Source organism: Nostoc sp. JL33 (genome assembly GCF_017114985.1).
In the GTDB taxonomy this organism is placed as follows: Bacteria; Cyanobacteriota; Cyanobacteriia; order Cyanobacteriales; family Nostocaceae; genus Nostoc.
This window is the reverse complement of sequence record NZ_JABXKP010000024.1, coordinates 1-56,100: the sequence shown is the minus strand read 5'-3', so window position 1 is coordinate 56,100 and position 56,100 is coordinate 1. Positions and strand designations below refer to the sequence as shown.

65 protein-coding genes and 5 pseudogenes (1 of these 70 only partly in view) are annotated in these 56,100 nt (G+C 41.8%); 38 read left to right on the top strand and 32 right to left on the bottom strand.

The features are described from left to right. Together HWQ23_RS05905 and HWQ23_RS05900 are read left to right on the top strand one after the other, a co-directional pair. Positions 1–520: the 3' portion of an ROK family protein gene (locus HWQ23_RS05905; protein ID WP_292824897.1), read on the top strand. It extends 383 nt beyond the left edge of the window; the window shows 520 of its 903 coding nt (coding positions 384–903); its start codon lies beyond the left edge, outside the window; it ends in the stop codon at positions 518–520. Positions 521–523: 3 nt separating this feature from the next. Next, on the top strand, positions 524–1,159 hold the full coding sequence (locus HWQ23_RS05900) for a type I restriction endonuclease subunit R (RefSeq protein WP_292824894.1): 636 nt from the start codon (positions 524–526) through the stop codon (positions 1,157–1,159). A gap of 62 nt (positions 1,160–1,221) precedes the next feature. Here HWQ23_RS05900 and HWQ23_RS05895 read toward each other — a convergent pair whose 3' ends face one another. From HWQ23_RS05895 to HWQ23_RS05885, 3 genes are all read right to left on the bottom strand, one after another. Then, a complete protein-coding gene (locus tag HWQ23_RS05895) occupies positions 1,222–1,785 on the bottom strand; it encodes a Uma2 family endonuclease (protein WP_292824891.1) in 564 nt (187 codons plus the stop codon). Between the two features lie 79 nt (positions 1,786–1,864). Then, a complete protein-coding gene (locus HWQ23_RS05890) occupies positions 1,865–2,287 on the bottom strand; it encodes a hypothetical protein (RefSeq protein ID WP_292824888.1) in 423 nt (140 codons plus the stop codon). Positions 2,288–2,426: 139 nt separating this feature from the next. Further along, a complete protein-coding gene (locus tag HWQ23_RS05885) occupies positions 2,427–4,064 on the bottom strand; it encodes a CTP synthase (RefSeq protein ID WP_292824885.1) in 1,638 nt (545 codons plus the stop codon). Positions 4,065–4,148: 84 nt separating this feature from the next. Between HWQ23_RS05885 and HWQ23_RS05880 the strand changes: the two genes are divergently transcribed. From HWQ23_RS05880 to HWQ23_RS05850, 8 genes are all read left to right on the top strand, one after another. Next, complete coding sequence (locus HWQ23_RS05880) at positions 4,149–5,924, top strand: N-acetylmuramoyl-L-alanine amidase (RefSeq protein WP_292824882.1); 1,776 nt, start codon at positions 4,149–4,151, stop codon at positions 5,922–5,924. Positions 5,925–6,033: 109 nt separating this feature from the next. Continuing rightward, positions 6,034–6,225, top strand: coding sequence for a hypothetical protein (locus HWQ23_RS05875; RefSeq protein ID WP_292824879.1), 192 nt, complete (start codon positions 6,034–6,036; stop codon positions 6,223–6,225). 42 nt (positions 6,226–6,267) lie between these two features. Beyond that, the gene (locus tag HWQ23_RS33385; protein ID WP_365740624.1) at positions 6,268–6,345 is read left to right on the top strand and encodes a DUF2283 domain-containing protein; all 78 of its coding nucleotides are present in this window, start codon (positions 6,268–6,270) and stop codon (positions 6,343–6,345) included. A 136-nt stretch (positions 6,346–6,481) separates the two neighbouring features. After that, positions 6,482–6,637, top strand: a complete 156-nt coding sequence (locus tag HWQ23_RS05870) for a hypothetical protein (RefSeq protein ID WP_292824876.1) — start codon at positions 6,482–6,484, stop codon at positions 6,635–6,637. 128 nt (positions 6,638–6,765) lie between these two features. Then, positions 6,766–7,164 carry a type II toxin-antitoxin system RelE/ParE family toxin gene (locus HWQ23_RS05865; RefSeq protein WP_292824873.1) on the top strand — a complete coding sequence of 133 codons (399 nt, stop codon included), beginning with the start codon at positions 6,766–6,768 and terminating at the stop codon, positions 7,162–7,164. Continuing rightward, a complete protein-coding gene (locus tag HWQ23_RS05860) occupies positions 7,148–7,474 on the top strand; it encodes a helix-turn-helix domain-containing protein (protein WP_292824871.1) in 327 nt (108 codons plus the stop codon). The genes HWQ23_RS05865 and HWQ23_RS05860 overlap by 17 nt, the downstream gene beginning before the upstream one ends. Before the next feature lie 203 nt (positions 7,475–7,677). Continuing rightward, positions 7,678–8,088, top strand: a complete 411-nt coding sequence (locus HWQ23_RS05855) for a hypothetical protein (RefSeq protein WP_292824868.1) — start codon at positions 7,678–7,680, stop codon at positions 8,086–8,088. An 11-nt stretch (positions 8,089–8,099) separates the two neighbouring features. Next, the gene (locus HWQ23_RS05850) at positions 8,100–8,543 is read left to right on the top strand and encodes a type II toxin-antitoxin system VapC family toxin (RefSeq protein WP_292824865.1); all 444 of its coding nucleotides are present in this window, start codon (positions 8,100–8,102) and stop codon (positions 8,541–8,543) included. Positions 8,544–8,592: 49 nt separating this feature from the next. On the opposite strand, the gene HWQ23_RS05845 is transcribed toward HWQ23_RS05850, so the two are convergent. Both HWQ23_RS05845 and HWQ23_RS05840 read right to left on the bottom strand, forming a co-directional pair. Continuing rightward, on the bottom strand, positions 8,593–9,888 hold the full coding sequence (locus HWQ23_RS05845; protein WP_292824863.1) for a hypothetical protein: 1,296 nt from the start codon (positions 9,886–9,888) through the stop codon (positions 8,593–8,595). A 73-nt stretch (positions 9,889–9,961) separates the two neighbouring features. Next, positions 9,962–11,137, bottom strand: coding sequence for a hypothetical protein (locus HWQ23_RS05840; protein ID WP_292824860.1), 1,176 nt, complete (start codon positions 11,135–11,137; stop codon positions 9,962–9,964). Positions 11,138–11,169: 32 nt separating this feature from the next. Between HWQ23_RS05840 and HWQ23_RS05835 the strand changes: the two genes are divergently transcribed. Then, on the top strand, positions 11,170–11,313 hold the full coding sequence (locus HWQ23_RS05835) for a hypothetical protein (protein ID WP_292824858.1): 144 nt from the start codon (positions 11,170–11,172) through the stop codon (positions 11,311–11,313). Positions 11,314–11,350: 37 nt separating this feature from the next. Next, positions 11,351–11,623 carry a hypothetical protein gene (locus HWQ23_RS05830; protein WP_292824856.1) on the top strand — a complete coding sequence of 91 codons (273 nt, stop codon included), beginning with the start codon at positions 11,351–11,353 and terminating at the stop codon, positions 11,621–11,623. A gap of 193 nt (positions 11,624–11,816) precedes the next feature. Here HWQ23_RS05830 and HWQ23_RS05825 read toward each other — a convergent pair whose 3' ends face one another. The 5 genes from HWQ23_RS05825 to HWQ23_RS05805 all read right to left on the bottom strand — a co-directional run bounded on the left by HWQ23_RS05825 (position 11,817) and on the right by HWQ23_RS05805 (position 14,289). Further along, positions 11,817–12,014 (bottom strand): type II toxin-antitoxin system HicA family toxin, encoded by a 198-nt coding sequence (locus tag HWQ23_RS05825; protein ID WP_292824853.1) that lies wholly within the window; start codon positions 12,012–12,014, stop codon positions 11,817–11,819. Then, positions 12,014–12,256, bottom strand: coding sequence for a DUF1902 domain-containing protein (locus HWQ23_RS05820; RefSeq protein WP_292824850.1), 243 nt, complete (start codon positions 12,254–12,256; stop codon positions 12,014–12,016). The genes HWQ23_RS05825 and HWQ23_RS05820 overlap by 1 nt, the downstream gene beginning before the upstream one ends. Before the next feature lie 71 nt (positions 12,257–12,327). Then, positions 12,328–12,549 (bottom strand): hypothetical protein, encoded by a 222-nt coding sequence (locus HWQ23_RS05815; protein ID WP_292824848.1) that lies wholly within the window; start codon positions 12,547–12,549, stop codon positions 12,328–12,330. A 36-nt stretch (positions 12,550–12,585) separates the two neighbouring features. Further along, positions 12,586–13,386: a Uma2 family endonuclease gene (locus HWQ23_RS05810; protein WP_292824845.1), complete on the bottom strand. Its 801-nt coding sequence runs from the start codon at positions 13,384–13,386 to the stop codon at positions 12,586–12,588. 393 nt (positions 13,387–13,779) lie between these two features. Further along, positions 13,780–14,289: a pentapeptide repeat-containing protein gene (locus HWQ23_RS05805; protein WP_292824842.1), complete on the bottom strand. Its 510-nt coding sequence runs from the start codon at positions 14,287–14,289 to the stop codon at positions 13,780–13,782. Positions 14,290–14,441: 152 nt separating this feature from the next. Here HWQ23_RS05805 and HWQ23_RS05800 point away from each other — a divergent pair, with 152 nt between their 5' ends. Continuing rightward, positions 14,442–14,609, top strand: a complete 168-nt coding sequence (locus HWQ23_RS05800; RefSeq protein WP_292824839.1) for a hypothetical protein — start codon at positions 14,442–14,444, stop codon at positions 14,607–14,609. Positions 14,610–14,695: 86 nt separating this feature from the next. Beyond that, complete coding sequence (locus HWQ23_RS05795; RefSeq protein ID WP_292824836.1) at positions 14,696–15,223, top strand: YraN family protein; 528 nt, start codon at positions 14,696–14,698, stop codon at positions 15,221–15,223. A 379-nt stretch (positions 15,224–15,602) separates the two neighbouring features. Here the strand turns inward: HWQ23_RS05795 and HWQ23_RS05790 are convergent, their stop codons facing one another. Continuing rightward, complete coding sequence (locus HWQ23_RS05790; RefSeq protein ID WP_194042057.1) at positions 15,603–15,992, bottom strand: hypothetical protein; 390 nt, start codon at positions 15,990–15,992, stop codon at positions 15,603–15,605. A 245-nt stretch (positions 15,993–16,237) separates the two neighbouring features. Between HWQ23_RS05790 and queA the strand changes: the two genes are divergently transcribed. Both queA and HWQ23_RS05780 read left to right on the top strand, forming a co-directional pair. Continuing rightward, positions 16,238–17,428, top strand: coding sequence for a tRNA preQ1(34) S-adenosylmethionine ribosyltransferase-isomerase QueA (queA, locus tag HWQ23_RS05785; protein ID WP_292824903.1), 1,191 nt, complete (start codon positions 16,238–16,240; stop codon positions 17,426–17,428). Between the two features lie 226 nt (positions 17,429–17,654). Beyond that, the gene (locus tag HWQ23_RS05780; RefSeq protein ID WP_292824833.1) at positions 17,655–18,275 is read left to right on the top strand and encodes a serine O-acetyltransferase; all 621 of its coding nucleotides are present in this window, start codon (positions 17,655–17,657) and stop codon (positions 18,273–18,275) included. 20 nt (positions 18,276–18,295) lie between these two features. On the opposite strand, the pseudogene HWQ23_RS05775 reads toward HWQ23_RS05780, so the two are convergent. Beyond that, a pseudogene (locus tag HWQ23_RS05775) lies at positions 18,296–18,460 on the bottom strand (TrkH family potassium uptake protein); the annotation flags it as partial. 237 nt (positions 18,461–18,697) lie between these two features. Between HWQ23_RS05775 and HWQ23_RS05770 the strand changes: the two are divergent. Together HWQ23_RS05770 and HWQ23_RS05765 are read left to right on the top strand one after the other, a co-directional pair. Further along, entirely contained in the window at positions 18,698–19,537 is an 840-nt protein-coding gene (locus HWQ23_RS05770) for a methyltransferase domain-containing protein (RefSeq protein WP_292824830.1), read from the top strand. A gap of 568 nt (positions 19,538–20,105) precedes the next feature. Continuing rightward, positions 20,106–20,885: an ABC transporter ATP-binding protein gene (locus tag HWQ23_RS05765; RefSeq protein ID WP_292824827.1), complete on the top strand. Its 780-nt coding sequence runs from the start codon at positions 20,106–20,108 to the stop codon at positions 20,883–20,885. Between the two features lie 489 nt (positions 20,886–21,374). Here HWQ23_RS05765 and HWQ23_RS05760 read toward each other — a convergent pair whose 3' ends face one another. Next, positions 21,375–22,037 carry a GIY-YIG nuclease family protein gene (locus HWQ23_RS05760; RefSeq protein WP_292824824.1) on the bottom strand — a complete coding sequence of 221 codons (663 nt, stop codon included), beginning with the start codon at positions 22,035–22,037 and terminating at the stop codon, positions 21,375–21,377. A 251-nt stretch (positions 22,038–22,288) separates the two neighbouring features. Between HWQ23_RS05760 and HWQ23_RS05755 the strand changes: the two genes are divergently transcribed. Then, entirely contained in the window at positions 22,289–23,218 is a 930-nt protein-coding gene (locus HWQ23_RS05755) for a carbohydrate ABC transporter permease (protein ID WP_292824821.1), read from the top strand. A gap of 33 nt (positions 23,219–23,251) precedes the next feature. Here the strand turns inward: HWQ23_RS05755 and HWQ23_RS05750 are convergent. From HWQ23_RS05750 to HWQ23_RS05720, 9 genes and pseudogenes are all read right to left on the bottom strand, one after another. Next, a pseudogene (locus tag HWQ23_RS05750) lies at positions 23,252–23,383 on the bottom strand (type II toxin-antitoxin system HicB family antitoxin); the annotation flags it as partial. A gap of 150 nt (positions 23,384–23,533) precedes the next feature. Continuing rightward, a complete protein-coding gene (locus tag HWQ23_RS05745) occupies positions 23,534–23,764 on the bottom strand; it encodes a hypothetical protein (RefSeq protein ID WP_292824818.1) in 231 nt (76 codons plus the stop codon). Positions 23,765–23,785: 21 nt separating this feature from the next. After that, the gene (locus HWQ23_RS05740) at positions 23,786–24,031 is read right to left on the bottom strand and encodes a DUF6887 family protein (protein ID WP_292824815.1); all 246 of its coding nucleotides are present in this window, start codon (positions 24,029–24,031) and stop codon (positions 23,786–23,788) included. Beyond that, positions 24,003–24,158, bottom strand: a complete 156-nt coding sequence (locus HWQ23_RS33595; RefSeq protein WP_375466639.1) for a DUF6888 family protein — start codon at positions 24,156–24,158, stop codon at positions 24,003–24,005. The genes HWQ23_RS05740 and HWQ23_RS33595 overlap by 29 nt, the downstream gene beginning before the upstream one ends. Positions 24,159–24,288: 130 nt before the next feature. Then, positions 24,289–27,693, bottom strand: coding sequence for a HEAT repeat domain-containing protein (locus HWQ23_RS05735; RefSeq protein WP_292824812.1), 3,405 nt, complete (start codon positions 27,691–27,693; stop codon positions 24,289–24,291). Positions 27,694–27,927: 234 nt separating this feature from the next. Continuing rightward, positions 27,928–28,164: pseudogene (locus tag HWQ23_RS05730) on the bottom strand (hypothetical protein); the annotation flags it as partial. Continuing rightward, entirely contained in the window at positions 28,142–28,375 is a 234-nt protein-coding gene (locus HWQ23_RS05725; RefSeq protein WP_292824809.1) for a DUF6887 family protein, read from the bottom strand. The pseudogene HWQ23_RS05730 and the gene HWQ23_RS05725, both read right to left, overlap by 23 nt. Before the next feature lie 44 nt (positions 28,376–28,419). Next, positions 28,420–28,524: a DUF6888 family protein gene (locus tag HWQ23_RS33590; RefSeq protein ID WP_375466638.1), complete on the bottom strand. Its 105-nt coding sequence runs from the start codon at positions 28,522–28,524 to the stop codon at positions 28,420–28,422. A 91-nt stretch (positions 28,525–28,615) separates the two neighbouring features. Further along, positions 28,616–29,575, bottom strand: a complete 960-nt coding sequence (locus tag HWQ23_RS05720) for an NAD(P)-dependent alcohol dehydrogenase (RefSeq protein ID WP_292824806.1) — start codon at positions 29,573–29,575, stop codon at positions 28,616–28,618. 165 nt (positions 29,576–29,740) lie between these two features. Here HWQ23_RS05720 and HWQ23_RS05715 point away from each other — a divergent pair, with 165 nt between their 5' ends. Together HWQ23_RS05715 and HWQ23_RS05710 are read left to right on the top strand one after the other, a co-directional pair. Further along, positions 29,741–30,163, top strand: a complete 423-nt coding sequence (locus HWQ23_RS05715; RefSeq protein WP_292824803.1) for a XisH family protein — start codon at positions 29,741–29,743, stop codon at positions 30,161–30,163. Further along, on the top strand, positions 30,145–30,486 hold the full coding sequence (locus tag HWQ23_RS05710) for a XisI protein (RefSeq protein ID WP_292824800.1): 342 nt from the start codon (positions 30,145–30,147) through the stop codon (positions 30,484–30,486). Before HWQ23_RS05715 ends, HWQ23_RS05710 begins: the two co-directional genes overlap by 19 nt. Positions 30,487–30,550: 64 nt before the next feature. Here HWQ23_RS05710 and HWQ23_RS05705 read toward each other — a convergent pair whose 3' ends face one another. Next, entirely contained in the window at positions 30,551–31,126 is a 576-nt protein-coding gene (locus HWQ23_RS05705) for a Uma2 family endonuclease (RefSeq protein WP_292824798.1), read from the bottom strand. A gap of 1,259 nt (positions 31,127–32,385) precedes the next feature. On the opposite strand from HWQ23_RS05705, the gene nifB reads away from it, so the two are divergent. From nifB to HWQ23_RS05665, 8 genes and pseudogenes are all read left to right on the top strand, one after another. Continuing rightward, positions 32,386–33,837, top strand: a complete 1,452-nt coding sequence (gene nifB / locus HWQ23_RS05700; protein WP_292824795.1) for a nitrogenase cofactor biosynthesis protein NifB — start codon at positions 32,386–32,388, stop codon at positions 33,835–33,837. 133 nt (positions 33,838–33,970) lie between these two features. Then, a complete protein-coding gene (locus tag HWQ23_RS05695; protein ID WP_292824793.1) occupies positions 33,971–34,324 on the top strand; it encodes a 4Fe-4S binding protein in 354 nt (117 codons plus the stop codon). Positions 34,325–34,386: 62 nt separating this feature from the next. Then, the gene (nifS, locus tag HWQ23_RS05690) at positions 34,387–35,595 is read left to right on the top strand and encodes a cysteine desulfurase NifS (protein ID WP_292824790.1); all 1,209 of its coding nucleotides are present in this window, start codon (positions 34,387–34,389) and stop codon (positions 35,593–35,595) included. A 128-nt stretch (positions 35,596–35,723) separates the two neighbouring features. Then, a complete protein-coding gene (nifU, locus tag HWQ23_RS05685; RefSeq protein WP_292824787.1) occupies positions 35,724–36,623 on the top strand; it encodes a Fe-S cluster assembly protein NifU in 900 nt (299 codons plus the stop codon). Between the two features lie 224 nt (positions 36,624–36,847). Continuing rightward, on the top strand, positions 36,848–37,204 hold the full coding sequence (locus tag HWQ23_RS05680) for a globin domain-containing protein (protein WP_292824785.1): 357 nt from the start codon (positions 36,848–36,850) through the stop codon (positions 37,202–37,204). Positions 37,205–37,553: 349 nt separating this feature from the next. Continuing rightward, on the top strand, positions 37,554–38,447 hold the full coding sequence (gene nifH, locus HWQ23_RS05675) for a nitrogenase iron protein (RefSeq protein ID WP_292824782.1): 894 nt from the start codon (positions 37,554–37,556) through the stop codon (positions 38,445–38,447). A gap of 149 nt (positions 38,448–38,596) precedes the next feature. Beyond that, positions 38,597–39,511, top strand: a pseudogene (locus HWQ23_RS05670) (nitrogenase component 1); the annotation flags it as partial. Between the two features lie 98 nt (positions 39,512–39,609). Beyond that, positions 39,610–41,019 carry a site-specific integrase gene (locus HWQ23_RS05665; protein WP_292824779.1) on the top strand — a complete coding sequence of 470 codons (1,410 nt, stop codon included), beginning with the start codon at positions 39,610–39,612 and terminating at the stop codon, positions 41,017–41,019. 237 nt (positions 41,020–41,256) lie between these two features. Here HWQ23_RS05665 and HWQ23_RS05660 read toward each other — a convergent pair whose 3' ends face one another. From HWQ23_RS05660 to HWQ23_RS05650, 3 genes are read right to left on the bottom strand one after another with little or no spacing between them, the layout of a single operon-like run. After that, entirely contained in the window at positions 41,257–41,433 is a 177-nt protein-coding gene (locus HWQ23_RS05660; protein ID WP_292824776.1) for a hypothetical protein, read from the bottom strand. Continuing rightward, the gene (locus HWQ23_RS05655) at positions 41,426–41,776 is read right to left on the bottom strand and encodes a hypothetical protein (RefSeq protein WP_292824773.1); all 351 of its coding nucleotides are present in this window, start codon (positions 41,774–41,776) and stop codon (positions 41,426–41,428) included. The genes HWQ23_RS05660 and HWQ23_RS05655 overlap by 8 nt, the downstream gene beginning before the upstream one ends. Positions 41,777–41,826: 50 nt before the next feature. Beyond that, positions 41,827–42,084 (bottom strand): hypothetical protein, encoded by a 258-nt coding sequence (locus tag HWQ23_RS05650; protein WP_292824770.1) that lies wholly within the window; start codon positions 42,082–42,084, stop codon positions 41,827–41,829. A gap of 195 nt (positions 42,085–42,279) precedes the next feature. Between HWQ23_RS05650 and HWQ23_RS05645 the strand changes: the two genes are divergently transcribed. From HWQ23_RS05645 to HWQ23_RS05630, 4 genes are all read left to right on the top strand, one after another. Then, entirely contained in the window at positions 42,280–42,483 is a 204-nt protein-coding gene (locus HWQ23_RS05645) for a hypothetical protein (protein ID WP_292824767.1), read from the top strand. Between the two features lies 1 nt (position 42,484). Beyond that, a complete protein-coding gene (locus tag HWQ23_RS05640; protein ID WP_292824764.1) occupies positions 42,485–42,775 on the top strand; it encodes a hypothetical protein in 291 nt (96 codons plus the stop codon). Between the two features lie 1,288 nt (positions 42,776–44,063). Next, the gene (locus HWQ23_RS05635) at positions 44,064–44,819 is read left to right on the top strand and encodes a KilA-N domain-containing protein (protein ID WP_292824762.1); all 756 of its coding nucleotides are present in this window, start codon (positions 44,064–44,066) and stop codon (positions 44,817–44,819) included. A 256-nt stretch (positions 44,820–45,075) separates the two neighbouring features. Further along, the gene (locus HWQ23_RS05630; protein ID WP_292824760.1) at positions 45,076–45,327 is read left to right on the top strand and encodes a hypothetical protein; all 252 of its coding nucleotides are present in this window, start codon (positions 45,076–45,078) and stop codon (positions 45,325–45,327) included. Between the two features lie 124 nt (positions 45,328–45,451). Here the strand turns inward: HWQ23_RS05630 and HWQ23_RS05625 are convergent, their stop codons facing one another. Both HWQ23_RS05625 and HWQ23_RS05620 read right to left on the bottom strand, forming a co-directional pair. Then, complete coding sequence (locus HWQ23_RS05625; RefSeq protein ID WP_292824757.1) at positions 45,452–45,673, bottom strand: hypothetical protein; 222 nt, start codon at positions 45,671–45,673, stop codon at positions 45,452–45,454. Positions 45,674–46,161: 488 nt separating this feature from the next. Continuing rightward, on the bottom strand, positions 46,162–46,383 hold the full coding sequence (locus tag HWQ23_RS05620) for a hypothetical protein (protein ID WP_292824754.1): 222 nt from the start codon (positions 46,381–46,383) through the stop codon (positions 46,162–46,164). A 372-nt stretch (positions 46,384–46,755) separates the two neighbouring features. Between HWQ23_RS05620 and HWQ23_RS05615 the strand changes: the two are divergent. The 5 genes and pseudogenes from HWQ23_RS05615 to HWQ23_RS05590 form a co-directional block, all read left to right on the top strand. Continuing rightward, a pseudogene (locus tag HWQ23_RS05615) lies at positions 46,756–47,331 on the top strand (nitrogenase component 1); the annotation flags it as partial. A 1,630-nt stretch (positions 47,332–48,961) separates the two neighbouring features. Beyond that, positions 48,962–49,180: a DUF433 domain-containing protein gene (locus HWQ23_RS05605; RefSeq protein WP_094349939.1), complete on the top strand. Its 219-nt coding sequence runs from the start codon at positions 48,962–48,964 to the stop codon at positions 49,178–49,180. 1 nt (position 49,181) lies between these two features. After that, positions 49,182–49,502: a DUF5615 family PIN-like protein gene (locus HWQ23_RS05600; RefSeq protein WP_292824750.1), complete on the top strand. Its 321-nt coding sequence runs from the start codon at positions 49,182–49,184 to the stop codon at positions 49,500–49,502. A gap of 510 nt (positions 49,503–50,012) precedes the next feature. Beyond that, complete coding sequence (locus HWQ23_RS05595; protein ID WP_292824747.1) at positions 50,013–50,396, top strand: hypothetical protein; 384 nt, start codon at positions 50,013–50,015, stop codon at positions 50,394–50,396. Positions 50,397–50,637: 241 nt separating this feature from the next. Then, the gene (locus HWQ23_RS05590; RefSeq protein WP_292824744.1) at positions 50,638–51,411 is read left to right on the top strand and encodes a hypothetical protein; all 774 of its coding nucleotides are present in this window, start codon (positions 50,638–50,640) and stop codon (positions 51,409–51,411) included. Between the two features lie 152 nt (positions 51,412–51,563). Here HWQ23_RS05590 and HWQ23_RS05585 read toward each other — a convergent pair whose 3' ends face one another. From HWQ23_RS05585 to ppk2, 4 genes are all read right to left on the bottom strand, one after another. After that, positions 51,564–52,532 carry a type II restriction endonuclease gene (locus HWQ23_RS05585; protein WP_292824741.1) on the bottom strand — a complete coding sequence of 323 codons (969 nt, stop codon included), beginning with the start codon at positions 52,530–52,532 and terminating at the stop codon, positions 51,564–51,566. Positions 52,533–52,543: 11 nt separating this feature from the next. Next, entirely contained in the window at positions 52,544–53,977 is a 1,434-nt protein-coding gene (locus HWQ23_RS05580; protein ID WP_292824739.1) for a DNA methyltransferase, read from the bottom strand. 338 nt (positions 53,978–54,315) lie between these two features. Further along, entirely contained in the window at positions 54,316–54,915 is a 600-nt protein-coding gene (locus HWQ23_RS05575) for a hypothetical protein (protein ID WP_292824738.1), read from the bottom strand. Positions 54,916–54,940: 25 nt separating this feature from the next. After that, the gene (ppk2, locus tag HWQ23_RS05570) at positions 54,941–55,897 is read right to left on the bottom strand and encodes a polyphosphate kinase 2 (protein ID WP_292824736.1); all 957 of its coding nucleotides are present in this window, start codon (positions 55,895–55,897) and stop codon (positions 54,941–54,943) included. Between the last annotated feature and the right edge of the window lie 203 nt (positions 55,898–56,100).

Here is a 56,100-nt window from a genome sequence, read left to right as displayed (position 1 = left end):
CTTTCAAAATCTGATTCTGCTAACTTTGGGAACTGGGGTTGGTGGCGCAATTATCCTCGATGGCAAACTATTTGTTGGACATCAAGGAGCCGCAGGCGAATTGGGTTTAATTTCATTAAATCCTGATGGCCCAATTTGTAATAGTGGCAATCAAGGCTCTTTAGAACAATATGCCTGTGCTACTGCAATTCGCCGCCGCACTCTCAAGGAACCCGCCAAATTGGGTGTTCTTGCCCAACAAGGAGATGCCGCAGCATTGACTTTTTGGCAAGAATATGGTAAAAATTTGGGAATTGGTTTGACGAGTTTGATTTATGTACTCACACCGCAAGCGATCGTCATTGGTGGCGGCATCAGTGGCAGCTTTGAGTTTTTCTTCCCAGCAGTGAAGGCAGAAATTGAGAAGCGAGTGCAGCCTTTATCACGAGGGGGTTTACAAATTTTGCCAGCAGAGTTAGGCAATTTGGCTGGGATAGTGGGTGCAGCAAAGTTAGCATTGCAACACTATTCCGGATTTTAGATTATGGTTCAAACAATCCCAGCCAGAGACATTAGTCTTTACGAATTAGAAGAAAAATTTGGTTTGCAACTTGCCACAGACAGCAACTTTTTTACAGAGTGGACAGAAATACCAACTCTGACTGATGGTGAAAAGCAAGCGATCGCACGAGTCAAAAGCAACTATTTAAACTTGAATAAGCACCGTCTGATGTCAGAAGAGGCGGTAAAGATGGTAGTGCTGTCTCCTTTACTCGATTTAGCTGGCTTTTACCAACCTCCTTTTGAGATTGAAACCGAGACTTCTGTTGAGATTTCTGCTGAAGACGAGAGCTTTATCGTTAAAGGAAACATTGATGTTCTTGTCATTCAAAAACGTTTTTGGGTACTTGTCATTGAATCTAAAAGCAGTAAATTTGATGTGATGATAGCCCTACCTCAAGCACTAGCTTATATGCTTGCTCGTCCAAATCCTGCACAACCTACTTTTGCTTTACTAATCAACGGTAGAGAATTTGTTTTTGTGAAATTGATTCAACAAGAACATCCTTGGTATGCACGATCTGATGCGCTATCAATTGAACGTGATTCCGAACTACACCAAGTACTCAGTATATTGAAACGCCTGGGAGAATTAATTGTGCTTTTACCCCCTGAATGACCAAATTGTTTTTTTTGGGACAATGCGGTAAGCAAAGTCATGCCATCAGGCTTATGGCCTACCTATACTTGCAACTCAAATCCAGGTAATATATCTTCTCCAGAAAGAATCGCTGGCATTTGAATAACTTCTACAGCTTTCAAAAGTCGGTAAATTTCCACTTGGTTATCTTGAGGATTAATTAGCCAACCTAAACGCAAACCATTTTCTATGTATTCCTGCATTTTCCCTTGGATAGGTGCAAGACGATCTGTCTCCGAACGCAGTTCAATGGCAAAATCGGGTACAAGTGGCGGAAATTTTTTTCGCTGTTCTAGTGTTAAAGCTTCCCACCGTTCCAACTTTACCCAAGCCGCATCAGGGGAACGTTTTGCACCATTTGGAAGTATAAAGATAGTTGAAGAACTAAAAACTTTGCCTAATTTAGCTTGACGATTCCAGATTTCTAAATCGGTGATTAGTCCAGCTTCTTGATTTCCGCTTTCTCCTCCTACTGGTGGCATAATTATTAATTCTCCGGCTGCATTCATTTCCAGGCTTAAATCGCTATTGGCAACACATAATTGATAAAATTGCTCATCGGTTAAATGAGCAATCGGTTCTAGATTAAGCACAACAGTATTCATTGAATCTTTCCTCGTGCCTTTATTGCTAACATCGTTACCTTTAGTTAAAAGTTTAGCAGGGGTAAGTTTCTCGTTCACACTAAGACAAAGAATATCCTGTTGCTTTCTTAACGTATTGCACCACTTTTTGATAGGATTCAGGATTACTCACAGGGTTGATGATGATGGGGATAGTGCCATCTGGCAACCAAAAAGTTATCCTACCGTTCGGTTCATGACAAAAGGAACTGATGCAGTTGAGATTAATTACATATTCGTTTTTTTCGTAAATTATTTTCACCCAGTGGGCATGATCTAATTTCAACCCCGTCACACATTCTAAATAATCGAGAATCTTTTGATAGTCTTCCAAGTTAGTTTGCGGGTTAATCACTATCGGAATCGCACTATCGGGTAACCAAAAAGTAACCCTGCCATTTACTTCATAACAAAAAGCATGGACACGCTCAAAATTCACTACATATTCTCTCCTCTCGTAAAGGATTCTCACCCAGTACGTCACAACATCTCCTCAAGTCTGAAATTTACGAATGATGCACCCTGTATGTCCAAATCTGCTGAAGCCTTAAGTTAATGTTGCTATGCACGAATTCAAAATCTAAAAAATTAATTTTGAATTATGAATTATGAATTATGAATTGTTATGACACCTCCAATGGTGTTGGTTTACCAGATGTCGAGAGAGAAAGAGCGATCGCTGCTTGAATGAACCCTTTAAATAAGGGATGAGGGGTACTGGGGCGCGATTGAAATTCTGGATGGAATTGGCAAGCAAGAAAGAATGGGTGCTTGGGTAATTCCACAATTTCAACTAAGCGTCCATCCGGAGAAGTACCACTGATCATATAGCCAGACTTTAATAACAGATCGCGGTAATCATTGTTGAACTCATATCGATGCCGATGTCGTTCATAAATCACATCTTCTTGATAAAGCTTGAAAGCCAGAGTATCAGGTATAACACGACAAGGATATAGTCCCAAGCGCATTGTACCCCCTAAATCAACGACTTCCTGCTGTCCTGGCAATAAATTAATCACCGGAGCAGTTGTATAGGGGTCAAATTCAGCACTATTAGCATCTGTTAATCCCCCTACGTGCCTAGCCCATTCAATCACAGAACATTGCATTCCCAGGCATAAACCCAAAAAGGGAATTTGGCGATCGCGGGCGTATTTAATCGCGGCAATTTTCCCATCCACCCCCCGAACACCAAAACCTCCTGGTACAACTATGCCATCGACACCCTGAAGATAAGTTTCGGCTGGTTCAATTTCCAAATCTTCTGAGTTCACCCAACGCAGACGCAGTTTGCCATAGGTGGAGATTGCAGCATGGTTGAGTGCTTCCACTACAGATAGGTAAGCATCACTTAACTGCACATATTTACCAACAATGGCAATTTCTACCTCGTGCTTGGGACTATGTAACCGTTTTACCAGGGTTTGCCACTGCGTCAAATCTGGTTTGCGTTGCTCCATTTGCAGCAAGTTCAGCACTTGTTCTGCCATTCCTTCCCGTTCCAGATTTAGCGGTACTTCATAGATACTTTTGGCATCTTGGGAAGTGATGACGCATTCTTCGGGCACATCGCAAGATCCAGACAATTTCTGCTTTAATCCCTTGGGTAAGGGGCGATCGCTCCGACAAACTAAAATATCTGGTTGAATGCCAATGGATCTCAGTTCCTTAACTGAATGCTGGGTTGGCTTAGTTTTCATCTCACCCGCAGAGGCAATCCACGGTACTAGCGTTACGTGCATATACAGCACATTCTGCCGTCCCACCTCTTTGCGGAACTGGCGAATTGCTTCCAAAAACGGCAGTGATTCAATATCTCCCACCGTACCGCCGATTTCTGTAATCACTACAGAGGGGTTTGTACTTTTGGCAACTCGTAGAATCCGCTCTTTTATTTCATTGGTAATATGAGGAATTACCTGCACAGTCCCGCCATTGTAGTCTCCGCGCCGCTCTTTATTGATGACTGCCTGGTAAATCGAGCCAGTAGTAACGCAGTTCAATCGCGACATCGAAGTATCGGTAAAGCGTTCGTAATGCCCCAAGTCCAAATCTGTCTCCGCACCATCCTGGGTAACGAATACTTCCCCATGCTGAAAGGGACTCATTGTGCCAGGATCGATATTGATATAAGGGTCGAGTTTGAGAATCGACACGGAATATTCGCGCGACTTGAGCAAACGCCCTAGACTTGCTGCTACAATGCCCTTACCAATACTGGAAACTACGCCTCCAGTTACAAAGATAAACTTAGTCATAGTAGTTTGAATTTCTAACAACTTCTAAAAATACATCCCGTCATTGTGCCACAGTTGTTGTGGTTTAATTTTCTGTGATTTGCTGTGAAAAACCTTTTAGGATTAGTAATAATAGGCTGTATTCTCACCTCCTCGGTAACATTGGCAGAGCCATCTCTTATAGTCGTTTTTCCCAAAACAAACTACCAGACGAGTGCCCAAAAAATCTTTTTTCTGGGCACTGCACCACCAGATGGTCAGGTTTTGATCAATAGTAAGCCAATTAACCGCAGCAAAGCTGGTCATTTTTCCCCTAGTTTCCCCTTGCGGTTGGGGGAGAATCTTTTTACTGTGCGTCACGACAATCAAGAACTCCAGATTAAAGTGACAAGGCTTAACACTGCTCCTGAGTTACCAGAAGGTTTAGGCTTTGTTAAAGATTCACTGACTCCCGCAGCTGACATTGCCAGACTACCAGGAGAACTAATTTGTTTTAGCGCGTTAGCGAAACTTCCTCAAGGGGTCACACCCCCTAACGCCAATGTTTCTGTTAAGTTGGCTAATCAAACTATTGCCCTTTCAGCTCAACCTCAACAGGCACAACTACCAAGTAATTTGGCAGTTTTGACAGGGCAAAATCAGCCTTATGCCCAGTCTAGCTTAGGCAATTATCAAGGTTGTACCACAGTGGCAACAGCTGCCGATTTGGGACAACCTCAGTTTCAACTGACGCTCAATGGGAAGACGATAACTCAGCCAGGATCTGGTAAAATTCAAATCCTTTCAAGAGGAGAGTTGCCAGTTGCTGAGATAACGGCAGACGCAGGCGTTACTCGCACTGGCCCGAACACCGATTTTTCTCGACTCACACCACTGCCCAAAGGCACACGCGCAACAGTAACAGGTACCGAAGGTGAATGGTTGCGCCTAGACTATGGCGCTTGGATTAATAGTAAAGAAACGCGCATTTTACCTGGTGCAATTGAGCCACAGACAATAATTCGCAGTGTCGGATACCGTCAACTCCCTGGTGCGACAGAGATAGTTTTCCCCTTACAAGTTCCTGTACCTGTGAGTGTGCAACAAAGTGAGCAAGCGATCGCTCTCACTCTCTACAATACCACTGCCCAAACCGACATTATTCGCCTGGATGATGACCCCCTAATTTATCGCCTAGATTGGCAACAGGAAGCTCCAGGACAAGTAAAATACACCTTTAACCTCAAAAAAGCTCAACAGTGGGGATATAAGCTAAGATACGACGGTACAACCCTGGTTTTGGCTTTGCGTCATCCGCCTAAAATCGGGAACACAAGACGCAAGCTTTTAGCTAATTTCAAGATTGTACTAGATCCAGGGCATGGTGGTAAAGAAACTGGTGCCAGTGGCCCAACTGGATATTTAGAAAAAGATGTGAATTTGGTGGTATCGAAGTTGCTGCGCGACGATTTGGTGAAGCGAGGAGCAACTGTGGTGATGACGCGGGAGGACGATCGCGAACTTTCCCTAGTAGAACGTCAGGCAATTATTAGTAAAGAAGAACCATGCATCGCTATTTCCATCCATCATAATTCTCTACCCGATGATGGCGATGCCGAGAAAATCAAGGGATTCGCCGCCTTTTGGTATCAACCCCAAGCCCACAACCTGGCAATATTTTTACAGAAATATGTAGTTAAAAAACTCGGCAGACCTTCTTATGGTGTGTTTTGGGATAATTTAGCGCTGACACGTCCGACTGCTGCACCATCGGTATTGCTGGAATTGGGTTTTATGAGTAATCCCGATGAATTTGAGCAGGTGGTGAACCCAGAAGAACAGAAGAAAATGGCAAATGCGATCGCTCAAGGAATTACTGAGTGGTTTAGGAGTGTGCAGTAAATTTGGAGGTACAACACTAGTTGTACCCTCATTGTATTTGGTGGAGTGCGATCGCTAGAGGATCTCGAAAAGGCCAAGCTGGAAGATGAATTGATGGAGGTAATTTGCAATGGCGAAGAATAAATCAGCGATTCTTGAAGCCGTTCACGAAACGGCTACGGGGCTGCACAAGGCTGGACTGATGGATCAAACTACATTGCGGGAATTCGACAGTCTGTGTTTGTCTGAGATTGAACCGCTAGAACCTAAGCAAATTAAGGAAATACGCGAATCATTGCCGAAAGCGAGACAGAGATTGTAGTGATTACTGTGTATACATTTTATTTTTAAGGAAAGTGACGCGATGAAAATTAGTTATGACCAAGAAACTGACTCTCTTTATATTCGCCTAGTCGATGGATATCATGAATGTCGTAAGTAGAGCGGCGTGAATAATTCAAGGTTTGTAGTAAGGACTTTAGTCCTAATTTGAGGGCTGAAGTCCTCACTACGAACTCATCTCAATATTTTTTACATTACTTAATCTACTTTGATTTATTCTCACCTACTTACTTACTTTGCGATTAAATGATGAAATAGCACTAAATATTGGTGCGGGTGAAGTTTTAGTTGGTGTAGAAATTCTTGATGCAAAAGAGGTTATTGGATCGGGTCAGTTGCCACAAGTTGTTCTAGAGAATATCCCATTTCAGATTGTATCAACGGCAGCTTGAAGCCATAGAAAGTCTAGTTCTGAAGTCACTTGCAAGATTTAAACAGTATTTGATGGTGATAGATTAATTTTGATCCAACCAAATTACTTATTGACATAATATGCCAGTTTTAGCATAATTGAGATTGCATGAGTGAACAACAAGAAAAACCCCTTAAATGGATTGCAAGCGCTCTTGATGATTTAAAGGAGTTTCCTGAAGATGTACAAGATGTAATGGGTTATGCTCTGGATTTGGCACAACATGGTGAAAAGCATCCTGATGCAAAACCTTTACATGGATTTTCAGGGGCTGGCGTTTTAGAAATTGTAGATGATTTTGATGGGGATACATACAGAGCAATTTACACTGTTAAATTTGCAGGAGTTGTTTACTTATTGCATTCATTTCAAAAGAAATCAAAACATGGTATTGCTACACCGCAACAAGACATAGATTTGGTTAAAAAGAGATTAAAAGACGCTCAGGAAGATTATTCAACGGAAACAGCTAAAAAGAACGGGGTAAAAAATGAGCAACGAAAATAATGTTTACGTTAGTAGTGGGAATGTGTTTGCTGATTTAGGATTACCCAATCCCGAAGAAAGACTAGTCAAAGCCGAACTTGCCCGTAAAATTAGTGAGATAATTGCTGCTCGTAAATTAACACAAGTGCAAGCTGGTGAAATTTTAGGAATTGATCAGCCTAAAGTTTCTTCATTAATTAGAGGACGATTAAGCGGGTTTTCAATTGATAGATTGATTAGCTATTTGAATAGTTTTGGTAATGATGTAGAAATCACGATTAAACCCAAACCTGAAAATTGCCCAATCGGACGCACAACAGTAGTCTGTTAATAAAATTATTCCAGAAATGCGTGTGCTTTTTCATAAGTCTACTTTTGAATATTCTTCGGCAGCGTCAATATTCAGCGATCGCTATTTTTTAGCTAGTCCCTGCTCAATGTTGCGATCGGTCTTTGTTCAGCAATCGATGAGAAACCATTCCTACTGTACCAATTGAGTAAAATGAAAGTTCAGTTGTTCCTGCGAGGTGTCCGATGACTATCCTTGACCGCCGCCGTCAACTTCAACAACAGATTGCTCAACTTCCAGATGACCAACTGACTCAGGTTGAGCAATATCTAGCATTTCTTGGTTTTCAGAAAACAGTTCTATCTCAATCAGAAGTGACCAAATCACCTTCCACTGGAGCTTCGATTCTGGCATCTTTAGAGCAAGCACAGACTCCGCCCAATTCTCCTCTGGAGGATGAGATCCTAGCACAACCACCTGAAGATTTTGCTGCTAAGATCGCTGAAATCAAACAACGTGGCGATCGTTCTCAATCTGTGATCCGACGAGGTTCTACAGGTCAAAACTTGCTCAAATTTGCTGGTACTTGGCATGGAGACGACTTAGAGGAGTGCCTAGCATTTCTTGATGCAACTCGCTCAAAGGCGAAGTTTTAAGCCAATAATTTATGTATTTGCTGGATACCAATCACTGTAGTTATCTCATTAACAACAACCCTCAAGTTGTCGCAACTGCTCAAAGCTATGCTCAAGATCCTTTTGGGATTAGCATCATTAGCTATGGTGAGTTGCTCTACATGACGGAAAAATCAGAGCGTCGAGAGATGAACTTACAAGTGGTTCAAGCATTCCTGACAGAGATTGATATCTATCTGATCAACAAAGAAATAGCTGAGATATACAGTCAACTGAAGAACCGCATTTTTCGTCAATTTGCCCCAAAAGAAAAAAACAAACGCCGCAGTACCCGCATTCAGGATCTCGGTTTTGATGATAATGATCTATGGATCGCCGCAACAGCAATTTATCATAATATTACTCTCGTCTCTGCTGACAGCGACTTCACCAGGATTCAGCAAGTTTACACCTTTTCAGTCGAATCCTGGATTTAATTGCTTTACCTAGTATGCTGAACTAATAAATTAATACTGATTCATACAGTCATTTAGCAAGTCCAAAATTTTTATACTCCCTAATATACTTAAATGGAAAAGGGATTACGGTACTTTGCCCTGTGCGGACAAAATCAACATCCATAGTTTGAAGGAGTTGTCTGAATATCAGTTTCGAGTCATTTACCGCAACGATTTTACGAAGATGACACGCATCTTTGAAAGAATAATCTTTTACATTTTGATCTCCCACGAAATAATATGCTTCTTTTTCAGTTTCGCCGAAATATTTTATATTGAGAGAAGCATCAAATAAATCTTCGAGGTTTTCCTTCTGTTTTGAAAAAATCAGCCTGATATGATATTTATTTAGAAGATAGCTCCGTAATTCAGATGCAACAGTTGAGTTTTTTCCTAGCCTTTCATTCAGAAGTTTTTTGAAACTTTTTTTATTTATTTCATTGCTACCCAAAATTTCCAATTCATCGGAAAATCTCACAAGTTCTTCATTATCTTTCCTAGAACTTTCAGTCATAAATTCTTGTATCAAGGCTGCCAAAGCGCTTCCACTTCGCTTATTTTCGGGAAACTCAGTTTCGACTTCGTTGATAATAGCTTCAATTTTAGAAAGCTCAGGAATGGTGATTTCATCGCTACGGAATATCTGATTTATATCACCTGTATCAGAAATAACAAGACCTTCCAATGTCCTGGTTTTATCTCCAGAGCTACTATCTATCATAGCATCTTTATATTTGTCAAATTTTTCCCAGTTAAATATACCTCGATCTTCTATTTCAGAGAATTCAAAATTACCATTTGGTTGGATTTCCATAAAAATAACGTGATTTCTCTCCTCATCCCAAGCAGCAAAAGTCCAAACTCCTTTTAATTCAAGTTTAGCCCAATCAAACAGGTTCAATGTTCGAGAGCTAATATCACGTTTTATAAGCTGTTCTTTTATAATTGTTTTAACAATAGCGTCAGAGACATTTCTGCTTGATTCAATTGTGAGGTGCTGCCGTCGAAATTCATCTGTTGAAGGTAGATATTCGTCTTCCTGTCCCATCTTTTCATAAAAGTCGGCATCATGAATAATTCTAAAATTTAGAGCGTCTCTTTTATCACGTTTACCAACAGTAATTAAGTTTTCATGAGTGATATAAGGAAGAAAGAATTGTTTCAGTGTCATTACTAAATCAGCAGACTCTTCATCATTCGCTCTATCAACTATATGTATTGCCTGACGATCAAGTTTTGAGTGAAGTTGTTTTGGATTTTTAAGCAAGGTGCTTGTAAGTGGGAAGTTGTCGTCGATTTCACGGCAATAAAAATTAACATCCATATATTTCGATAGATGTTCATGAATGCTTACCATAATATGGTGAAAAACACCAGCGCGACTTTTATAAAATTTATCAATACTTCCAAACTCTAGAAATGGAGTAGGTTAAAAATCCGGTGATCTTACTAAGTAGCTTGTGAATATCAACACCAGTTGGTTCTGTTTTAGTATCAGAAGCCTTAATCCAATTTGTAAGGTTTTGTGAATCTTCAATAATCTCGATACGCTGATGACGATCCATCACATTATGGAATTGATAGTCATAAAACAGAAAGTTCCTTTTCTTTGTAGAAAAGTCTTCATGAGATTTACAGGTATGCTGTAATTTATATGTGGTGAATATGTCATTAGCTTTCTCTCGAAAGGTTTCAATCCGTTGTCGCGGGGATAACCAATTTTTACCGTCAGATTTTTTATTGAACCATTCAGATTCTTTAACAAGGACTTTAGGAGATTCGTTTTGCATAAGATGGCCATGAATATTCAAGAATAAATCAAGAAGATCCACTCGATGCTGCAAGCCTGCTTTAATGATATTGTTGAGTACAGCTTCTTTGGTCGTATCAAACTCATCAATAAAAATAAGTGCTTGATCAATAAACCGTTCATTAAAGTAATATGAATTCTCAACAAGTGTCGTATTTTGGGCGACGAACTTATCTATACTAAGGAAAAAAACAGTTTTCTCATCTGTAAATACTGCGGGATATAATTTTCCAATCCATTGATAGTCTTGATCATTCTTTATAGCTGAAAGGCGGTCTTTTTTTGTTTTGAAATTATTCTTCAATGCTTCTCCAATAGTTTTTCGGAATTTTGGCTCAAGATTTTTGCGAATTTCTGTTTCCCAGCTATCTTTAACTTCTTTGGGAAGTTGACGTTCTTGGAGTACTTTTATATGAGACTTTAATTTTTTATAACTTTCTGTCTTGAATTGATCAGGAATTTCATCATCAATTGCGAGTAGCTGTTTAATAACTATGTCAACATTATAATTAATAAAAAGAACATACTTGTCAAATTCATCTTCCTTTCCGTCAGCAATAAAACGCTTTTTAAGTTCGGAATGTGGCAAATTTTTCTTGAGGTTGGTAATAAACAGTATTTTCCTTTTTTGAGCAGCAAATTCCTCGTAATTAGAATAGATAAAGTTGAGAACATTGTATGTTTTACCAGAACCAGTTGGCCTACTCAGGAGCAGCAGTCCAGGATTAATTTGTCTACAGTATTCGTTTAATATTTGTTCCATATCCCTGATAACCTTAGTAAAGTTTGAGATGCTTGGATGTCAATGATACATCTTACATCTATATGGCGATCGCCAACTATGACACCAGTATTAGCAGTAAAAGCAGAAGTAAGCAACTATCTCAGTTAGCTCATATTAATGCCCATGTAACATTTTGGCGCGATGCTTTACAATGAAGTGAAGAATCTAGCAGCTTCAACAGGGGATTTATTTATGTCCCACCCGACGCTCAGTAGCCAAGAAGTCGCCCGACGTGGAAAGGAACTCTATCAAAGAAGTATCCGTGCCAAAGTTGAGACACAAGAGAACATTGGCAAAATTATCTCGATTAATGTTGAAACAGGAGATTACGAAATCAGTGATGATTTAGTCGAAACGAGTCTTCGATTACGATCCAAGCAAACCGATGCAGCAGTCTGGGGAGAAAGAATTGGTTTTAATGCCGTTTATGCAGTTGGTGGTACATTGCTCAGGACGGCACACTGATACACGGCACTGTAGTTAGACTTCAGGCTTTCTTATGGTTTTCATTTGAACACAGATGCGTTAGCGAAGCTTACCGAAGGTATCGCCTCCAGTGAAATCATAAGCATTCTTAATCATCTCATATTTTGGCGCGATGCCTGCGGCGGGCAACTCTTGGAGAGGCTACGCCAACGCCTACGCTCTCCTCATAAACTCAAAAATGCTTATCTAAACCAGCTTGTTTCAATACTCCATTTGCAGTATGACGTGATTTTATTTTACTATCAACTACAAAGTTATTATCTGTAATTGGGCTATACCAAATTTCATGATCTCCTTTCCCTTGCCTTTGAAAATAACATCCGGCTTCTGTTAAAAGCTTTTTAACTTCAGGAGTAAAGGAAACACTCATTAGCCAGCCACTTTGATTGATTCATGACGATAGGTTGTTAAGTATAAATCAATGTAATCTTTCTTGCCAGATTCAACTCTATTTAATTCAAGAAGTTCTGGAATCATAGCTTTGAGTTTTGCTGTTAACACCTCAATAGTAGAAGCTTCTGTAACCAACCCAGGTAGATTATCACTGCTAGCTACCCAAACATCAACCTCAGAATCCCAAAAAGCGCTTACGTTGACAGTAAAAGTATTCATAGTTCGCTTTTTTAGCTATCGCACGTATGTAAACAATTTTAATTCAGAACTTTGAAAATTTTGCAAGTAACTTACAAAATCAGATACAATCTTGACTTGTTATCAGATGCGTAGGCGTAGCCCGTCGTAGACATCGCCCCACTGCCAAACCCAAAAGATGGAGCCATGCAGAAGATAGCAAAAACAGCCCTCAAGTTATTGAAAGGTGCGTTGGCGTAGCCCGTCGTAGACATCGCTGATTTGCCTACTACGGTGAAGCTGGTTGAAGTCTGTGGTAAGCTTTTGCCTATCATTACTAAGTTTTTCGGCTTACCATAACTTAGTAAATATTACTCTACATCTGGATCGATACCCATTGCCCTGAGCCGTTCTGCTAATTGTGCAGCTTTTTGTTCAGCTTGCTCGGCTCTTTGCCTTTGCAACTCAGCTTCTTCTTTACCAATCAGTAATAAATTTCCCTCTAAATCCCACCAGCGCAACCAAAATTGCTCAGGATTATTCAAGTAGTTTCCCTGCCATAACCCTAGTTCCACTCCTAAAGGAGGAATTGGGTAGTGGCCTCGCTCATTCGGCTGCATTTTGTGGTAAGAAAAATCTACCAGGTGATAAACCTCCAGTTTGTCATTACTAATTTCATAAATGGCATAGTAGGGAATTCGGATTATTCGCTCATATACCCAGAATTTACCTACTTTTGCGCCTTCCCGACTACCAGCTAGAGGTAAAGGGGTGACATCTCGTTCTTCATCGCCATTACCACTAGCTAGTTCTATAGCAATCAATGGCGGTATGTATTCCCGCCATAAAACATAGGAGCGACGGTTTTTGCCATCTAGCCTTGCTGGTACACCAGGGACATAAAACCAATCCGGTGCTGCTGCTCCTTTTTCTGGTGGTTCAGTCTCTCGCCAATAAATACCACAATCTTGACCAATGCAATACTGTCCATCTGGATGTAGGCGTTGCAAAACTTGAGCAATTGAGTCTGTCAAAATGACGGTTTGGGGATGCTCTTGAAAATTATTGCCTTCGGCACGCTCCGCGAACACAAACGTACCATCAGACTCTGGTAGCTGAGTGTGATCGGGAAACTGGGGCGGTATGGCAATATCAGCACGTATTTCACTCATGCTTTGAAAAGTATTGCAGCTATTTATCTAGTGCTTTACGCTTGTTATAAGGTATTAAAAATTAGTATAACACCTTGCTATATCTTGATTTCAGTGCTTGTACAGTGCCAGAATTCCTTGGATTGCGAAGAAATATATGAAATCTGATATTTTGAAACTGTATGTATTTTAAAATAGGTGGCATAGTGAGAGCGATCGCTATTTTTTTGAGTAATGGCAGTGCGATCGCCCAAGATGCACAAAAGATATATCACTATTTTATAAGTAAGGAATGGTAAGTAGGGACAGAGGAGGAGAGGGGAAATAACCAATGCCCCATGCCCAATACTTCCGCTCCCTTCAACTTACTTAGACTACGGTCAGTACAATTGCCCAATGCCCAGCTAAAAAATACTAAGGACAAAACAACGTGTCACGCGTATCTCGTCCTGTAATCGGATTAGTTCCTTTGGCAAGTTTGCACAATTTTTTTTGCTCATCGGAACGCAGCAGCGTATCGGTAAAATCTGCCCCGTCAATGATTGCACCATCAAATCTGGCGTTAGCAGCAAAGGCACCCTCCAACAGTGCATTTGTCAAATTTGCTCTGACTAAACGAGCCGAGTCTAAAGTGGAATTTCTCAAGTCAGCTCCCTCCAAATTCGCAGACTCCAAATTTGCTGCAAAGAAACTGACACCGTTCAAATTAGCATGGCTGAAGTTACTCTGGCGAAGATTAGCTTTGGTAAAGCTGGAATCTGTTAAATCACGTCCTGAGAAATCAGCGTCAACCAAAATTTCTTTATTATATTCAAGTGCCAAAGCTGTGGGAGCAAAACCGGCCGTTGCGGTGATGCCAACTATTCCCCACAGGAATAAGCTGAGTATGCTTGCCCAAATTCGGACGCTTAACTTAGAATTCATACTATTTTTAGCCAATGGCGAACCCTCCTCTATCTCATTATCCTTGAGTCAGAGATGTTAGCGCAAAAATCCTTTAAAAATATTTTTATGAATACTAATTCAAGTTCATACGATGATTTGAACGTTGCTTTCGCACGACTTCAGGCTATCCAGTGGGATACGCTGGGAATGGTCTTCCTGACCCTTATGAACCGTTCATCACCTTTCTGGAATGCCGTGGTGGCATATATGTCGAGCATCACTATTTTATGGATATTTACCCCAATTATGATCAGTTTATTTTGACTGTTGGGAATGCCACGCCAGGAAGGAAAGAATAAGCACATTATGGGAGTATGATTTTGGGTAAGTGCTAGAAACTCTTATTTTCCTGTTGAATTAAATAACCGAGAATACTAAAGTTTATATGCATTGTCCAAATAGTGGTCAATTAGGAGAAGACCTAGTAGCCCAATGGTTGCAATCTACAGGTTGGATTATTCTCCATCGTCGCTTTTCTAGCCGTTGGGGAGAAATCGATATCATTGCCCAACATGATGGAGAATCTGGGGAAGCAGAGGAGCAGAAAGAGAACTTCTCACGGGCTAAACAACAGCTATCCGCTAACAGGACTCAGCACTCATTACTAGCATTTGTTGAAGTCAAAACCCGCAGTTCAGGTAGTTGGGATGCAGGGGGAAGAAGTGCAATCACCCCAGAAAAGCAAGCAAAAATCTGGCGTACAGCTGGAATATTCTTAGCCCAGTATCCTGAGAAGGCAGATTATTCTTGTAGATTTGATGTTGCTCTTGTCTACTGTCAAAGGATATCAAAAAATCTGACTAATTTTACAGCAACCCCGGAAGCTCTAGCTACTTCATCAGCAGCCGGACACAAGTTTAAGCTGCAAGAATATATTCTTGCAGCTTTCGACTCTTTAATTGATGATGGTTAATCGACATAGGAGTGAAATTAAATATGCGTTACCCAGAACGCTTATAGAGACGTAGCACTGCTACGTCTCTACATTCTTTTTCACCAGATGGTTAATCGGTAATGGATAAAAATGTTAATTACAAAGAAAGGCAGGGGGCAGAAGGCAGGGGGCAGAAGGAAGAAAACTTTAGTTCTGGGTCATTGCGTAGTCAAAAAAAAGAATTGGATCGAGCGTCCAGTGCTGCAAGATACAAAGCGCCCAGGCGAGCCGCTCTGCCTTCGATCTTGCTACAATCCCATATTGTTAAACATGGGTTCCTCCTGCAATAACTGCCTCCTTCCTCCTGCCTCCTGAACAATGACCAATAATTTTGTAGCGGCGTTACAACCAAATAGGATCACGCCAAAGTTTCTGGGCAGTAGCCTAAGCCCCGGACAAACTGTTGCCGGAACGCCTCAATTTCATCTCTCTCTGGGCTACCATGAGAGACGATCGCTACTTGATAGCGACGCATCACGTCTACAGGGCACTGTCCCGCTTCCAAACTCCAAAGTGCCATTTGCACCCTCATTGGCGGTTCGTAGCTAATTCCTAATTCATTTAGGAAAGCCCGAAAGTCTCCATCCTCTTGAGACGAGACTTGACCTTTGAGTTTGATCCTAACCACCCAGCCATCAATTTGATGAATTACGGTGACGAAAGAAACTGGTGTCTGAGGTCTAGCGTGCAGGTGTTGAACGACCCTCAGGGTTAGACTGGCATTTGCCAGATAGTACAAGTATTCCATGTTTGTTGGTGCTTGGGATCAAAGCCAATCCTACATATCTATATTCGTCAATCAATGTCTGTTCCCGGTAGGGTAAAATCCCCCCTTTTTTGATGGGGAGGTTTACCCAATTTTTATGTTAAGTTTTACGTGTTACTTAATAGTAACAATCTTATAGCCTAGCGAGAAAATTGAGCGAAGATGCCTTAAAGTTCCTTTACAAGGGAAAGCTCAAACCAGCTTTTTTAAAAGAGTATAAATACTAAATAAAGCAAAAACTAGTACAAGCGAATTTGAAAGACACCTCTGGCCCACAAGAAAAAGATTTTGAATTAGATTGCTCGGTAGCTGGCTATGACTACAAACTACCTCCAGAACTCATTGCCCAAAACCCAGCAGTTCCTAGAGATAGCTCACGGTTACTCGTGGTTAATTCTCCCACCACAGGCACCGAAACAGCGCCCCTACACCACATTTTCCATGATTTGCCTGCGCTGCTGCGTTCTGGTGATTTGTTGGTTATGAACAATACAAAAGTTATTCCAGCGCGGCTTTATGGTCATAAATCCACTGGTGCTAAAATCCAGGTGTTGCTGTTGGAAGAACGGGGGTATAACTGTTGGTTAGCTTTAGTTAAGCCAGGAAAAAGCTTTAGACAGGGAGCGAAGATTATTTTTGATGTCAGGCAATTGGGGATTAAGGATTGGGAAAATTTTTCCGCAGTACCCAGCCCCCAACTCACGGCTACGGTTCTAGAAACAGACGCAGCAACGGGAGGGCGTTTGTTACAATTTCATCTGCCAGAGGGAAAGTCTTTGGTGCAACTGTTAGAGGTATTCGGTGAAGTACCGCTACCACCGTACATCACTGCCTCAGAAGCTGCTGATGATCAGTATCAAACAGTTTATGCTAAACAGCCAGGAGCGATCGCAGCTCCTACGGCAGGATTACACTTTACAAGAGAATTATTACAAAAGTTGCGCGATCGCAATATCAATCAAGCTTTTGTAACGCTGCACGTTGGTGTAGGCACATTTCGCCCTGTAGAAGTGGAGGACGTAACTACCCACCACATGCATGAAGAATGGATTGAAGTTCCAAGAGCCACAGTAGAGCAAATCCGCGCCACTAAAGCAGCTGGCGGTCGAATTATTGCTGTGGGAACAACGGCAGTACGTGCTCTAGAAGGGGCGGCTCAATCTGGGAATTTACAACCATTTTGCGGCAAAACAGACTTGTTTATTTATCCTGGCTACCAATGGCGGGTGGTGGATGGTTTGATTACCAATTTTCATTTGCCGCGTTCCAGTTTGCTGATGTTAGTAAGTGCGCTAATTGGCAGACAACGGTTATTGAATATATACAACGAAGCGATCGCTTTTGGATATCGTTTTTATTCATTCGGCGATGCCATGCTAATTTTGCCGTCAGCCATAAGAGTCCTAAGCCAGGCGTGAGGCCAATAACGTTTGCTGAAGTTTTAATCCGTCCACTGCGATTATTTGTGGGTTTTCTAGAAATGTTCCTGGGGTTTTAACTGTCATAAGCTATAAACTTTTGTAAACAAGAAGAATGAGGAAATTACCGAGTTCGGTATATTCTACTTGAGTTAATTTAGAGTTGGTGCTATTCAGAAAACTTGACTTTTTTTAGAGAATTAGAATATCGAATACGAGTAATTTTATGCGTGGTTTCACAATTAAATTGGTCAAAAATATTCAACAGATAATAGCTGTTCCAATGCTCATATTGTTTATCGTTAGTACAAATAAAAAAATAATTGTCGTGGATGTAAGACGATGGGCAAAGATAGTTGAGCTACTTGATACTTCTGACTGGGGTAACTTACTATATTTGCTGTATAAATATCCAGAATTTAGAAATCTTTACTATTACAGAATTAAAAAAGGAAACTTTCTTGGATTGGTACTCATGCATATTATAAAATTCTTTTATAAAGAATGCCCAAGCCTATTTTTATATTGCGATAGCATTGGTTCTGGGCTATTTATTCAACATGGATTTAGTACTATAATTTCAGCAGAAAGTATTGGGGAAAATTGCTGGATTAATCAACAGGTTACAATAGGATATAACAGTAAAAAGGAACGTCCTACAATTGGGAACAATGTAACGATAAATGCAGGAGCAAAAGTGATTGGTAAGGTAACTCTCAATGATAATGTCACAGTAGGAGCGAATGCAGCCGTAGTCAAAAATGTTCCCAATAATTGTGTTGTTGTCGGTGTTCCAGCTTATATAGTCAAGAGAGATGGTCTGAAAGTAAAAGAGCAGCTGATTTGAACTAGATCCTAAAAATGCCTAACTACTGATAAACCTGTGACACAAACTGCGGATGTGGATGTGAATAGCGCCACAATCAGGTTATTCCACGTACCATTGCTAGTCGAAAAAGGCATCATCAGCAGTATAGTACCCACAGCGATGACAGCCAGAAATCCCAAACAAATTGTGCGAGCAACAGTCATAATTAACTTAAAATTTAAAATTAAAAAATTCAATCATGTTAGGTATCCCGAAAAGATCAAGTATGCAAGTGAGAGCAAAAGCAGCTTATTAAGGTAAAATTAGTAAATTTTTCAGGGGAGAGAAACCGAAGTTTATTATCCCTGCAAACCAAAACCCCTATTTTAATTAAAAACACACATGATACCCTATGTGTATGTTTTTTTTAAATTCGGCTTTGTCTTAACACTGCTTTTTTCATGAGTGCAACACTTTCCGAGCAAATTCAGCAATTTTACGATGCTTCCTCTGGTCTGTGGGAACAGATTTGGGGCGAACACATGCACCACGGCTATTACGGCGCGGACGGTACCCAGAAAAAAGACCGCCGTCAGGCTCAAATTGATTTAATTGAAGAACTACTCAATTGGGCAGGGGTACAAACAGCAGAAAATATCCTAGATGTAGGTTGTGGCATTGGCGGCAGTTCTTTATACCTCGCACAAAAGTTTAATGCTAAAGCTACAGGGATTACACTGAGTCCTGTACAAGCCGCCAGAGCAACGGAACGCGCCTTAGAGGCTAATTTGATGAGAACACAGTTTGAAGTCGCAAATGCTGAAGCGATGCCTTTTGCTGATAATTCTTTTGACTTGGTTTGGTCGCTAGAAAGCGGTGAACACATGCCAGATAAAACCAAGTTTCTCCAAGAGTGCTACCGAGTATTGAAGCCTGGTGGCAAGTTAATTATGGTGACTTGGTGTCATCGGCCAACTGATGAGTCCCCATTAACTGCGGATGAACAAAAACATTTGCAGGATATTTATCGGGTGTATTGTTTGCCTTATGTGATTTCTTTGCCAGAGTATGAAGCGATCGCGCATCAACTACCATTACATAATATCCGCACTGCTGATTGGTCAACTGCTGTCGCCCCCTTTTGGAATGTGGTGATTGATTCCGCATTTACTCCCCAAGCGCTTTGGGGCTTACTAAATGCTGGTTGGACTACCATCCAAGGGGCATTATCACTGGGATTAATGCGTCGCGGTTATCAGCGTGGGTTAATTCGGTTTGGCTTATTGTGCGGCAATAAGTAGGGTAGCACAGCCTTAATGGTGGGAATTTTAATCGCAATTGCTTTCTCATTGTGATATTTTCAGTAAGCAAAAAGGCATATTGCTTTCTCAAAATGCTTGATTGCTTTCTGATTTCGGTAGATTTAGCAAGCAAAAAGGCATATTGCTTTCTCAAAATGCTTGATTGCTTTCTGATTTCGGTAGATTTAGCAAGCAAAAAGGCATATTGCTTTCTCAAAATGCTTGATTGCTTTCTGATTTCGGTAGATTTAGCAAGCAAAAAGGCATATTGCTTTCTCAAAATGCTTAATTGCTTTCTGATTTCGGTAGATTTAGCAAGCAAAAAGGCATATTGCTTTTTCAAAATGCTTAATTGCTTTCTGATTTCGGTAGATTTAGCACTCATTTTAGTATTTTGGGCAAGCAAACAGCACTTTGCTTTCTCATTTGAGTAATTTATACAGTAGCGATCGCCAGAAAGGGTAAATGGATAAAGTCGAGCTAAATCAATCTGGGTATAAGGATGCTAAATAATCCACTCAAATCCAGTAAAATTAAATTTCTCTTTTTTGATTTATGAGTTTCTGAAATGCCACTCGAACTGCAAAATCTCACAGGCGGTTACAACTTAATACCAATTGTTCAAGACATTAACCTGGCTCTGGAAACAGGAGAATGGTTAAGTTTAGTTGGTGCTAATGGTTCAGGTAAATCTACTTTACTCAAATTGCTGAGTCGTATTCTCTCTCCACAGCAAGGAACAGTGCTACTTGATGGCAAAGCAATTCACTCTCAACCCCCAAATATAGTTGCTCAGAAACTGGCATTATTACCGCAACAACAAACGGTTCCTGTGGGCTTAACAGTGCGACAATTAGTAAGTTTAGGACGCACGCCACATCAACCTTGGTGGCAATGGGAATTAAACGCCAAAGATTGGGCGAAAGTGGAAGCTGCAATTAAAAAGACGCAACTAGAAAAATTTAGCGATCGCTTAGTCGAAGAACTCTCAGGCGGTGAAAGACAACGGGCTTTTTTAGCTTTAGCACTAGCGCAAGAACCAAAAGTTTTACTATTAGATGAACCGACAACTTTTTTAGATATCAACTATCAATTGCAGCTATTGGAACTACTTAAACAACTGAATCAGCAGCAGGAATTAACTATTGTCACAGTTTTACACGAACTGAATTTAGCAGCGCGGTATAGTTCCCGCATTGCATTATTAAAACAGGGTCATATTTGGGAAGTTGGTACACCGGAACAAGTTCTGACACCAAATGCGATCGCCCAAGTCTTCGGCGTAGAATCAGTAATTATTCAAACACCTGTCGGATTACAAGTTTGTGCCATTTCTGCTGTGTCATGAACACCAGAGGCGTTCTACTTAGTTAGGACTAACCCTTTCAAGGTGGGTAAAATTTTTGGATAATAATTCCTCTTTTCTCTGTGTTGTCTGCGCCTAATAAGGTTAAATAAATGACTTTTAAACCGCAGAGGCACGGAGAACGCAGAGAGAAGAAAAGAGATTTTACGAGTCACCTTGAAAGGGCTAGTCCTATTCGTGTCTCGTACAGAAGGCGGTTAGTTAAAAAATTGGCTTTGATACAGAATTTTAGCTTTAACACCAAGCGTATTGTTAATGTAGGCGGGTTGAACGATAGGAGCAAATATTGCTTATTTTCAAAAGAATAAACAAAAATGATTATAAGCAAAAAACTACCCTAAGCCAGATCCCTAAACCTGCATAGCGTCTATGCAAAGCAGCAAAAACATTGATCTAAACACTTGGATAGCTTATCCTGTAAATGGCTGGGCTATCCAAGTGAGGAAATAACCAGAGGACTGAACACTCATCCTAAGACTTAGTTTCTTGTGTCTGTGCGTCGATAATTACACTCCAGTCATCATTTGTCACAGCAGCTTCAAGTTGACGTTGACGTTCGGCTTCACTCGCATCTGTTGTTTCTGACTCTTTAGAAAGGCTTGTGTCAGCCATTGCTTTCCGTAGTTTTAACTTTTTCTCCTCATAGGCTTGACGTTCCGCCTCTGACATTACCGCCTTAGTAGCTTCGCCGACTGTGCTAGCCCACATTTCGCCATCAGTTGCATTACCAGGTGGTGTGCTTTCTAGTTCTGCTATCCACGCATCTCGCAAATCTTCCATTTCTTGACGCTTGGGGAATTTGAATGCTTGCACGCGGACAAAAGCACACTTTTGCTCACCATTTTGACGAAGATGGCCGTTTAAGGAAAGCAACACATTCCGAGAATAGCCAATGTACTGCGTGCGGCGTTCTGCGTCCAATACTGCGTAAACACCTGCAATTTTTGCGTTCTGAGCAGCCGCACTCCAAGCATCAAGGTCAATGATTTCAGTACCATTGTTTGCCAGTTCAGGGGTTATACTCACCTCAATGGCAGTGTGTTCGTCGTCTGAACTGTACAAAAAATCATGTAGTCCACGGTGGTTTATGGGAACATTTTGATGTTCAATTAGCGGGTTGTGCTGAGTTTCCATTGCAGTTTCTCTCCGAGTTATTAATTAGCGCTACGCAAATATATGCCTTTAGAATATTGAAGCTTAAATCTACTCACATCTCCAAATTCTTGCTGACAAAGCGAAAACAACTATTAAACCTTATATAGGACTCGTATTTGATTTTTGAAAAAAATCAGTACACCCCAAAAAGGCTTCTTCCCCACTCCCTACTCCCTAATCCCTACTCCCTGTCTACGCAAATAATTTCAAAAATCAAAGCAGACTGCTATATGAATCAATTGATGCCTAAAAATTGGATATTCATCAAACAGCGATCGACCCCCTATTTATTTTTACTACCCGCCTTAGTTCTTTTGGCGTTAACAGTCTTTTGGCCTGCACTGCAAGCGTTTTACCTCAGCTTTACCAGCTATGAAGATATTGCCCAGCCGCCACAATGGATAGGTTTCGCCAACTTCCTCAAGCTTTGGAAGGATGTAGTTTTTTGGAAAACCTTGGAAAACACTTTTCTATATCTTGTGGGTGTAGTACCAATTTTAGTAATTGCTCCCTTAGTGCTGGCAATTTTGGTAAATCAGAAACTCCGGGGGATGAATTGGTTTAGAGCAGCGTACTACACCCCAGTGGTAATTTCAATGGTGGTTGCGGGAATAGCTTGGAAATGGCTGTATGCAGAAAACGGATTACTTAATCAGTTGCTGAAAGCTTTAGGTATTTTTCCAGAAGGTATTCCTTGGCTAACTAGCCCAGCCAAAATTTTTGGTATTGTACCAATTTCTCTTGCCAGCGTTATGGCTGTCACCGTGTGGAAGGGGCTAGGCTACTACATGGTGATTTATTTAGCCGGGTTGCAATCAATTCCTGCTGATGTGTACGAAGCCGCTGCGATCGATGGCTCTGATGGTATCAGCAAACATTGGGATATTACCATACCTTTGATGAAGCCGTATTTAGCACTAGTGGCGGTGATTTCGGCTATTTCTGCGACCAAAGTGTTTGAAGAAGTATACATTATGACCCAAGGTGGCCCACTCAGTAGCTCGAAAACGATTGTTTATTATCTATATGAGCAAGCCTTCAACAATTTGGAAATTAGCTATGCTTGCACGATTGGGCTAGTGCTATTTTTGATAATTTTGGGGTTATCAATTTTGCGATTAGTTATTAATCAGCAGGGGGACGATAATATCACAATCTGATATTGACCGAATTTACAGCAATTTTCAGGTAATTGCAAGATTCAAAGCGTCTTCGTAAGTCTCTCCGTGAGTGCAAGGCTGCATTATATGCCTAAACTCCGGTAGCAAAACCACATAACATTGGTCTCCTTGTGACCATTGAATCACGATTGTATATTTATTTATAAGCTTTTCGTCGATGAGCAATACCAAATATACCTGGCGATTAGAAATCGCGGCTACACAAACCAAGTCCGCCTGCGCGGACTCAAAGAATTTGAAACCCACGGAGGTGGGTTTTGTCTGTATAGCCGCGAATTCCATTCGCCAGGGCTTCTATACATCAGACCGAATTGTTCTCCAGCTTTTTACCCGACCTTCAGCGATATCTTTTTTACCTCTTTCAAAGGATTCAATAAATCCAGGGATATCAAGCAACTCTTGGGTAGCGTCTTCACTCTCCTTATCTGCCAGATACGCTAAAAAGTCAGCAACCAGTTGTAGGCGTTCTGAAGATAATCCATCTAAATATTGGTTGATTTGCTGACGAACTTCTGTGTTGTTCATATTTTTGCAACTCTTTTATTCTTAACTTTGAGAATCTTGCTTGCTTTGATTTGCTTGCTCAATGCGTTGCCTAATTGCTTCTTCTGCAATGCGAATATTTTCTTCTATTGGTGTACCATCTTCAGCTACCATTGGCCCATACCAAGTTGCTTCTGAATCAGGAGTGCGGCGGCTATATAAAACACGCAAAGGCTCTACATCTTCCCGATGTGCAAGTGCGTAAGCTATTAGTTCTTTGTTAGTCATTGCTTGAAAATTCGGTTGCATTTAAAAACCTCCAGTTTCCATTAGCAGGTACAATGATTTGGAGTTCCTCATTGACAAAAATAAATACAACTCCGGTTTGGTCATCAAAGCGAAATAGTTCAATACTCCGATAGGTGTTAGACAACATCTGGCAGACACGCACACAGGCTAAGGCTTGTCTCGTTGGTTGGGTTGATCGTCTGTTCCTCAATTGTGACATGGATAATAGTAAGTCTTTCTTTTGCGGTTTCTACTGTGAATAGTAAATCAGCTTACATTTACCCTTCCAACTGCTTTAACTTCTTCTGAGCAAATTCCCGCACTTGCTCATCTGCGTCATTCTCTGTGCGATCGCGCAGCAGTGGTAAAGTCTGGGGATGCTGAGGAAATTGCTCAATGATTGCCTCAAGTGCTATTTGCCGAGGGTTGTATTTAAACGGGGGATCATGGCTATCCTTAAAAGGGTCATTAACAGCACACTGGTGATAGATATCAAATAAATCAGCGTGATATTTAAAGTTTTCAGCTAATTTTTGGACTGCTGCACCTCGCACATCCTTGTCATCATCCTTGGTAGCGCGTTCTTTGAGGATGGATTTGGTTTCGGGGTCATCTTTGAAGTGATTCGCTAATTCTTCGACTGCTGCACGTCGCACATCCCATTTATTATCCTGGGTAGCGCGTTCTTTGAGCCAGGTTTTGGTGTCGGGGTCATCTTTGAAATTCTTGGCTAATTCTCGGACTGCATCACATCGCACATCCCCGCTATCATCCTGGGTAGCGCATTCTTTGAGGAAGGTTTTGGTGTCAGGGTCATCTTTGAAGTGCTTGGCTAATTTTCGGACTGCTATACGTCGCACATCCTCATAATGATCTTGGATAGCATGGTCTTTGAGGATATTTTTGGTGTCGGGGTCATCCGAGAAATTCTCGGCTAATTCTGCAATTGCTGTAAATCGCACTTCCCCATTATGATCCTGGGTAGTGTGATCTTTGAGGATATTTTTGGTGTCGGGGTCATTTTTAAAGTGCTTGACTAATTCCTTGAGTGCAGCACTTTGCACAAACTCATCATCCTGAATAGCGCGTTCTTTGAGCCAGGTTTTTATGTCGGGGTCATCTTTGAAATTCTCGGCTAATTCTCGGAGTGCAGCACTTCGCACATACTCATCATTATCCTGAGTAGCACATTCTTTGAGGAAGGATTTGGTATCGGGGTCATCTTTGAAATTCTCGGCTAATTCTCCGACTGCTACACATCTCACTAACCAATTATGATCCTGAGTAGCACAGTCTTTGAGGATGGTTTTTGTGTCGGGATCATCTTTGAAATTCTTGGCTAATTCTCGGAGTGCTGCACTTCGCACATCATTATTTTGTTGGGTAGCGCTGTCTTTGAGCCAGCTTTTTATGTCAGAAGATTCTATCCAAGTCGTTACAATTGCTACAACCGCTTGAGTGCGAATTTTCTGAACTACTTTAGTTTCTTCCTCATCATAATAGTATCCGATGTCATATTTAGTTAAGTCTTGTAGTTCGTCAAGTAATTTAGTAGCTGTTGACGCGATCGCCGAGCGATTTCTCACCTCTACAAGACACTTAGCCGCTAAAAAGAGATTGACAAACTTTTCCTCTTCGCCATCTTGTGCCATTAAATAATCAAGAATCTCGCCCACAAATTTTGGCTCAATCATTCCGGCAATTAGCAGTAAGACTTCATGCCAACTTTCATCCTGCCAGTGTTTGCCAAAAACTTCATTCTTAAGTTGCTCAATAGTCAGCGTTTGCGTTTCTTTAAACTGCCAGACAAACTCCCAAGCACAGAAGTATTCTAAAAATGTCCGATGCACAAAGGCATAATAATCCGCACCCAGGAAACATAACATAAAGTTGCGAGTCCGCAGTTGATCTCTCATCACCCGCGCCGCTTCTCTGGGTTTATCAAATTCTATGGTTTTGAGATAATCAGTCAGAACCTTGACTAAATCATTTTCATTAATTAAATTACCTGCCAACCCTTTCTCACCAGTTTGCATAAGATAAGCAACCTGACGCAGCATCGCTTGCTTATCTTTATAATCAATCGTCTTGGGATCTAACCTCTTATCTTCTGTCAAAGCGCGTTCCACATCCCATTGATGAAGCAACACCCGCGATGCTTGATTATAAAGCTCGGCTCTATCTCTTGGTAGCTCTTGATTACGATTAAGAATTGCCATCATCGTCAACAGCAGAGGGTTTCCCGCCAATTCTGCAATAGATTTGGAAGCTTCAATTCCTTTTTGTAGCCGTTCCCGTTTTCTCACCTTATCTACTGCATCGGTAAAAGTTAACTCATGCCAACGGTAGATAAAATCCTGAATTTGTTCTGAGTCTAAATCTTGTAAGATAAAGTGGCGAAACTCAGCATTAAGCAATCGTTGCGGTCTATAGCCAATAATCCGAGATGTGACAATTACCTGCACATCAGGATAGTCATTAGTAAAGCGATGAATATCAGTAATTACATCCTCTCGCTTACCAGGGTCAAATACCTCATCCAAACCATCAAACATCACTAAGGCATTACCAGCTTTTAATTTTTTATCTAGTTCAAGCTGATTGAGATGATGAACAGCACCACTACATTGATGAAAGAATTCTAGAAAATTATTGCACTCTTTATCTTCCCGTCGCCGCATATAAGTGCGTAACTCAATTAGCAACGGAATTGGTAATGATATAACATTATCCAGTGGTGACTCAGCCCAATTCAAAGCCAGAAATTGCAACAATGTAGACTTACCTGAACCAGGATCGCCCAAAATCACAATATATTTATAATCTTGCTTTTTATTGACAACATCTAAAACTGAACGGATCGGCTGTTCAAAATAAACCCGTTTGTGGCGTTCTAATTCTTCTAATTCAATTTCTGCTTCTATTTGGTCACTTTCTCGCAGCCGTCTAAGATGTTCTTTAGGCAGTTCGTGAACTTGTGGTAATACTTGATGAGCTTCCCGGACATTTTGAGCAGTAAAAATCCGCCATAATTTAAGTTCGTTATAAGCATAGCCGCTAGTATCTAAGCTATCTAACTTCAGATTGCCATAACGCTCTCGGATTCCTTCTTGATATTTAACTAAATTAAAATCTACAATAACGCCAGCAATTTCTTTGGTATTTATTTCAATATCAGATAACTTTTGTAATTCTAGGATATGGTATAAATCTTTTGAATCTAAAAGCAGTTCTTGGACTTGTGTAAAATACTGTTCTGTAAGTGATTGCCAGTTAAACTTAGCTGGCAGAGGTTTTAATTGCAGCCTGTTCCAACTATCTTCTAGGGTTTTAGCGTCTAGAGATTCACAATTAATATCAAAAGCCTGACCAAGAATTTCTGTAACCAACTTATCGCTGATAAATTTCTGGATGTCTTTGGTGTACTCTTTAATCTCAGCTTCAGCAAGTTTGCAACGAACCTTTAACTGCTGCTGCATGAGTTGCAAAAATTCCTTTAACGCTTTACCAGCAGCAATTTCTATGTCTTCCTTCTTAAGTTTCTGGACAATCTTGCCAGGGATGCCTTTTAATAAATCTTTAGCCCAATCTTTAGCAGCATCCTTGGCTAAGTCTTCCAGAATGGGTTTAAAAATAAACCCGGCGGTCTGAGTTACACCCCAAAGAGCTAACAAGTCCAGCATAATACTCGCTTCTGTTGAGAGTTTGATTACGAGTATATACACTAGCTGGAGTAATGTCTTCGACTTTCAAGGAATCTGGAAAACCTCTCTCCTAAAAGGAGAGAGATTTTGATTTTCCCCCTTAGAGCGTCGGGAAGGGGGTTAGGGGGTTAGGTTTCGCGTTGGTTTTTCAGATTAATTGCTAACTGCGATCGCTCCTTAATCAAGATTATCTGGATCTATGCCCAGCGATGTCTAACGACAAGCCGCTACGCGTCTACGCAATTTTTCCGCTAACCGTTGAATTCTCTCTTGGGGTGTAGCATAGCGTTTTCCTGACTGATCATACCAATAAAGCCATTCTCTAGTAACGCCGGAATAATTGCCGCGATCGCATCCAATTCCTAAGCCAACTTCCGGCAACCAAACAGGATTTCCTAGTTGCAATTCATACTTGCCATTAATTAATTTATCTCTGATTATTCTTCTCTTGCTGAACTCTTTGAGCGATCGCTTCTGCAATTATCCGATTATTCTCTTCTATAGGTTTACCATCTTCAGTAAACATCGATGGATATATAATTGCTTCTGAGTCAGGAGTACGGCGATTAAATAGGATTTCTAGCGCTTCTATATCTTCCCGATTAGCAAGCACATACGCCCTCAACTCTTTTGTGGACATTTGGGCAAAATTAGGTTTCATTGACAAATCTCCAAGTTCCATCACGAAATACAAGGATTTGCAGTTCATCTACCTGCCAAAATAAACACATTGCCAATTGTGTCACTAAAACGGAATAGCTGAATTTCCCGGTAGAAATTAGACAAGTACTGGCAAATAATCACACACATAAGTGCTTGCCGGGTTGTAGGATATATATTATTTTCCTCAATTGTGACACAAATAATATTAAGCCTTACAGGGTGAAAAATCTCAGTTACCCTAAATGGCGATGTCTACGACGGGTTGCACCAACGCAATTTTCCCCACAGCACGCCCAGTTTCGCTATAACTATGAGCCGCCGCGAGTTCTTGTAAGGGATATGTGCGATCAATCACCACACGAATTTTACCCGCTTCAATCAATTCTTTGAGATAAACCAAGTCTTGAGTGTTGGGTTTTTCCAGGATAAATTTCGCTTTTTGACCGGGAAGGAACGCTGTTAAGACGCCCTCTAAGAAAACTTCGGGGCTGGGTAGTGTGGTGATATAAATTCCGTTGGGTTTGAGAACTCTTTTGGTTTGTGAGAGCGATCGCTTACCCACTGCATCAAAGATAATGTCATACTGCGCTGTATCTTGGGTGAAATCTTGTTGCGTATAATCAATCACGCGGTCTGCTAAAAGAGATTTCACCAAATCCAAGTTTTTGGTACTGCTAACTCCCGTCACCACTGCCCCTAAAGCCTTAGCAATTTGCACTGCAAAAATCCCCACACCACCCGCAGCGCCATTAATCAAAACAGTTTGTCCTGCTTGAATATTCCCCTCGTCTCGCAAAGCTTGCAAAGCCGTAAGCGCTGCTAAAGGTACAGCCGCAGCTTCTTCATAAGATAGGTTTGTTGGTTTAAAAGCCACCAAGTTTTCTCTTACGGCTGCAAATTCGGCGTAACCTCCTCCAGGGAAGCTAGTACTGCCATAGATAGCATCTCCTGCTTTAAAACGTGTGACACCAGAGCCAACGGCTACGACATCTCCCGCCACATCAAACCCCAGAATCTTCGGAAATTTGCTGCCGCTAATCAAGCTCAACATTCCCTGGCGGATTTTCCAATCAACGGGATTAACGCTACTTGCACGAACTTTCACAAGTAACTGCATTGGCTCAATTTTCGGCTGTTCCACCTCTTCATACTGCAACACCTCAGCCGCGCCATACCGATAGATAACCACTGCTTTCATCGCATTCCTCCTGCTACCCTGTTTTCGTGAATGAACTCAGACAGCCTATTTTTTATGATAAATCCAGTGTAGCGATGTCTACGCCTACGCATGGCATTTAACGAAGACGCTAGGCGCAGTCAGAGATTTCCTAAAATAGAAATATCAGTCTAAGATTACACCTGTATGCCAGCTAGAGACATCTATCACAATAATGTCAAAAATGCTTTGATTAAAGACAAATGGATAATTACTCATGACCCACTGACTCTGAAGTTTGGTAAAAAAGATTTGTATGTTGATTTAGGTGCTAGACAACTATTGGCGGCGCAAAAAGCAGAATCCAAAATTGCAGTTGAGATTAAAAGTTTTAGCGGCAGATCAGATGTTGATGATTTAGAAAAAGCGTTGGGTCAGTATATTTTGTATCAGGATATATTAATTGAGTTAGAGCCAGAGCGAATGTTATATCTTGCAGTGCCTAACAGAGTTTTTGATGATTTGTTTGAAGAACCTATCGGCAAACTTTTACTAAGAAATCATCGTTTAAAGCTGATTACCTTTGATCCAAAACAGGAGGTTATTAAACAATGGATTACACCAAGTTAGACCACTATCGCCAGGTGATTGAAACTATCCTCAGTGAATATGCTTCACTGAGTTATTCCTATGCGGATATTCACCCAGAAGTGGTGTTTGATCGAATCCGCGATCGCTATTTATGGATGGATATAGGTTGGGATGGCGATCGCCGCATTCATGGCTGTCTGGTTCATATTGACCTAATTGATGGCAAAATCTGGATTCAACGGGATGGCACTGAAGAAGGTATTGCCGCCGATTTAGAACGGGCTGGAATTCCTAAAGAACACATTGTCCTTGGCTTTCGCCCACCGGAGTTAAGACCCTACACAGGTTATGCAGTTACTTAAGGAGCGTAGGCGCAGCCCGTCGTAGACATCGCTCTTTAAAAAATAACAGGGAAAATTCTCTTGATTATTCAGTGGTAAATACAACACTTTCATACAGCAGTTCAATTGGACACTCAAATTCAATACTCGATAGAGTGATCATATCTCCAGCCGTGTAGGGATAGTAAAGCCATATCCTACCCTCACCCCGACAGTAACGCTCGACGGAGATTTTTTCCGAGTCAATCAAGATATACTCTTGCAAACTGGGGATTGTCAGATAATAAGTAAATTTTTCACCCCGATCTTTAGCGCTTGTACCTGGGGAAAGAATTTCGACAATTAGCTTGGGATGTTGAATAAATTTGCGGGCATTGAGGTCTTCAGGGTGACAACTGACAATAACATCAGGATAATAGTAGCGACTCTGGGGAGTGAGTTGCATTTTTACGTCTAACACATTTACTCGACAACCTCTGAAACGCAGATGGGGACGTAAGGCAGTGTACAAGTTAAGTGCAATATCGTTATGGGGAATTGTACCGCCTGTCATGGCAAATACTTCGCCATTGGCATATTCGTAGCGAACGTCTTGCTGAGGTTCCCATTCGAGATATTCCTCAACGGTCATTTCTAGCGGCTGTTGGGGGATGGCTATCATAACTAAGATTTTTTCTTTTCTTGGTTTGATTGTAGCTAAATAGTATACGCAACAAAGAGCGGTATCTGGAAAACCTCTCTCGTTTTAAGAGAGAGGCTTTGAATTTTCCCCCTTAGAGCGTCGGGAAGGGGGCTAGTACACTACAGTGGGCGCGGAAATAAACATACCATTTCAAATGGCGCAAGAGCTTGGAATACAATTATGCGTGAATGCGTGAATGCGTGACTTTTGCCTTGCGGTACTAGGGGGTTAGATTTTTTGCTAACGTTTGTAGTGAGCAATTCAGAAAATTCATTGCGATCGCACAATCATGTTAGATTATAGTTTGTTGTTTCTCTCAAACACAAAATCCGAGACTTTCCTACCCATCTCCTGATTGTGGAAATGAAAAACAAGAACTGAAAAGTTAAACTTTTTGAAAAATATGTGCAGCAAGACATCTATTTTTATAAGCCTGTATAGGTTGCCAGATAAGACTTAGAACCACAATTGAATATCATTGCCAAAGCAAAAATTAAAAAAATATAAATTGCATTTTTACCCCCAAAAAAATGATATGTTAGATACAGAATTGAATTTCGCCTTTTTTCTGGAGTAGAACGATATAGATAACTCCAGTTTTTCACCCTCAAACCCTTGGCATTTCTTGCTTTTGACGGAAGTTGAGGGCAATCTGAGTACACATTGAAATAACCCAAACCCAGTTTTAAGTTAGTTAAAGTCCTTGCTGGGATTGGGTTGTCCCTGAGTACAAAGAAATCCTGAACCCCTATCTATAAACACTAGAACCCCAACCAAAAAATACTAGAACCCCTACCCGAAAAATAAATTTTTAATTCTTGTAATGCTTGAAGAATTAGGGTTTTTATTACTTGAGTACAAGCGTAATAAATCCAATAAATTCTATCCTAGAGAGACGCACTGTCTGGCTGGGAGGCGGCTGCTATAACTCTTATATCGCCAATCACTTAACGCTCCAAAACAAAACGAAGCGAAAAGTGAGTGGAGGGATGACATAGCACCATGCCAAAAGTGAATAGAAGTCGCGGCTGTAAGCACAAATTCTACCCAAGAACCGAACGTTGACACACCAGCCGGACATCTAAAGATTCATCGCCTGCCTTACTTGATAACAAGTCAGCCAAACCCAAGGGTTTGCAGGCAGTGTGGAAGACGCGACTTCAATTCCTGGGCATAAAGAGTAGCAACAGCATCCTCCCACAGTGGCAGCCAAGTCCACCGACCTTTTGCGAAACTCAATGACATCACCGTCTACACGACTCCTCAACACCCCTGCTACGGAATCGACAACCCAAGCAAAATCAGGTGGTTGCGGCTGCGACAGCCCCAGCAGCGCCACCGTGGAAAGGGATCAAAAGCTCGAAGAACGCATTGCTAAACATCCCTGCTACAGCGAAGACGCCCATCACCACTACGCCCGGTTGCACGTTGCAGTTGCACCAGCTTGCAACATTCAATGCAACTATTGCAACCGTAAATATGACTGCGCTAACGAAAGCCGTCCTGGAGTAGTTAGCGAGTTGCTAACCCCAGAAGAAGCTGCACACAAAGCTTTGGTCATTGGCGGCAAGATTCCCCAAATGACAGTTGTGGGAATTGCCGGCCCTGGCGACCCATTGGCAAACCCAGACAAGACTTTCCGCACATTTGAGTTGATTGCAGCGCAAGCACCAGACATCAAGCTGTGTTTATCAACCAATGGTTTAATGCTGCCCGACTACATCGATCGCATTAAACAATTAAATATAGATCACGTTACGATCACCATTAACATGGTAGATCCAGAGATCGGTGCTCAGATTTATCCTTGGGTTCACTACAACCGCAAGCGTTACAGAGGCATTGAAGGCGCAAGAATTCTCCACGAAAGACAGATGGAAGGATTGCAAGCCCTGAAAGATGCTGACATCTTGTGCAAAGTCAACTCTGTGATGATTCCCGGAATTAATGACCATCACTTAGTCGAAGTGAATCGAGTCATTCGTGAGAAAGGTGCATTCTTGCACAACATCATGCCATTGATTTCTGCACCAGAACATGGCACACACTTTGGTTTAATCGGTCAACGCGGTCCCACACCTAAAGAACTCAAAGAAGTTCAAGACAATTGCTCCGGTAACATGAAAATGATGCGTCACTGTCGCCAGTGCCGTGCCGATGCTGTCGGATTATTGGGAGAAGACCGCAGCCAAGAATTTTCCAAAGAGAAATTCTTGGAAATGACTCCAGAATATGATCTAGAGAAACGTCAAGAAGTTCACCAAGGTATTGAGAAGTTTAAAGAAGAACTTAAAGTTGCCAAAGACAAGGCGCTAGCCGGCAAGAAATTTGCCAACAGTCCCAAAATCCTAGTTGCAGTAGCAACCAAAGGCGGCGGATTGGTTAACCAGCACTTCGGTCATGCCAAAGAATTCCAAATTTACGAAGTGGATGGAAACGATGCTCGCTTTGTCAGCCATCGCAAAATTGACCAATACTGCCAAGGTGGATACGGCGAGGAAGCTTCTTTTGAGCATATTATGAAAGCGATCGCAGATTGCAAAGCAGTTTTAGTCTCCAAGATTGGTAACAGTCCTCAAGAAAAATTGCAAAAAGCTGGAATACAGAGTGTTGAAGCTTACGACGTGATTGAGAAGGTTGCTTTGGAGTTTTACGAGCAATACGTTAAGGAATTAGAAATTAAGGAATAGGGAATAGGGAGTAGGGAGTAGGGAATTTCAATATTTACCACTCCCCAGTACAGACGCGATTAATCGCGTCTCTCCCACTCACCACTCACCACTCCCCATTCCCCACTCCCCACTCCCCAAAAGGACAATAATCATGGCTTACAAAATTACTAGCCAGTGTATTTCCTGCAATCTCTGTCTATCTGTATGTCCCACAAATGCAGTTAAAATGGTTGACGGACAGCACTGGATTGACCCTGAACTTTGTACAAACTGCGTTGGTAGCATTCATACCATGCCTCAGTGTAAAGCTGGTTGTCCCACCTGCGAGGCTTGCGTTAAGCAGCCTAGCAATTATTGGGAAGGCTGGTTTACCAATTACAACCACGTAGTTGCTAAATTAACTAATAAACAAGATTACTGGGAGCGTTGGTTTAGCTGCTATTCCCAGAAATACTCCGAACAGTTGCAAAAGCGTCAACCCCAATCAGTGGGATTTGAAGCTTAAATAATTCCTAATTTGTAATGACGCTCGATGACTTGCTAACGCTAACGTAATTGAAGACAACAATGCAAAATAACTGCATCTATCTCGATAATAATGCCACCACTAAGGTAGACCCAGAAGTTATAGAGGTAATGCTGCCTTACCTGACGGACTATTACGGCAATCCCTCCAGTATGCATACCTTTGGTGGGCAAGTCGGTAAAGCAGTGAGAACTGCAAGAGAACAACTTGCAGCTATCCTGGGAGCCGATGAGTCAGAAATTGTCTACACAAGTTGTGGAACTGAGGGAGATAACGCCGCGATTCGAGCCGCACTGTTGGCGCAACCAGAAAAGCGACACATCATCACCACCCAAGTTGAACACCCAGCAGTACTCAATGTCTGCAAACAATTAGAAACCCAAGGTTACACTGTTACCTATCTATCAGTAAATCATCAAGGGCAGTTGGATCTAGATGAACTAGAAGCTTCCTTGACGGGTAACACCGCCCTGGTGACAATTATGTATGCTAATAACGAAACCGGCACGGTTTTCCCGATTGAGCAGATTGGGTTGCGAGTTAAAGAATATGGTGCTATCTTCCATGTAGATGCGGTGCAAGCAGTGGGAAAAATCCCCTTGAATATGAAGACTAGCACCGTGGATATGTTAACCCTGTCTGGTCACAAGCTGCACGGGCCTAAAGGAATTGGTGCTTTATATATACGGCGCGGCGTTCGGTTCCGTCCCTTCATAATTGGGGGACACCAAGAACGCGGACGTAGGGCGGGAACAGAGAATGTTCCAGCAATTATTGCCTTGGGCAAAGCTGCCCAACTGGAACTGTTACACTTAGAAGAAGCAGCTAAAAGAGAAATAAAGCTGCGCGATCGCCTCGAACAAACCTTACTGGCGAAAATTCCCGATTGTGTAGTTAACGGTGACGTTACGCAGAGATTGCCTAACACCACCAATATCGGCTTCAAGTATATTGAAGGTGAAGCTATCTTACTATCCTTGAATAAATACGGTATCTGTGCATCATCCGGTTCTGCTTGCACCTCCGGCTCACTGGAACCTTCCCACGTCCTCCGGGCTATGGGTTTACCCTACACAACTTTGCATGGTTCCATTCGCTTCAGCCTTTGTCGCTACACCACAGAAGCCGAAATCGATCGAGTGATAGAGGTAATGCCCAGTATTGTCGAACGTTTACGCGCCCTCTCACCCTTCAAAAATGATAATGCCGGTTGGCTGCAAGAACAAGAGCAAGCATTGGCACATCGCTAATTAGGGAATAGGGAATAGGGAATAGGGAGTAGGGAATAGCGAATAAAGAATTTACTACTCCCCACTCCCCACTCCCCACTCCCCAATCCCCCAATCTAAAATCCAAAATCTAAAATCTAAAATTCGTTATGTGGGACTACACTGATAAAGTATTAGAACTGTTTTACGATCCCAAAAATCAGGGAGCAATTGAAGAAACGAGCGAACCTGGGGTAAAGGTTGCAATGGGAGAAATCGGTAGCATTGCTTGCGGCGATGCTCTGAGATTGCACCTGAAAGTTGAGGTAGAATCTGATAAGATTCTAGATGCTCGTTTTCAAACTTTTGGTTGTACTAGCGCGATCGCATCTTCTAGTGCATTAACCGAGATGATCAAAGGTTTAACCTTAGATGAAGCCTTGAAAGTTTCCAATAAAGACATTGCAGATTACCTGGGTGGATTGCCAGAAGCGAAGATGCATTGCTCTGTCATGGGACAAGAAGCGCTAGAAGCCGCTATCTATAATTATCGTGGCATACCTCTAGCTACCCATGATGATGATGATGAAGGCGCATTAGTTTGCAGTTGCTTTGGGATCAGCGAGTCTAAAATTCGCCGCGTCGTTCTAGAAAATAATCTCACTGGTGCCGAAGAGGTAACAAATTATGTGAAAGCTGGTGGTGGATGCGGTTCCTGTTTGGCAAACATTGATGATATAATTAAATCAGTGCAACAGGAATTCGCCGCACCTGAACTCAACAATTACGGCGTAAAGGTTGCCACAGAAATTGTTACCTCCAAGCAGCGATCGCTAACCAATGTGCAAAAGATTGCTCTAATTCAAAAGGTTCTTGATGAAGAAGTCAGACCCGTACTCATCGCTGACGGGGGAGACGTAGAACTCTATGATGTAGAAGGCGATCGCGTTAAAGTTGTGCTGCAAGGTGCTTGCGGTTCCTGTTCTAGTAGTACAGCAACTCTGAAAATTGCGATCGAAGCCAGATTACAAGATCGTGTCAGCAAGAGCCTTGTAGTTGAAGCAGTTTAGGAATTGCTGTAGGACTTAACGTACTCTACAAATACGCCCTAATATGCATTCAGCCAGGAAGAGAAAGTAGGATTTGAACCAGATAATTGTCTCCACATGAATGCTTCAATCCTACCGACAACCGATAGCTAAATTAGCTATTACGGCTAACAGCATATAGGCTTTATAGATTGAGCGCCTACTTGCTTTCTTTCATCATCCAACTCGCTTCAAAGGAACAGGATATGAGCACATTGTACGACAAACTTGGCGGACAACCAGCTATTGAACAAATAGTAGATGAACTCCACAAACGCATTGCGACAGACAGCCTCCTCAATCCGATTTTTGCTGGTACAGATATGGTCAAGCAACGTAATCATCTAGTTGCTTTCTTATCTCAGATTTTTGAGGGGCCAAAGCAATACACCGGTCGTCCAATGGACAAAACACACGCTGGGATGAATCTACAGCAACCACACTTCGATGCGATCGCCACGCATCTGGGTGAAGCAATGGCTGTGCGTGGAGAGTCAGCAGAAGACACCAAAGCTGCACTAGAGCGTGTCTCAAATATGAAGGGCGCTATTTTGAACAAGTAATAGGACTTAGGCATTGATTGTTGACAAATAACAACATCAAGTCCTATTTAGTCTTTGAAGCTGAAACACATTATGACGTATTTGTAAATCGCGTAATTTTCTTTGTTCTTTGTCAAAACAAATGACAAAGGACAAAGGACAAACAACCAAAAGAAAAAAATTTTAACGAGGAAGATCGATGTACTTACTGTCAATAATTTTGGCTGTGGAGCGATCGCCCCCAGCAGGCATTTATGCCCACGCTATCAACGATGCTCTACACGCGCTCACTACTGTCGCTCAACTGGCGTGAACGCAACTGACAAACGCGCATACCCACCAACCAACCAATTGCAGGGAAACACGAACAATGACTGAAGAAAAGATTAGACAGATAGCTTTCTACGGTAAGGGCGGTATTGGTAAATCTACCACTTCCCAAAACACCTTAGCAGCTATGGCAGAAATGGGTCAACGCATCCTTATCGTCGGTTGCGACCCTAAAGCTGACTCCACCCGTTTGATGCTGCACAGCAAGGCTCAAACAACCGTTCTTCACCTCGCCGCAGAACGTGGTGCAGTAGAAGATATCGAACTCGAAGAAGTAATGCTAACCGGTTTCCGTGACGTTCGTTGCGTTGAGTCTGGTGGGCCAGAACCCGGTGTAGGTTGCGCCGGTCGTGGTATCATCACCGCCATCAACTTCTTAGAAGAAAACGGTGCTTACCAAAACCTAGACTTCGTATCTTACGACGTATTAGGTGACGTTGTGTGCGGTGGTTTCGCAATGCCTATCCGTGAAGGCAAGGCACAAGAAATCTACATCGTAACATCAGGTGAAATGATGGCGATGTACGCTGCTAACAACATCGCTCGTGGTGTTCTTAAGTATGCTCACACCGGTGGCGTGCGTTTGGGTGGTTTGATTTGTAACAGCCGTAACACTGATAGGGAAATCGATCTGATCGAAACCTTGGCAAAACGGTTGAACACCCAAATGATTCACTATGTACCCCGTGACAACATCGTTCAACACGCAGAATTGCGCCGGATGACTGTTAACGAGTACGCACCAGAAAGCAACCAAGCTAACGAATATCGGACATTGGCTCAGAAAATTATTGACAACAAGAATCTATCTATTCCTACACCCATCGAAATGGAAGAACTAGAAGAATTGTTGATTGAATTTGGTATTCTCGAAAGCGACGAAAATACCGCAATGCTAGTTGGTAAGAGTGCTGCTGAAGCTCCCGTAGTATAATTCGCTGCTAAGAAATAACGCTTTAGCACAAGGAAAAAGGAAGAGTTTCATATCTTCCCTTTTATCCTCTCCCTTCCATCTCCCCCCTAACCTTATAGGGGACTCCTAGTCCCCCTATGCCTGATCCTTACGAGTCACAAAGGCTAAGTATGACACCTCCAGAAAATCAAAACATCATCGAAGAAAGAAAAGAACTAATTAAAGAAGTTCTTAGTGCTTACCCAGAAAAAGCTGCCAAAAAGCGCGAAAAACACTTAAACGTATACGAAGAAGGTAAGTCCGATTGCGGCGTTAAGTCTAACGTTAAATCCCTTCCTGGGGTAATGACCGCTCGTGGTTGTGCTTACGCCGGTTCTAAAGGTGTGGTTTGGGGCCCTATTAAGGACATGATCCACATCAGCCACGGGCCTGTAGGTTGCGGTTACTGGTCTTGGTCTGGTCGTCGTAACTACTACATCGGCACCACAGGTATTGACACCTTTGGTACGATGCACTTCACCTCCGACTTCCAAGAACGAGATATCGTTTTTGGTGGTGACAAGAAACTTACCAAGTTAATCCAAGAACTTGATGTACTTTTCCCCCTCAACCGTGGTGTTTCCATTCAATCTGAATGTCCCATCGGTCTAATTGGAGATGACATCGAAGCTGTTGCTCGGAAGACATCGAAAGAAATTGGCAAGCCAGTTGTACCTGTGCGTTGCGAAGGCTTCCGGGGTGTTTCCCAATCTTTGGGACACCACATCGCTAACGACATGGTTCGTGACTGGGTATTCACCAGATCCGACCAAGCTAAGAAAGACGGTACACTTCAGTTTGAAGGTACTCCTTATGATGTAGCCATCATTGGTGACTACAACATCGGTGGTGATGCTTGGGCTAGCCGCATCCTGTTAGAAGAACTCGGCTTGCGCGTAGTTGCTCAGTGGTCAGGTGATGGCACCATCAACGAAATGTTGATGACCCCCAATGTGAAGATGAACCTCATCCACTGCTATCGGTCGATGAACTACATCAGCCGTCACATGGAAGAAGCTTACGGTATACCCTGTACGAAGTATGATTTAATCTTATGTGATACCAAGATTTAGTCCACGTCTAACTTTGCTCAATTTAAACATTGTTCTAAATGGACTAAATTTTAAGACACATTTAAGACACAATGAAAAGCAAGGCGCAGGACGACGTTTTTGAGGATTTCATTCCGCCAGCATCTACCGATGGCAGCTATCTAGGAACGCAGAAACACATGAAGGCTACTCGGCAGCATCTGGAACGCAAGTTTGAGAAAGGTTTGACAGACACTAGGGCCCGTCTAAAAGCCGCTAAGGTCAAAGTGGGCTTGGTCGTGGCACGGGACACTATTCAATTGCAAGCATCTCTACCTATCAAGCCCGGCGATCGCGACACGAAAGGAACTGGTTTTAAGCAGTACAAGATTTCGCTAAATATCCCTGCAAGCTTGGACGGGTTGAGAACAGCAGAGGAAGAGGCAAACGAGCTAGGCAAGCTGCTTGCCCGTAAACAGTTTGAATGGACTGACAAATATCTGGGTAAAATCGCTAAGGTCGCCAACAGATCCCAAACCCTTGGTGATGTTTTAGAAGAGTTTGAAACTGAGTATTTCAAAACGCGCAAGTTAACAGAAAAAAGTAAACACACCTTTTTCTATTACAAGGAGTATTTACGGCGATTGATTGGGATAGATACTTTATTGACTCAATCGGAGATTGATAAAAAGTTTGCAGAGTTGACGGGAGACTCTGCCAAATACAGTGCCGTTAAATCGTTGAAGGTTTTAAAATCAACTCTTAATTTAACTGGTTTCACTCTCGAACATTTTAAAGCTACACAACCCAAAAGTCAGGTTAGGGACATTCCCGGTGATGAGGATATCATCAAATATTATGAATCTTTTCATCAGTACTCTTTGACTAGAAGCCTAACAATTAAAAAGAATTGTTTAGACAGTTGGAAGATGTGGGAATGGGTATATGGAATGCTTGCTACCTATGGACTACGCCCAAGAGAACTGTTTGTAAATCCTGAAATTGATTGGTGGTTGAGTCCTGAAAATAAAGATAATACATGGAAGGTTCACCCAGATACTAAGACTGGTTACAGGGAAGCTTTACCACTACATCCTGAATGGGTTTACTTGTTTGATTTAAAAAAAATAGAGCCTTTGGAATTGTTAAAGGCTCAAACCGATGATAGAAGTAGTTTTACAGATATCAACAATATTCGGGTTAATTGCTCATCCTGGTTTAGGCGCGTAAATATTCCGTTTACGCCCTATGATTTACGCCACGCTTGGGCAATTCGAGCGCACATGATGGGCATTCCAATTAAAGCTGCTGCTGATAACTTGGGGCATTCTATAGAGATTCACACTGAGATTTATCAGAAGTGGTTCAGTTTGGAGAATCGGAAGAAAGTAATTAAGCAGGCAGTGGATAAAAAAGATGACATGGATACGTTGATACAGGAGAATGCACGACTAAGGGCTGAGGTGGAATATCTCAGGCAAGCTCTGGCACGGCATCAAATCATTGAGGTGCTGTCTACTTAATTCACCGTAGAGTGTGGTTTATTAGCAGAGGTGCATCTCTATCTGTTTAGCTTTTGAAACTGTTAAATTAGCGCTGCTACATTTTTGGGCAATATATTAGATAAAAAAGGCTATTTTTTGGGAATTTTTGTTAAAAAATAGCCAGTCAAAAAATTGCCTACAGTTGCTAAAAACGGCATCCAGAGGGAGTTTTACCCGTCTACAGCTTTGCCTACACCTGTAGACAGTGTAGACGCACTACAACCGCACACAAAGCGCACTTGTCACCGTCGATGGAGGCACTGTAACCGCCTTTATCACCGTCGATCGTGGCAGACAAAGCAGACTTGTCACCGTCGATTGAGGCACTGTAGACACACTGCAACCGCACTTGTCACCGTCGATCGTGGCAGACAAAGCGCTATTGTCACCCATGCAGTAGCTCCTTAATGAAGGCTTGAATTGCTTTCCCTGCTGGTGATTGTCTGCCGATTTTCAACTTGGCAAGAGTGCGATCGCGGATTGCTTCATAGTCTGGTGCAAGGGATGCACTTGCTGTCTGTAGCTCAAGTCTGAGTTGCTGGTTTTCTCTTTCCAGTTCCCTAATCTGTTCTAATCTCCTGTTGAGAACTGTTCCATCCTTCAAGGTATTGTTCTCTCGCTCAACGTCAGCCAATTGCTGTTCTAGCTCCTTCTTTTCCTTGCGAGAATGCTTGAGACGAGTTTCTAAGCTTTTAACCTCGGTTTGCAACTGGTCGATAGTTTCGCTGTTCGCCACAGTTGAGTCTTCATTGCTTTCTTGCCCGGTAGTGCTAGTTTCCTTCTCTACTACCGGGCTTTCAATTTTCCCCGCAGTTCCTCCAGTTGCGATCGCACTTCACTAAAACTCGCTGCCACCTCTTGCTTAAACACTTCCAGTATGTCTACGTCTGGAGCTTTTGTAGACACAGTTGTAGACCTACTAAATGAACCCCTTAGTAATCTTGCAGCTGTCTGACTTGGGGATTTGTCCTCTGGAGTCTGGAAAGCTTGCAGTGCTTCTAATTCCTCATCGCTGAACCGAAATGAAATTACATTACTACGCATTTATAGATTGTCGGTATACACCATGTTTACATATTAGGTTAACCATAGTCTTCTGTCTACAATTCTATAGATGGTGTTGACAATCATTGGTGAGCGGCTTAGACTATTCGTATACAAAAAGTAGACAGTAGTAAAACAGGTTGCAGCGAGTAAATCGTCGTGTCGTCTCGCTCCCTAAAGCACTACCCACACTAGATGCATAAACGATCATCTGTCCCAGAAACAGAGCGATCGCTTTTAAAGCGAAATCATCTCAATGATTTCAAATACCTGATGCTTTACGTGGATGTTGTTGTCCGCACCCGTTTTGGTGCGCCCCGGCAGGAGAAGATTAGCCCCTTCTCCCATCGGCACGACTTCCCCCTTGCCAGTTGTTCAGTCCCATTAAGGAGGCAATAGTATGTTAGCTGTTGACGCGCCCACTTTGGGCAATTTTCGTCAAGCGCCAAAGTTTTGGCGTTTGCGAGTGAGTAAAGAATTCAGCAAGCCCGAATATTACATTGGTCAAACCGTGCTGCACAAGACAAAAGTGAAGCAGGGTGAGATTTTGTACCCGGTGACAGTGCTTGGTCTTTCCTGGACTGGTATTGACTGGCAGTACATGGCTTCCTTGCCAGAAGACCACCCTTGGTTTGAGGTAGACGATAACGAATGGGACTGGATTGATAGTTGGGAGCTAGAGCCGATGTAATTAATAAAACATTCCATGTTAAGGGTGATCGTGGGGTGATCGAGTACCTAAAGTTGAAATACTGCAACTTTAGGCAGGATCACCCCTCGGATCAGACCCCCCCCATATTCTGCAAGCCTTGCTAGCAAAGGCTTACAACCTTGTTTTAAGGTTGGTATAAAAAAGAGGAGGATCGGGGGGATCAGTACGAGGATCAGACCCTATATTCAGGTACAGCAAGCGATACAGCCACAGGTGATCCTTGAAGTGCCGAAAATCTCTAAAAAAAACTCAAAGCACAGAATTTTTGAAGCCGCCAAGTCACCTTAAGGATCACATGAGTCCGAATGCCTTACTACATAACAATAGTGGGTCTGATCCTCGTACTGATCCTATTTTTTTTATACCAAATTGTGATTTAAGCTTGGAAAGCTTTACTGGTAAGGCATTTAGGGTTATGAAGGGGTCTGATCCTGGGGTGATCAGGGGTCTCACCCCTGATCACCTTATGATCACCTTGACGGATCACCTTCTTAACAATCCTGAAAGCCTTACACAGCAGGGATTTTAGCTCAATTGTAAAGCAAGGTGATCAGGTGATCTGTCTGATAATCGATTTTTTCTTCTGATTCGGGATTTGAAAAAATTGCAATTCCTGATGTACTTAGATGGATCACCTTCGTTACAATTAGTCAAAAGTTATTGCTGTGCAAGCTTTTCAGAATTGTAACAAAGGTGATCCGCTAAGGTGATCATGAGGTGATCCAAGGTGATCCATAGTTTTGATACACACTTTCTGTTTGAGCGCTTGATTGCTCTGGGCAAGCATTTGAGTTGTTTTCAAAGGTGATCCACTGAGGGGAGTTTGACACACCCCAGGAGGTGTGTCAAACCCTAGCCCTGAAGTTGACACACCCCAGGAGGTGTGTCAAACCCTAGCCCTGAAGTTGACACACCCCAGGAGGTGTGTCAAACTCTAGCCCTGAAGTTGGCACACTAAAATTAGTCAGTCAAATTTTCATAGCTTTGAATGGCTGCTTATTTCCGCCGTGCAGTACTAGTGTCCGTAGACAAAAAAACAACCCCTGTTGAAGCTGGAGTTGTTTAACATTTTCAAAACAATGAGAAATTTATATGTCAAATTCAAACATAAGTAGAGCGGTGTGAATAATTCAAGGTTTGTAGTGAGGGCTTCAGCCCTCATTTGAGGACTAAAGTCCTCACTACGAACTAATCTCAAGATTTTTTACATTACTTAATCTAGTTTGATTTATTCTCACCGACTTACTTAGAGCAGTTTGGTAATTTGGTGCAAGACGCACAACGAGATGACGAATACATCAATGCTACCAAGTGGTGTAAGCATTTTGCATATAGGCTTGATAAGTGGAAGCAGTTGCCAGAAACAAAAGCTAGATCAGAGGACTTGAAAATTACAGAGTCAAATGCTGAACCCTGGATTGTTGAGCGCGTAGGTAAAACTTGGGTAACTTGGGTTCACCCAATCATGGCAATTCACCTAGCCAGCTACCTCGATCCAGCTTTCGCCAACTATGTAGTCAAGACTTTTATCAGGTATGCCAAGGCTGACCCAACCCTCGCCGCTGATATTGCCTCACGCCAAAACACAGTAGAAGGGCTGGATATCATCAACGAGGCAGTTCAAAAGCGATACAGTTTTATTTTGGGGCGCGATTTCACCTGTTTCACAAATCCAATAGCGCTTGATCACTTCAGAAGACAACCTGAGTGGGGAGAGAAGCTTTCTCTGTCAAATTTAGTGTCTCTTTTAAGCAAAAAGTTTGGATTACCTTGCGAAAAACTTGTTTTCGGTATTCCACTCTGTCAAGATACCTTAGACTTGTTGGAAGACTTTTTGAAAGAGAAATACCCCGACATTTATCAAAGCTCGTATACGTTTTTTGAAATACCTACAAGACTGCCATCAGGTATATCAGTAAAGCTGCACTCATCCATATCACTAGAGGATGAAATTGCTTTATTTAGCTATTTCATCCGAGAAATTAATGATTGGGTAAGAGAGAAAGGTGGCAGTCATATGTAGCTCTTCGAGGTAGTGCGCGTGGATTGCAAAAGCGGCCCCTAGTCAACGACCGGGGGTCGTTTTTGTACGCGATCGTCTTCAACTTTAAAAAGCTGATTGGCTATAATCTGACTTGCACCGAAAATTGCAACGCCGATCAATGCAAATTCTGATGCAGCCGCAGCGCGACTACAAATGTCCCGATTGAGGGAACGCTACAAGGAACGACACAGCCGCAACGCGAACACCTGCGGACGTGTCGCTATCAGTTGATATCATGTTGGTTGCTTCAGTTCAAAAATATGAACTGTGGTTCAGAATCGCCGTCAGCCTCTATCATCTCGGTTTGGTTAAGTTCAAAGTTATGAACCACCGTTCTGAACCGTTACCAAAATCGCTAGGCTCCTTGTTAGTTGGTTGGTTCAGTGGTTCAAAGGGTCGGTTCAGCAGTTCAAGGCGCAATGGCGTGCCTGGTAAGAGTGCGATCGCAACTCCTAACTTCCAAATCCTGACTTCCGACTTCCACTGACTAGCTGGTGAAGTTGTAAATTGAAGTCGGAAGTTACCGCAACGTGCAGAGGTAAGACCAGCCGATGCCGATTGCGTACAAAAACGTCGAGCGATTAGTACCGCTCTAGTACTTCATACAAACCTTAAGGTTTAGCCATTGTTGAGCGGCAATGGCACTGCTCATAAGTCACTAAACAGTTGATTAATACCCATAGGGTGTTACAAAAGCACACGGCATAAATCGCCCGCAGAGCGATCGCAGATTCTGGCAGTGTTCCGTACTTTGGAAATGTTATACCTTTCCCTATGCCCTGGAAGCATCCAAGAACATCACGACAATTGCCGAACCCTATAGGGGTTCTCATGTATCGGGAACTGCTCTCAAAACTCATGCGCTAATATTCTCCACCCCCCTATAGGGTTCGGTAAAATCTCACGCGAAATCATTCGGTTTTAATCAACGACAACTCGGTTGAGGGTTAAGTCCCAATCGGGAGAGTTAGCGATCGCCGCCGTAAAACAATCGTGCAAGCGGAGCCTTAACCCCCCGCGTCGTAGAACAGTCGTAAACTCTGGTGAAGAAATACGCCTGAAACCTATTAGGTTTCACCACAAAGAATAACGGTAAAAACAGCGTAAATTTAAACCACGCTAAAATTTCTTCGGCAAGTTAACTTGTGACTGAGATAAACCATCCTAAAATCAACAGTTTTAGCGTGGTTTAGTTTTCGGAGATATATTATATTCCCCAGAACTATTAGCGTGGTTTAGCGTGGTTTATTTTCGCGGAAACCTTAAGGCTTCAGATGTTTTTCAATGTAGTTTGAATGAAGTTCCCAATTAGTCGATTTTCTCATGCTGCGTTTAGTCGAAAGTGCAGCAACTGATTACCGCGTTGCATCCGAACGCAGACTGTACAGCAGTTAGGAGCAACATCAAATTTTTGCAACGGTAGAGCGTGACTAGCCCGAATCTTACGACCGCACAAGGTCAACCAAGTTTGCGATCGCGGATTTTCACTATCCATTAGGTGCAGCACTCCGTTTTCGCTCATCTGCCTTGCTAGTACATCCATGCCAAATACCCTCGCCTTTAAAGCAAGTGTATAAAGTTTGACAAAGAACCTGCAAGTTGTTGCAAAAATTTACCGGACAACATATGTTATCCGCCAGCGAATTTTGACGAAAATTTACCGGACAGCATATGCTATTCGCCAGCAAATTTTGACTTATGCAGCACTGTTGCATCTCCAGTCGAGGGTTAAGGTTCGATTCCTAATTCTGTTGGGTATACAGCTAAAACTTCACACCCCTTAAGCCACAATTTGCAAATCAAATTACCAGTTCACTGGAGTTTTGGATGTTTAAATCGCAAGCTTTAAGACAAAAACAAGCCACACGAAACGCAGACTTGCAGAACAATTGCTATATAAGCGTTGTAGACTTCAGCCTATCGTATACCCTGGTTGGAATACAACTTCTTCGGCCCCACCAAGATTGCTGAATCTTTACGGGAAATCGCTTCTAAGTTTGACGAGACAATCCAAGCAAACGCTGAGAAAGTCATCGCCAAGTATCAGCCAACAATGGATGCGGTAGTCGGCAAGTATCGCCCCCGCTTGGATGGTAAGACCGTTGCCATCATGGTTGGTGGTCTACGTCCTCGCCACGTTGTCCCAGCTTTCCAAGACTTGGGCATGAAGATGATTGGTACAGGTTATGAGTTCGCTCATAATGACGACTACAAACGTACCACTGGCTACATCGAAAACGGCACCATCGTTTATGACGACGTTACCGCTTACGAATTCGAGGAATTTATCAAAGCGCTGAAGCCTGACCTTGTAGCTTCTGGTGTGAAAGAGAAGTACGTCTTCCAAAAGATGGGTCTGCCTTTCCGTCAAATGCACTCTTGGGATTACTCCGAACCTAGCGATGCCTACGGCGGGCTACGCGCCAACGCTCCTCAACATCATATAATGCAAGGTTTTTTCGCGGCGAGAGAAAAAAGAGCTTATTTCTAGCCTAAATGCAGGTTGCAGGGTTATTTAGGAACAATTTGTTTTGATGCTTTAGATAGTATAACTCTTATGGAGCCTGGCTTTTAGATTTGAAAAGCATTTTGCTCAAAGAAAAACTGTAAATTAAAAGACTATTTTAAATGACGATTTTTTAGATTAAATGGTGCGATCAGTTTTGGTACTCAAAAAGCTATTTAAACCTTCCAATAATTATTCTGGGTAATTTATATTCAGTATTTATAGGACTCCTATTTGATTTTTGAACGATCAAGCTGCCTAGAAGCTTGATTGTTCAAAGCTTGACTTGTCAGTATACTGAGCAAGATTCAAGTAGGATTCCTATAGTCCCCAGTATGCAGGTAGAGGAGATGCATCTCCCACCGCCACGAACGGGAGGTATAGTGGCGCACTCCGACACTCGAATACTCGCTACCGCCTCAACCAGTTAAATCACTTAACTAATTGATACAATCATCGGACTTTTTAACATTAATGCAATTATGTCCTATTTTGACCAGATTACCAGAGACTTGTTCAATGAAATGTCCTCCTTCGTAATGGCTTCCCTTCCCGTGGCTGTTTGTTCCCCCAGATCTGTGGCTACCTGTGCGATTAGCTGCGTATGACGGCGTTATAAACAGACAGAAAACAAATAGAAAAACAATAGAGATAGCGAGAATATTTTTCAGATGTTTGCTCATGATTATCACTTAATTTGTGTATTCAACACCTCTTTTATAACTTTACATTTTTTCTATAGCATCGGAACTTATGCGGAAGTTAATGAACTTAGTCTTGCTTAAACTCACGGTATATTTAGTTAGAGACTTAGCATCAACCGCACAGTAACGCTAAATATTTTATATACGATTTGTGTAAGTGCCGAAAGAACCGCAGATTTGCAGATGACTTGTGGAATTTGCTATATTATGGCAAAAGAACGTAATTTGGCGTTGCTTTTATGGGAGATCGCCCTAACTCGACAACATTTAGAGATTGCGTGTGAGATGGACTTATAAGTAGACCGTTTTAGCGATCGCCTTAACTAAACAACAAGTTAGGCGAACATGGGATGGGGGATGCGATGGCCATTAAACCATCCAATCCTCAATTAACAATCCGGGTACTTTGCTGAAATCCCGATGATTGCGCGTTAATAAAACTAATTTACGGGATAGTGCGACGCCGATAGCGTAGCGTTAGCGACGCAGGAGCGTCATAGCCCGTCGTAGACATCGCAGTAAAGGAAGTAGACTGTTGTTGCGATGTCTGCGACGGGCTTCGCCTACGCCCTCACTCGACAATAAACTAGGCGATCGCATTAAACTGTTACTACCTCAATTAACAATCCGGGTACTTTGCTGAAATCCCGATGATTGCGTGTTAATAAAACTAATTTACGAGATATTGCGATCGCCTTTAGCGATTATTTGTGAGATGGATAAAAAGTAGACGTTGTAGCGATGTCTGCGACGGGCTACGCCTACGCTTTTATTCGACAAGATTATTGAGGTGCAATTAGCAAAAGCGAGATGGAGTATATCAAACCTAAATTTGCTTGAGGTACGCAAGAGCCGTTATATTTCATGAGAATTGATAAACTAGTAGGTACGAAACCGGAGGTCAAAGACTTATGCTTAAAGACTCCCCAATTATTAGCGCATCTCCTGAAATCATGGGCGGTACTATAGTTTTTGCTGGAACTAGGGTTCCCGTGCAGACGCTTCTGGATTATCTCAAGGCAGGCGAATCCATCGATGATTTTTTGGATGGATTTCCAACTGTTACCAAAGAGCAAGTTATCGCCTTGCTTGAGGAGGCTGGAAAGCAGTTTGCTAACATGGTGGCATAGCATGAAACTCTTGTTGGATGAGTGTATTGACCGCAAACTAGCGAAGGAGTTTGTTGGCTATGAGGTACAAACTGTTCCTCAAATGGGATGGGCAGGGGTAAAGAATGGTCAACTTCTTGCACTTGCAGAAGCAGACTTTGATGTTTTCATCACTGTTGATCGCAACTTGTCATTTCAACAAAATCTACCACAGTTCGATATTGCGGTAATTGTTTTACAAGCACAATCTAACCGTTTGATAGATATGAAACCTCCAGTACCGAAGGTTTTAGCTACTCTAGCCACGGCAGTTAAAGGACAAGCCACAGTAGTCAGTTTGTAAAAATAGAGCTTAGTAGTTAGAACCTTCAACTTCGGAATGCGTTCAGGTTCGCAGTTTTCAATTAAAATACCAATAAATTCCATTAGCGATCGCTCCTCAACATCATATAATGCAAGGTTTTTTAGCGGCGAGAGAAAAAAGAGCCTATTTCTAGCCTAAATGCGAGTTGCAGGGTTATTTAGGAACAATCTGTTTTGATGCTTTAGATACTATAACTCTTATGGAGTCTGGTTTTTATATTTTGCTTGCATTTTGCTCAAAGAAAAACTGTAAAATAAAAGACTATTTTTAATGACGATTTTTTAGATTAAATGGCCGTTGCTTGCAGCAGAATTGTTAACTTGCTTGAGATGCAACCAATAAATCTGTTAAAAGCGCGTAAGGTTAAAGAATTCTATATTGCCATATTTCTGTGTCTGTGATAAAAATAACAATATTAAACGTAAAGAGTAAGGCATAACCAAAACCAATGCTCTTGTTCACCTATGATCTGAGACATCTACCCAAACTATGCTTTTAGAGACTTTAGCAACCAAAGCTGTGGAGTATTTTGCACTGCAAGTTTCAGGTGGTGCTTTGCAAAAGTTGGGGGCGGATGCAAAAGACTACCTTCAAAAGTTAGTAGGTGTAATATACTCTCACTTTGCTGGTAGACAAGAAATTCAGGAAGCTATACAAAATCCAGCAGCTTTGAAAGCAGCAATCATTAAAGAGGCTCCGAACAATGTCGCTTTTCGTGAAGAATTGGAAAGTGTAGTTAGCAAGCTGATCGAGATTGAGGGAAATCAAAATAGTGGAACTGTTAATCAGGTTTCTACTGGTTCTGGATCAAATATTAATGCTCCACAAAATACAGGAAATATAGCAGGAGGAAATCAGTACTTTCGGGGCTGAAGAACTTCACTTACATTTCTCTTCAAATTCTGAATCATTAGCAACAGAGCTTCCTAAACACTTAAGATTAAAGTCATTTTGGAGGAGGCTCTGGAACTACATAACAACTTTACTACTCTTTTTTGTAGTATTTTTCGCATGGTTTTTTCTTGGACTCACTGCAAGCCACGCTTTTCCTATAAACCTTGTTCAATCTCTGACCAACTACCTATTTAGTGGGTTTAAGACATATAAATGGCAGTTGAATAAGGCAGTAGATCAGTCTCTTAACTCAATATGGCAGGAAGTTAGAGCAAAACTTCATCATATTGCTACCTCTGAGTCAGTAATTGCTACAGCAGATAAGAGAGAAGCTAATAAACTAAACAGACTAGACTCAGAGTATTGGTTGCTCCTCAGAGCTATTGAGTTACTTACAATAGGCATTAATAGCTCTGACAGGGATTTAGTTGATTGGAAATTAAGTGAATTAGATGAACAAAAAGATTTTATTCTTGATAGGTTAGATCCTCTTAAGAAAAAACATTATGGCTTGTTAAGTAAAATTCAAGACACTTGGCATTCATGTTATGCAATTTTTACTTTTGAAGCAATTAGACGAGAAAAGAGGTTCAAAAAAATTGAGAAAATTTTAACAGATTTGATCGTTTCTTATATAAATCAAGAATCTTCCAAGGAAAATATACAGGAAATGCTGGAAGTCTTGGACGAAAAAATTGCAAAAAATCCAAGACTCAAAACTTTATACCAAACATCACGTCTACTCAATTGGGTTTACTCATATATTGGAAAAATGAGTACGAATATTAACGAAGATCCCATTTACAGAGATTATCCAGTTAGAGCTAAACGGGGAAGATATTGTTATCATCTACCTAATGGTTGCAGTCATTACCCTCGTGTAGAAAAACCTGAACATCAAAAAAAAATTTTATTTTTCAAAACTATTGAAGAAGCCAAAGCGGAAAATTTAGATTTATGCGGAAGTTGCAAGAGGATTATTAGGAGTGAATAAGCTGGCGCTAACTTTAAGAGCCGCATATCTCCAAAGCCCCAACTCAACAACACGCCACTGCATATTTAGGGATTGTGTGTGAGATGCACAAGAAGTAGACTGTTGTTGCGATCGCATGATAGGGAAAACAATCACCACCAGCAGATACGTCTTTATAGACTGCACAACCAACGAGAAATAGATGCGACTTGATTCTCTTGATTTAGGTTAGCAGCATTACTGAGAGTGCCGTTTTCTAATTGATTCCAGATTTCGCCTGCCATTCTTCTAGCAATCGCTGATCCTACGAAGAAAGTCAGAGGTGAATGCCCTACTCTAGAAAATGCTTCACGTATACGATTTAGTGCTGCTTGTGCAGTTTTCCAATGTTCATCTGCGCCTGCGGGATCTATACCCCCTTTAAGTTCACCAAGAGCAATAACGTATGGCGCAACTACAGATGGTTCAATGGCGTTAGATTTGTTGGCTACTAACTCTGCTGGGTTCAGATTAAACAAACATAGATCCACATTACTTCTAACTAGCGGGACAGTCAGGTTATAAATTAGTGTGCGATTACCAATCTCGCTTTCCCAGCTTATTCCTCGTAAAGATAACTCAATTTCTGAGTCATTATTTGTCATGGCTATCCACTTTTTACTCTTTGAGTGTTGCCAGTGGTATCTTGTACCTGCGATCGTGAGAGTGGAGAGAATTGCACGAGTCAGTTTTCTTTGTGCCAACACGCCTCCGACATTTCGCATTGAGCCACCAAGTGTATCACCACGAGTCAGCAAAAATCTAAAAACCAATTCCTCTGCAAAGTTTGTACCTGCTGGCTCAAGAAAATTTTTGATTAGACCATTTATAGCTTCTACCTTATCCTCTGACATCAGGTGCGCTAGAGATTTATCAGATAAGCCTGCCGCAGTTAACAGTCCCATCTCAATGCCCTTAATCTTTAGTAATTCAATAGGACTCTCAGCTTGAGCAGCAGCTTCTTTAAGTGCCCTTGCTTCTGCGACGAATGGCGTAGCACGTCGATTTTTCTCCAGTGCAAGAGCCACGAAACCTGCACGGATTGCTTCATAAGTTGTTATCAGATCATCAATGGATTTAAGATGATTACGATACGAACACATAGGAATTCGAGTTATGGCTTTTTCCACACATAAACGCACTTCCGCAATGGATCGCGTCCATGATTTCCCATTTGCTGGCTACTATTACCTTTATCACTTGGCAAAACAAGGATATTTTCAATAACAAAACCTAGCTGTTGGGCGAAATCAGAGAGAATCGTATCTACTGAAATGCTTGCGCCTGCATAACGAACATTGTCGTTAACCATGAATAAAAGTGCCCCTGGTTTAAGAACACGAAAACATTCTTGTATTACACACGCCATCTCATAAAAATATCCTCTGATCATTCTTGGTATACCATTGTTATTCAACGCACCTTTTGCTTTTTGGTTATCTAGATATTTCAAGATAGCCTGCAATAAATTCTGTGAATCAGCAATAGTTAAAGCTTTTTTCCAGTCTGAGTTGATAGTCAATAAATCTTTGGGGCGATTTTCAACTGTACAACTTAGCATTTCCTGACGAAGGTTAATTAATTCCTTTTCAGAAATACCAAGTAGAGCTAGTTCTAGTGCATAAGTGCGAGTATAGTCGTATCGATTGCAATATGGTGGCGATGTAATAATTGCATCATATACGGAATTGGCTAGGCGCGGCATAATCTCAAGACAAGATCCTCCATAAAGATGAATTTGACCTTGAGAATTTTTAATTGGGAAAAGCTCAACTTGTTGTGTAGAAGGCAGTAAATCATCAATAATTTCACTTATTTTATTGGCGATCGCATTATCGAACTCTAGAATTTCGCCTTTATTGAAAGGTTTCTTACTCTGTCCACGACCGGAACGATAATCCCAACGGAGGTACTGTCCGTCTTTACGCGTGTAACTTATGGATTCTAAAACGCACAGTAAGACAAAGTTTAAAACTGCCTGGACTTTATTATTTTCTCCTTTGCAAGCTGCAAGATACTGCTCAATTGCATTTATAGTTACTTCAGGATAAGCTCCTTTTGTGATTCTCAATTCTGGTAAGTATTTTTTCTGCTCAGACTGCTTCCAAACCTGTAAATTCGACCAATTTTTTATCTTATCAAAATCTTCAGGAGTGAATTCGGAATCTAAAAGCTTTTTAGCATTAATTATTTGTTGACCAATGGGCAATAATTCAATACCATCAGCGTCTATTCCAGCTTCTCTAGCAGCAAATAACGCAGTTCCACTGCCTGCAAATGGGTCTATAACCTTGCCTTGAGTAATTTTATATTGTTGTAAAAGATATTCTATAAGAGATGCGGAAAAAGCTTCTTTGTATTTATACCATCGATAGATAGGTCTAGTCTTGTTAGCTTGAAAACTAACTATAAGTCGCGTCAATGAAGGATGAATTAAAAATTTATTCTGGAAGCGCTGATACAGTTGCCTATCAAGGTTATCAATTTCACCTAAACAATCACTTTCCACTTTGGACACGGTATTGGAGACACTTGCTAGGCTGATCACAGATAAATTTTCCTAGAGAATTAACTAGTCAAGTTAGTATAGTTCTAAATTTTAGGGGTAGATATATGATTCGCCCAAACTTTACAAAAAGTCACTGTATATTTAGGAATAGTGTGTAAAACGTACAAGAACTAGCACGCCACGGCATAAATAGAGCAACCATTTCAAATCCCTCTCATAGCTTATTCCATAATACTTTTGAATGCGTGAATGCGTGAATGCGTGACTTCCGCCTTGCGGTACTAGCCCCTTGTAGCGATCGCTATGACAGACTGTTCTGCGATCGCTCCAACTCAAAAGTAGATTCATCCACTTACGAGAACAAAGTATTACACAAATTAACTACTGAATTTCTGAACAATTGTTTGTACAATTGCCAAAATAGCTCCGACATTATCCAAGTAATATCTTTGTTTATCAAGCAAAGCCACTTTTTGCGAAAGTTGAAGAAACTGCCAAACTTCTCCTGTTGTCACACATCCATACACCAGTATTTCTGCTTGTCCAGATGAACGATTGAATAAATCCGCCGCCACCATTTGCGCGATGCACTGTCCTAACCCAGCTTCAACATCATTTTTCTTCGCTTCCACAACAGTAAGAATTGGGCTACGCAACGGTGGTAAAGGTGGAGCTATTGCTAAAATAAAATCACATTCCCCAATCAAGCCCTGTGCAGGATCAACGTCAAGTCTTTGTCCAGAGAAAATAGCCAAGCTATCTTGGCTCAGATCGCGACAGGCTAGTAAAATCGGTACAATAATAAATTCGCTTCGAGCCTTTTCACTAATCAGAGCTAATTGGGTTCGCTTTCCTAAAGTTTCATTTAACCACGAAGGAATAGAAAGAGGTACAAGCTTGCCAAACAAATCGGCTTCTTGGGTGGTGATTCCCAAAACAGCCGCAGCTTTTTCTAGAGTAAAGTCGCTGTACTCCATAGTTTTTTTAACTCAGGAATGTTGCTCAATACACTTGAGGAACAAAAAACTGCTCATTACGCGGAGTGCGAACATAATTCTCATCAGCCACAGGTCTAGACGGAAGCTCTAAGGGAGGAGGTGTCATATCTTCGTAAGGAACTTTGCTCAACAAATGATGAATGCAGTTGAGCCGCGCACGTCTTTTATTATCCGCTTCAATTGTAAACCAGGGGGCTTCTGGAATATTCGTGTAAGCAAACATGGTATCTTTTGCTTTGGAGAATTCTACCCAGCGATCGCGTGATTCCAAATCCATTGGGCTGAGTTTCCAACGCCTTGCTGGATCGTGGCTGCGAGAGAGAAAGCGTTGCTCTTGTTCTTCATCGCTGACCGAGAACCAGTACTTGATTAAAACAATACCCGATCGCACCAGCATTCGTTCAAATTCTGGGCAAGATTGCATGAATTCTTGATATTCTGCTTCCGTACAAAAATCCATCACCCGTTCAACTCCGGCTCGGTTGTACCAACTGCGATCGAAGAGGACAATTTCGCCTGCTGTCGGAAGATGTTGTACGTAGCGCTGAAAATACCACTGAGTTTTCTCACGATCAGAGGGGGTTCCCAAGGCAACTACACGACAGCCACGAGGATTGAGTGGATCGGCAATGCGTTTAATTACTCCTCCTTTGCCGGCAGCATCGCGCCCTTCAAATATTATGACAACCCGATAGCCGACGTGCTTAATCCAGTATTGCATTTTGACTAGCTCAATCTGGAGTTGCTTTAGTTCAGTTTCAAAAGTCTTTTTGGGAATTTTCTTAGCAAAAACTTCGCTGCTACCATCAAAAATACGTTTTGATTTTTTAGGTTTTTTCTTGTCTTTTGCCTTTACAAGGTTTTTTATTAAGTCTGTAGCAGGTTCAGCTAGATCATTATTTTGCTGGTTTTTAACTTCATCAATTGACATCGCAGTGACTCCATGCCATTGAATCGGCATAATTAGAGTTGATGTATAAAGTATATATTTTAATGCTGACTGAGTGTAACACGTTCTTGAGCTAGAGTCTTTCGGTAATCAACAGCCTCAGCAACGCGCTCTTCACGTTCAGCTTCCTGTTTAGCTTTCTCAAAGTCGCTGCTTCTTGTAAGCTGTTACGCAGCTTAGTTGTATAATATGAGGTTAATAACCTAAGCTATTAT

Coding starts and splice junctions, on each gene's coding strand:
- HWQ23_RS05900 (WP_292824894.1), top strand. CDS start 524: ATGGTTCAAACAATCCCAGCCAGAGACATTAGTCTTTACGAATTAGAA.
- HWQ23_RS05895 (WP_292824891.1), bottom strand. CDS start 1,785: ATGAATACTGTTGTGCTTAATCTAGAACCGATTGCTCATTTAACCGAT.
- HWQ23_RS05885 (WP_292824885.1), bottom strand. CDS start 4,064: ATGACTAAGTTTATCTTTGTAACTGGAGGCGTAGTTTCCAGTATTGGT.
- HWQ23_RS05875 (WP_292824879.1), top strand. CDS start 6,034: ATGGCGAAGAATAAATCAGCGATTCTTGAAGCCGTTCACGAAACGGCT.
- HWQ23_RS33385 (WP_365740624.1), top strand. CDS start 6,268: ATGAAAATTAGTTATGACCAAGAAACTGACTCTCTTTATATTCGCCTA.
- HWQ23_RS05865 (WP_292824873.1), top strand. CDS start 6,766: ATGAGTGAACAACAAGAAAAACCCCTTAAATGGATTGCAAGCGCTCTT.
- HWQ23_RS05860 (WP_292824871.1), top strand. CDS start 7,148: ATGAGCAACGAAAATAATGTTTACGTTAGTAGTGGGAATGTGTTTGCT.
- HWQ23_RS05855 (WP_292824868.1), top strand. CDS start 7,678: ATGACTATCCTTGACCGCCGCCGTCAACTTCAACAACAGATTGCTCAA.
- HWQ23_RS05850 (WP_292824865.1), top strand. CDS start 8,100: ATGTATTTGCTGGATACCAATCACTGTAGTTATCTCATTAACAACAAC.
- HWQ23_RS05845 (WP_292824863.1), bottom strand. CDS start 9,888: ATGGATGTTAATTTTTATTGCCGTGAAATCGACGACAACTTCCCACTT.
- HWQ23_RS05840 (WP_292824860.1), bottom strand. CDS start 11,137: ATGGAACAAATATTAAACGAATACTGTAGACAAATTAATCCTGGACTG.
- HWQ23_RS05830 (WP_292824856.1), top strand. CDS start 11,351: ATGTCCCACCCGACGCTCAGTAGCCAAGAAGTCGCCCGACGTGGAAAG.
- HWQ23_RS05825 (WP_292824853.1), bottom strand. CDS start 12,014: ATGAGTGTTTCCTTTACTCCTGAAGTTAAAAAGCTTTTAACAGAAGCC.
- HWQ23_RS05820 (WP_292824850.1), bottom strand. CDS start 12,256: ATGAATACTTTTACTGTCAACGTAAGCGCTTTTTGGGATTCTGAGGTT.
- HWQ23_RS05815 (WP_292824848.1), bottom strand. CDS start 12,549: ATGATAGGCAAAAGCTTACCACAGACTTCAACCAGCTTCACCGTAGTA.
- HWQ23_RS05810 (WP_292824845.1), bottom strand. CDS start 13,386: ATGAGTGAAATACGTGCTGATATTGCCATACCGCCCCAGTTTCCCGAT.
- HWQ23_RS05805 (WP_292824842.1), bottom strand. CDS start 14,289: ATGAATTCTAAGTTAAGCGTCCGAATTTGGGCAAGCATACTCAGCTTA.
- HWQ23_RS05795 (WP_292824836.1), top strand. CDS start 14,696: ATGCATTGTCCAAATAGTGGTCAATTAGGAGAAGACCTAGTAGCCCAA.
- HWQ23_RS05790 (WP_194042057.1), bottom strand. CDS start 15,992: ATGGAATACTTGTACTATCTGGCAAATGCCAGTCTAACCCTGAGGGTC.
- HWQ23_RS05780 (WP_292824833.1), top strand. CDS start 17,655: ATGCGTGGTTTCACAATTAAATTGGTCAAAAATATTCAACAGATAATA.
- HWQ23_RS05770 (WP_292824830.1), top strand. CDS start 18,698: ATGAGTGCAACACTTTCCGAGCAAATTCAGCAATTTTACGATGCTTCC.
- HWQ23_RS05765 (WP_292824827.1), top strand. CDS start 20,106: ATGCCACTCGAACTGCAAAATCTCACAGGCGGTTACAACTTAATACCA.
- HWQ23_RS05760 (WP_292824824.1), bottom strand. CDS start 22,037: ATGGAAACTCAGCACAACCCGCTAATTGAACATCAAAATGTTCCCATA.
- HWQ23_RS05755 (WP_292824821.1), top strand. CDS start 22,289: ATGAATCAATTGATGCCTAAAAATTGGATATTCATCAAACAGCGATCG.
- HWQ23_RS05745 (WP_292824818.1), bottom strand. CDS start 23,764: ATGAACAACACAGAAGTTCGTCAGCAAATCAACCAATATTTAGATGGA.
- HWQ23_RS05740 (WP_292824815.1), bottom strand. CDS start 24,031: ATGCAACCGAATTTTCAAGCAATGACTAACAAAGAACTAATAGCTTAC.
- HWQ23_RS33595 (WP_375466639.1), bottom strand. CDS start 24,158: ATGTTGTCTAACACCTATCGGAGTATTGAACTATTTCGCTTTGATGAC.
- HWQ23_RS05735 (WP_292824812.1), bottom strand. CDS start 27,693: ATGCTGGACTTGTTAGCTCTTTGGGGTGTAACTCAGACCGCCGGGTTT.
- HWQ23_RS05725 (WP_292824809.1), bottom strand. CDS start 28,375: ATGAAACCTAATTTTGCCCAAATGTCCACAAAAGAGTTGAGGGCGTAT.
- HWQ23_RS33590 (WP_375466638.1), bottom strand. CDS start 28,524: ATGTGTGTGATTATTTGCCAGTACTTGTCTAATTTCTACCGGGAAATT.
- HWQ23_RS05720 (WP_292824806.1), bottom strand. CDS start 29,575: ATGAAAGCAGTGGTTATCTATCGGTATGGCGCGGCTGAGGTGTTGCAG.
- HWQ23_RS05715 (WP_292824803.1), top strand. CDS start 29,741: ATGCCAGCTAGAGACATCTATCACAATAATGTCAAAAATGCTTTGATT.
- HWQ23_RS05710 (WP_292824800.1), top strand. CDS start 30,145: ATGGATTACACCAAGTTAGACCACTATCGCCAGGTGATTGAAACTATC.
- HWQ23_RS05705 (WP_292824798.1), bottom strand. CDS start 31,126: ATGATAGCCATCCCCCAACAGCCGCTAGAAATGACCGTTGAGGAATAT.
- nifB (WP_292824795.1), top strand. CDS start 32,386: ATGACATCACCGTCTACACGACTCCTCAACACCCCTGCTACGGAATCG.
- HWQ23_RS05695 (WP_292824793.1), top strand. CDS start 33,971: ATGGCTTACAAAATTACTAGCCAGTGTATTTCCTGCAATCTCTGTCTA.
- nifS (WP_292824790.1), top strand. CDS start 34,387: ATGCAAAATAACTGCATCTATCTCGATAATAATGCCACCACTAAGGTA.
- nifU (WP_292824787.1), top strand. CDS start 35,724: ATGTGGGACTACACTGATAAAGTATTAGAACTGTTTTACGATCCCAAA.
- HWQ23_RS05680 (WP_292824785.1), top strand. CDS start 36,848: ATGAGCACATTGTACGACAAACTTGGCGGACAACCAGCTATTGAACAA.
- nifH (WP_292824782.1), top strand. CDS start 37,554: ATGACTGAAGAAAAGATTAGACAGATAGCTTTCTACGGTAAGGGCGGT.
- HWQ23_RS05665 (WP_292824779.1), top strand. CDS start 39,610: ATGAAAAGCAAGGCGCAGGACGACGTTTTTGAGGATTTCATTCCGCCA.
- HWQ23_RS05660 (WP_292824776.1), bottom strand. CDS start 41,433: ATGGGTGACAATAGCGCTTTGTCTGCCACGATCGACGGTGACAAGTGC.
- HWQ23_RS05650 (WP_292824770.1), bottom strand. CDS start 42,084: ATGCGTAGTAATGTAATTTCATTTCGGTTCAGCGATGAGGAATTAGAA.
- HWQ23_RS05645 (WP_292824767.1), top strand. CDS start 42,280: ATGCATAAACGATCATCTGTCCCAGAAACAGAGCGATCGCTTTTAAAG.
- HWQ23_RS05640 (WP_292824764.1), top strand. CDS start 42,485: ATGTTAGCTGTTGACGCGCCCACTTTGGGCAATTTTCGTCAAGCGCCA.
- HWQ23_RS05630 (WP_292824760.1), top strand. CDS start 45,076: ATGTTGGTTGCTTCAGTTCAAAAATATGAACTGTGGTTCAGAATCGCC.
- HWQ23_RS05625 (WP_292824757.1), bottom strand. CDS start 45,673: ATGAGAACCCCTATAGGGTTCGGCAATTGTCGTGATGTTCTTGGATGC.
- HWQ23_RS05620 (WP_292824754.1), bottom strand. CDS start 46,383: ATGGATGTACTAGCAAGGCAGATGAGCGAAAACGGAGTGCTGCACCTA.
- HWQ23_RS05605 (WP_094349939.1), top strand. CDS start 48,962: ATGCTTAAAGACTCCCCAATTATTAGCGCATCTCCTGAAATCATGGGC.
- HWQ23_RS05600 (WP_292824750.1), top strand. CDS start 49,182: ATGAAACTCTTGTTGGATGAGTGTATTGACCGCAAACTAGCGAAGGAG.
- HWQ23_RS05595 (WP_292824747.1), top strand. CDS start 50,013: ATGCTTTTAGAGACTTTAGCAACCAAAGCTGTGGAGTATTTTGCACTG.
- HWQ23_RS05585 (WP_292824741.1), bottom strand. CDS start 52,532: ATGTGTTCGTATCGTAATCATCTTAAATCCATTGATGATCTGATAACA.
- HWQ23_RS05575 (WP_292824738.1), bottom strand. CDS start 54,915: ATGGAGTACAGCGACTTTACTCTAGAAAAAGCTGCGGCTGTTTTGGGA.
- ppk2 (WP_292824736.1), bottom strand. CDS start 55,897: ATGCCGATTCAATGGCATGGAGTCACTGCGATGTCAATTGATGAAGTT.